Annotated in this window: 49 protein-coding genes and 7 pseudogenes; 35 read left to right on the forward strand and 21 right to left on the reverse strand. The window is 67.4% G+C overall.

Going from position 1 to position 57671, the window contains the following annotated elements:
* From ACIREE_RS38715 to ACIREE_RS38725, 3 genes and pseudogenes are all read left to right on the forward strand, one after another.
* A pseudogene (locus ACIREE_RS38715) lies at positions 1 to 220 on the forward strand (IS630 family transposase); the annotation flags it as partial.
* A gap of 409 nt (positions 221 to 629) precedes the next feature.
* Positions 630 to 881 carry a transposase gene (locus tag ACIREE_RS38720; RefSeq protein ID WP_404163586.1) on the forward strand — a complete coding sequence of 84 codons (252 nt, stop codon included), beginning with the start codon at positions 630 to 632 and terminating at the stop codon, positions 879 to 881.
* A 61-nt stretch (positions 882 to 942) separates the two neighbouring features.
* Entirely contained in the window at positions 943 to 2058 is a 1116-nt protein-coding gene (locus tag ACIREE_RS38725; RefSeq protein ID WP_404163456.1) for a hypothetical protein, read from the forward strand.
* Between the two features lie 233 nt (positions 2059 to 2291).
* Here ACIREE_RS38725 and ACIREE_RS38730 read toward each other — a convergent pair whose 3' ends face one another.
* Positions 2292 to 3095: an aminoglycoside phosphotransferase family protein gene (locus ACIREE_RS38730; protein WP_404163460.1), complete on the reverse strand. Its 804-nt coding sequence runs from the start codon at positions 3093 to 3095 to the stop codon at positions 2292 to 2294.
* A 460-nt stretch (positions 3096 to 3555) separates the two neighbouring features.
* Positions 3556 to 4149 carry a DinB family protein gene (locus tag ACIREE_RS38735; RefSeq protein WP_404163463.1) on the reverse strand — a complete coding sequence of 198 codons (594 nt, stop codon included), beginning with the start codon at positions 4147 to 4149 and terminating at the stop codon, positions 3556 to 3558.
* A gap of 379 nt (positions 4150 to 4528) precedes the next feature.
* Here ACIREE_RS38735 and ACIREE_RS38740 point away from each other — a divergent pair, with 379 nt between their 5' ends.
* The 4 genes and pseudogenes from ACIREE_RS38740 to ACIREE_RS38755 all read left to right on the forward strand — a co-directional run bounded on the left by ACIREE_RS38740 (position 4529) and on the right by ACIREE_RS38755 (position 7769).
* Complete coding sequence (locus ACIREE_RS38740) at positions 4529 to 5053, forward strand: hypothetical protein (protein ID WP_404163466.1); 525 nt, start codon at positions 4529 to 4531, stop codon at positions 5051 to 5053.
* Between the two features lie 87 nt (positions 5054 to 5140).
* Entirely contained in the window at positions 5141 to 5668 is a 528-nt protein-coding gene (locus ACIREE_RS38745; protein ID WP_404163468.1) for a hypothetical protein, read from the forward strand.
* Between the two features lie 69 nt (positions 5669 to 5737).
* Positions 5738 to 7273, forward strand: a pseudogene (locus tag ACIREE_RS38750) (ISKra4 family transposase).
* 82 nt (positions 7274 to 7355) lie between these two features.
* Complete coding sequence (locus ACIREE_RS38755) at positions 7356 to 7769, forward strand: hypothetical protein (protein WP_404163471.1); 414 nt, start codon at positions 7356 to 7358, stop codon at positions 7767 to 7769.
* Between the two features lie 243 nt (positions 7770 to 8012).
* On the opposite strand, the gene ACIREE_RS38760 is transcribed toward ACIREE_RS38755, so the two are convergent.
* Positions 8013 to 8375 carry a hypothetical protein gene (locus ACIREE_RS38760; RefSeq protein WP_404163473.1) on the reverse strand — a complete coding sequence of 121 codons (363 nt, stop codon included), beginning with the start codon at positions 8373 to 8375 and terminating at the stop codon, positions 8013 to 8015.
* A gap of 255 nt (positions 8376 to 8630) precedes the next feature.
* On the opposite strand from ACIREE_RS38760, the gene ACIREE_RS38765 reads away from it, so the two are divergent.
* From ACIREE_RS38765 to ACIREE_RS38775, 3 genes are all read left to right on the forward strand, one after another.
* Entirely contained in the window at positions 8631 to 9359 is a 729-nt protein-coding gene (locus tag ACIREE_RS38765; protein WP_404163476.1) for a hypothetical protein, read from the forward strand.
* An 871-nt stretch (positions 9360 to 10230) separates the two neighbouring features.
* The gene (locus ACIREE_RS38770; protein WP_404163479.1) at positions 10231 to 10806 is read left to right on the forward strand and encodes a hypothetical protein; all 576 of its coding nucleotides are present in this window, start codon (positions 10231 to 10233) and stop codon (positions 10804 to 10806) included.
* Between the two features lie 16 nt (positions 10807 to 10822).
* Positions 10823 to 12049, forward strand: coding sequence for a hypothetical protein (locus tag ACIREE_RS38775; protein WP_404163481.1), 1227 nt, complete (start codon positions 10823 to 10825; stop codon positions 12047 to 12049).
* 135 nt (positions 12050 to 12184) lie between these two features.
* On the opposite strand, the gene ACIREE_RS38780 is transcribed toward ACIREE_RS38775, so the two are convergent.
* The 3 genes from ACIREE_RS38780 to ACIREE_RS38790 all read right to left on the reverse strand — a co-directional run bounded on the left by ACIREE_RS38780 (position 12185) and on the right by ACIREE_RS38790 (position 15210).
* Positions 12185 to 13432 (reverse strand): hypothetical protein, encoded by a 1248-nt coding sequence (locus ACIREE_RS38780; RefSeq protein WP_404163484.1) that lies wholly within the window; start codon positions 13430 to 13432, stop codon positions 12185 to 12187.
* A gap of 201 nt (positions 13433 to 13633) precedes the next feature.
* Entirely contained in the window at positions 13634 to 13978 is a 345-nt protein-coding gene (locus ACIREE_RS38785; RefSeq protein ID WP_404163487.1) for a DUF6233 domain-containing protein, read from the reverse strand.
* A 176-nt stretch (positions 13979 to 14154) separates the two neighbouring features.
* Complete coding sequence (locus tag ACIREE_RS38790) at positions 14155 to 15210, reverse strand: hypothetical protein (protein ID WP_404163488.1); 1056 nt, start codon at positions 15208 to 15210, stop codon at positions 14155 to 14157.
* Here ACIREE_RS38790 and ACIREE_RS38795 point away from each other — a divergent pair.
* From ACIREE_RS38795 to ACIREE_RS38805, 3 genes are all read left to right on the forward strand, one after another.
* Complete coding sequence (locus tag ACIREE_RS38795) at positions 15193 to 15525, forward strand: hypothetical protein (protein WP_404163492.1); 333 nt, start codon at positions 15193 to 15195, stop codon at positions 15523 to 15525. The two genes, ACIREE_RS38790 and ACIREE_RS38795, sit on opposite strands and share 18 nt — an antisense overlap.
* A gap of 21 nt (positions 15526 to 15546) precedes the next feature.
* On the forward strand, positions 15547 to 15747 hold the full coding sequence (locus tag ACIREE_RS38800) for a hypothetical protein (RefSeq protein WP_404163495.1): 201 nt from the start codon (positions 15547 to 15549) through the stop codon (positions 15745 to 15747).
* 233 nt (positions 15748 to 15980) lie between these two features.
* Positions 15981 to 16679 (forward strand): hypothetical protein, encoded by a 699-nt coding sequence (locus ACIREE_RS38805; RefSeq protein WP_404163498.1) that lies wholly within the window; start codon positions 15981 to 15983, stop codon positions 16677 to 16679.
* 417 nt (positions 16680 to 17096) lie between these two features.
* On the opposite strand, the gene ACIREE_RS38810 is transcribed toward ACIREE_RS38805, so the two are convergent.
* Positions 17097 to 18362, reverse strand: coding sequence for an MFS transporter (locus ACIREE_RS38810; RefSeq protein ID WP_404163501.1), 1266 nt, complete (start codon positions 18360 to 18362; stop codon positions 17097 to 17099).
* Positions 18363 to 18746: 384 nt separating this feature from the next.
* On the opposite strand from ACIREE_RS38810, the gene ACIREE_RS38815 reads away from it, so the two are divergent.
* From ACIREE_RS38815 to ACIREE_RS38850, 8 genes are all read left to right on the forward strand, one after another.
* The gene (locus ACIREE_RS38815; protein ID WP_404163503.1) at positions 18747 to 18980 is read left to right on the forward strand and encodes a hypothetical protein; all 234 of its coding nucleotides are present in this window, start codon (positions 18747 to 18749) and stop codon (positions 18978 to 18980) included.
* A 24-nt stretch (positions 18981 to 19004) separates the two neighbouring features.
* Positions 19005 to 19133 (forward strand): hypothetical protein, encoded by a 129-nt coding sequence (locus ACIREE_RS38820; RefSeq protein ID WP_404163505.1) that lies wholly within the window; start codon positions 19005 to 19007, stop codon positions 19131 to 19133.
* A 141-nt stretch (positions 19134 to 19274) separates the two neighbouring features.
* Complete coding sequence (locus ACIREE_RS38825) at positions 19275 to 20213, forward strand: ADP-ribosylglycohydrolase family protein (protein WP_404163508.1); 939 nt, start codon at positions 19275 to 19277, stop codon at positions 20211 to 20213.
* 37 nt (positions 20214 to 20250) lie between these two features.
* Positions 20251 to 20673 carry a hypothetical protein gene (locus tag ACIREE_RS38830; protein WP_404163590.1) on the forward strand — a complete coding sequence of 141 codons (423 nt, stop codon included), beginning with the start codon at positions 20251 to 20253 and terminating at the stop codon, positions 20671 to 20673.
* 13 nt (positions 20674 to 20686) lie between these two features.
* The gene (locus ACIREE_RS38835) at positions 20687 to 21475 is read left to right on the forward strand and encodes a SigB/SigF/SigG family RNA polymerase sigma factor (RefSeq protein ID WP_404163510.1); all 789 of its coding nucleotides are present in this window, start codon (positions 20687 to 20689) and stop codon (positions 21473 to 21475) included.
* Positions 21476 to 22319: 844 nt separating this feature from the next.
* Positions 22320 to 22691 carry an ANTAR domain-containing protein gene (locus ACIREE_RS38840; protein ID WP_404163513.1) on the forward strand — a complete coding sequence of 124 codons (372 nt, stop codon included), beginning with the start codon at positions 22320 to 22322 and terminating at the stop codon, positions 22689 to 22691.
* A gap of 138 nt (positions 22692 to 22829) precedes the next feature.
* Positions 22830 to 22979 carry a hypothetical protein gene (locus ACIREE_RS38845; RefSeq protein WP_404163516.1) on the forward strand — a complete coding sequence of 50 codons (150 nt, stop codon included), beginning with the start codon at positions 22830 to 22832 and terminating at the stop codon, positions 22977 to 22979.
* 891 nt (positions 22980 to 23870) lie between these two features.
* Positions 23871 to 24146: a hypothetical protein gene (locus ACIREE_RS38850; protein ID WP_404163519.1), complete on the forward strand. Its 276-nt coding sequence runs from the start codon at positions 23871 to 23873 to the stop codon at positions 24144 to 24146.
* Positions 24147 to 24153: 7 nt separating this feature from the next.
* Here ACIREE_RS38850 and ACIREE_RS38855 read toward each other — a convergent pair.
* Positions 24154 to 24469: pseudogene (locus tag ACIREE_RS38855) on the reverse strand (transposase); the annotation flags it as partial.
* 659 nt (positions 24470 to 25128) lie between these two features.
* Here ACIREE_RS38855 and ACIREE_RS38860 point away from each other — a divergent pair.
* From ACIREE_RS38860 to ACIREE_RS38870, 3 genes are all read left to right on the forward strand, one after another.
* Positions 25129 to 28923, forward strand: coding sequence for a LamG-like jellyroll fold domain-containing protein (locus ACIREE_RS38860; protein ID WP_404163522.1), 3795 nt, complete (start codon positions 25129 to 25131; stop codon positions 28921 to 28923).
* Positions 28924 to 29022: 99 nt separating this feature from the next.
* Positions 29023 to 35580, forward strand: coding sequence for an RHS repeat-associated core domain-containing protein (locus tag ACIREE_RS38865; RefSeq protein ID WP_404163525.1), 6558 nt, complete (start codon positions 29023 to 29025; stop codon positions 35578 to 35580).
* A complete protein-coding gene (locus tag ACIREE_RS38870) occupies positions 35573 to 35977 on the forward strand; it encodes an Imm10 family immunity protein (RefSeq protein ID WP_404163528.1) in 405 nt (134 codons plus the stop codon). Before ACIREE_RS38865 ends, ACIREE_RS38870 begins: the two co-directional genes overlap by 8 nt.
* 19 nt (positions 35978 to 35996) lie before the next feature.
* On the opposite strand, the gene ACIREE_RS38875 is transcribed toward ACIREE_RS38870, so the two are convergent.
* The 4 genes and pseudogenes from ACIREE_RS38875 to ACIREE_RS38890 all read right to left on the reverse strand — a co-directional run bounded on the left by ACIREE_RS38875 (position 35997) and on the right by ACIREE_RS38890 (position 38972).
* Positions 35997 to 36527, reverse strand: coding sequence for a transposase (locus tag ACIREE_RS38875; RefSeq protein WP_404163592.1), 531 nt, complete (start codon positions 36525 to 36527; stop codon positions 35997 to 35999).
* The gene (locus ACIREE_RS38880) at positions 36524 to 36808 is read right to left on the reverse strand and encodes a winged helix-turn-helix domain-containing protein (protein ID WP_404163530.1); all 285 of its coding nucleotides are present in this window, start codon (positions 36806 to 36808) and stop codon (positions 36524 to 36526) included. The genes ACIREE_RS38875 and ACIREE_RS38880 overlap by 4 nt, the downstream gene beginning before the upstream one ends.
* 38 nt (positions 36809 to 36846) lie before the next feature.
* Positions 36847 to 38385: pseudogene (locus ACIREE_RS38885) on the reverse strand (ISKra4 family transposase).
* Between the two features lie 68 nt (positions 38386 to 38453).
* Positions 38454 to 38972 carry a hypothetical protein gene (locus tag ACIREE_RS38890; RefSeq protein ID WP_404163533.1) on the reverse strand — a complete coding sequence of 173 codons (519 nt, stop codon included), beginning with the start codon at positions 38970 to 38972 and terminating at the stop codon, positions 38454 to 38456.
* Positions 38973 to 39143: 171 nt separating this feature from the next.
* Between ACIREE_RS38890 and ACIREE_RS38895 the strand changes: the two genes are divergently transcribed.
* A complete protein-coding gene (locus tag ACIREE_RS38895) occupies positions 39144 to 39653 on the forward strand; it encodes a hypothetical protein (protein WP_404163535.1) in 510 nt (169 codons plus the stop codon).
* A 50-nt stretch (positions 39654 to 39703) separates the two neighbouring features.
* Here ACIREE_RS38895 and ACIREE_RS38900 read toward each other — a convergent pair whose 3' ends face one another.
* The 5 genes and pseudogenes from ACIREE_RS38900 to ACIREE_RS38920 all read right to left on the reverse strand — a co-directional run bounded on the left by ACIREE_RS38900 (position 39704) and on the right by ACIREE_RS38920 (position 46458).
* Complete coding sequence (locus ACIREE_RS38900) at positions 39704 to 42097, reverse strand: protein kinase (protein WP_404163537.1); 2394 nt, start codon at positions 42095 to 42097, stop codon at positions 39704 to 39706.
* Between the two features lie 837 nt (positions 42098 to 42934).
* A complete protein-coding gene (locus tag ACIREE_RS38905) occupies positions 42935 to 43918 on the reverse strand; it encodes a LysR family transcriptional regulator (RefSeq protein ID WP_404163595.1) in 984 nt (327 codons plus the stop codon).
* A gap of 336 nt (positions 43919 to 44254) precedes the next feature.
* A pseudogene (locus ACIREE_RS38910) lies at positions 44255 to 45111 on the reverse strand (IS5 family transposase).
* A gap of 19 nt (positions 45112 to 45130) precedes the next feature.
* Positions 45131 to 45481 (reverse strand): RacP protein, encoded by a 351-nt coding sequence (locus ACIREE_RS38915; protein WP_404163540.1) that lies wholly within the window; start codon positions 45479 to 45481, stop codon positions 45131 to 45133.
* A 59-nt stretch (positions 45482 to 45540) separates the two neighbouring features.
* Complete coding sequence (locus tag ACIREE_RS38920) at positions 45541 to 46458, reverse strand: DUF6192 family protein (RefSeq protein ID WP_404163542.1); 918 nt, start codon at positions 46456 to 46458, stop codon at positions 45541 to 45543.
* A gap of 239 nt (positions 46459 to 46697) precedes the next feature.
* Here ACIREE_RS38920 and ACIREE_RS38925 point away from each other — a divergent pair.
* From ACIREE_RS38925 to ACIREE_RS38950, 6 genes and pseudogenes are all read left to right on the forward strand, one after another.
* Positions 46698 to 48146 (forward strand): annotated as a pseudogene (locus tag ACIREE_RS38925) (NF041680 family putative transposase).
* Positions 48147 to 48284: 138 nt separating this feature from the next.
* On the forward strand, positions 48285 to 48902 hold the full coding sequence (locus tag ACIREE_RS38930; RefSeq protein WP_404163545.1) for a DUF6461 domain-containing protein: 618 nt from the start codon (positions 48285 to 48287) through the stop codon (positions 48900 to 48902).
* Positions 48903 to 49352: 450 nt separating this feature from the next.
* A complete protein-coding gene (locus ACIREE_RS38935; RefSeq protein ID WP_404163547.1) occupies positions 49353 to 49550 on the forward strand; it encodes a hypothetical protein in 198 nt (65 codons plus the stop codon).
* A 416-nt stretch (positions 49551 to 49966) separates the two neighbouring features.
* Complete coding sequence (locus ACIREE_RS38940; protein ID WP_404163549.1) at positions 49967 to 50335, forward strand: ANTAR domain-containing protein; 369 nt, start codon at positions 49967 to 49969, stop codon at positions 50333 to 50335.
* A gap of 188 nt (positions 50336 to 50523) precedes the next feature.
* Positions 50524 to 50790 (forward strand): hypothetical protein, encoded by a 267-nt coding sequence (locus ACIREE_RS38945; RefSeq protein ID WP_404163552.1) that lies wholly within the window; start codon positions 50524 to 50526, stop codon positions 50788 to 50790.
* Between the two features lie 176 nt (positions 50791 to 50966).
* On the forward strand, positions 50967 to 52007 hold the full coding sequence (locus ACIREE_RS38950; RefSeq protein ID WP_404163555.1) for an RHS repeat-associated core domain-containing protein: 1041 nt from the start codon (positions 50967 to 50969) through the stop codon (positions 52005 to 52007).
* Positions 52008 to 52346: 339 nt separating this feature from the next.
* Here ACIREE_RS38950 and ACIREE_RS38955 read toward each other — a convergent pair.
* A pseudogene (locus tag ACIREE_RS38955) lies at positions 52347 to 52469 on the reverse strand (IS5/IS1182 family transposase); the annotation flags it as partial.
* 109 nt (positions 52470 to 52578) lie between these two features.
* Between ACIREE_RS38955 and ACIREE_RS38960 the strand changes: the two are divergent.
* Positions 52579 to 53325: a replication-relaxation family protein gene (locus ACIREE_RS38960; protein WP_404163598.1), complete on the forward strand. Its 747-nt coding sequence runs from the start codon at positions 52579 to 52581 to the stop codon at positions 53323 to 53325.
* A 425-nt stretch (positions 53326 to 53750) separates the two neighbouring features.
* On the opposite strand, the gene ACIREE_RS38965 is transcribed toward ACIREE_RS38960, so the two are convergent.
* Positions 53751 to 54095 carry a DUF6233 domain-containing protein gene (locus ACIREE_RS38965; protein WP_404163557.1) on the reverse strand — a complete coding sequence of 115 codons (345 nt, stop codon included), beginning with the start codon at positions 54093 to 54095 and terminating at the stop codon, positions 53751 to 53753.
* Positions 54096 to 54151: 56 nt separating this feature from the next.
* Here ACIREE_RS38965 and ACIREE_RS38970 point away from each other — a divergent pair, with 56 nt between their 5' ends.
* Positions 54152 to 54382: a hypothetical protein gene (locus tag ACIREE_RS38970; RefSeq protein ID WP_404163560.1), complete on the forward strand. Its 231-nt coding sequence runs from the start codon at positions 54152 to 54154 to the stop codon at positions 54380 to 54382.
* Between the two features lie 198 nt (positions 54383 to 54580).
* Here the strand turns inward: ACIREE_RS38970 and ACIREE_RS38975 are convergent, their stop codons facing one another.
* Positions 54581 to 54817 (reverse strand): hypothetical protein, encoded by a 237-nt coding sequence (locus ACIREE_RS38975; protein ID WP_404163562.1) that lies wholly within the window; start codon positions 54815 to 54817, stop codon positions 54581 to 54583.
* Between the two features lie 829 nt (positions 54818 to 55646).
* Between ACIREE_RS38975 and ACIREE_RS38980 the strand changes: the two genes are divergently transcribed.
* The gene (locus ACIREE_RS38980; RefSeq protein ID WP_404163564.1) at positions 55647 to 56018 is read left to right on the forward strand and encodes an ANTAR domain-containing protein; all 372 of its coding nucleotides are present in this window, start codon (positions 55647 to 55649) and stop codon (positions 56016 to 56018) included.
* A 241-nt stretch (positions 56019 to 56259) separates the two neighbouring features.
* Complete coding sequence (locus tag ACIREE_RS38985) at positions 56260 to 56451, forward strand: hypothetical protein (protein WP_404163567.1); 192 nt, start codon at positions 56260 to 56262, stop codon at positions 56449 to 56451.
* A 785-nt stretch (positions 56452 to 57236) separates the two neighbouring features.
* Here ACIREE_RS38985 and ACIREE_RS38990 read toward each other — a convergent pair.
* Complete coding sequence (locus tag ACIREE_RS38990; protein WP_404163570.1) at positions 57237 to 57380, reverse strand: hypothetical protein; 144 nt, start codon at positions 57378 to 57380, stop codon at positions 57237 to 57239.
* Positions 57381 to 57671: the final 291 nt, after the last annotated feature.

Consider the following 57671-nt stretch of genomic DNA (forward strand, 5'->3'; position numbering starts at 1 on the left):
CTATGCGCCCGATTTGAATCCCGTCGAGGGCGTCTGGTCCCTGCTGCGGCGCGGGCCTCTGGCCAACGCCGCCTTCGCCGATGCCGACGAGCTCAGCCGAACCCTCCGCCGCGGCCTGCGACAGCTTCAATACCGACCCGACCTCATCGATGGCTGCCTCGCCGGGACCGGTCTTGCGATCACCGGTCACCACCCGACCCCACACCGAAAACCTCAGTAACCAGCGCCTCTCGGCTCCGATGTGAACGGACAGCGGCCGACGTTCAGGAACCGACGCCGCAATGCCCGCCGAAACGACTGGTCCCCAGTCCCCGGGCGCGGTCACGAGATCGACGCCAAGGTCGGCCGCCACCTGGTCCAAGGCAGCGGCCAGGCTGCCGGCGGCGGCCAGGTCGGGATAGAGATCGGAGTCCACGGTCAAATTGTGCCTTCACTGCGCCCTGACAAAGAACAGCAATCGACGAACGAAGTGTCGCCGAGCGCCGAAGCGTACGGGGCCAACTGTCACCCTTCCTGTCCGGCGTTCGCTGCTTGGGGAGTGCGACTGGCCACCAGTGGGGACCGTGAGTGGAGAATCCCTGGCCGGACACGGGGAGAAGATCTTGGCTACCGTTCAGACCTAGGCTGGCATCAACACGGACAGATCTCCTGAACGACGCCGCCCTGGGCTCGCCGATGTCCGCCTCGACGGGCAGCGAGAACTCCGCACCTTGGCAGGCGGCATGCGGCGCGACAGCGCTGCCATCCTGACGGCCCTTACCACCACGCATACTTCGGGCGCAGTCGAGGGCAACGTGACCCGTATCAAGCTGCTGAAAGGACAGATGTACGGCCGGGCCAACTTCGACCTGTTGCGGCGCCGCATCCTGCTCTCCCCGTGATCAACGAGCACGTACTCCCAAATCTGCGACAGAGCCCAGAATTGAGCCAGAACCACTACTGGTGAATAAAGCCAATCGGTTCAAACTCCAAGGCCAGGAGCAGGGTTGGAGCAGCGAGAACCTCTCCACAGCGGCTAAAACCCTTCGCGTCCTGTTCGGATGGCTCGGCAACGCGGCCCCGATCCCCGAGCAGGACATCAGGCTCCTCAACGAAGTCGGGCTGCGGACCCGCAGGGCGCTGCGATTCTTGGCCGACAACAGCCTGGTCATCCCCGATACCACGCGCCAGAGCGAGCCTCGTGAACACGCCTCGAACCGCATCATCGCCAGCCTGCCGTCCAGCATCGTTCCAGAGATCGAAGAGTGGGTCGTGCTGCTGCGAAGGGAAGACCGCGACGGCCGGCCCCACGCCCGCTACGCCACGATCAGGAACTACCTCACCTATGCCCACCCCGCCCTGGTCGAGTGGGGGCGACGCTACCGGACACTGCGCGAGGTGACCCCGGCCGACGTCGACGCCGCAATCGAAGCTCAAGCGGGCGAGGCGGCACGCCACATGGGGATCGCGCTACGCAGTATCTTCCGCACGCTCAAGCGCAACAAGTCCATCTTTCGCGACCCCACCCGCGGCATCGTCGTGCCTCACGGCCCCACACGGCCGCCGCGCACGCTCCCCAGCGAGATGGTCGCCGGGCTCATCGACCGCGCGACCGGAGCCGCTGATCGCCTGGCCGTGGCTCTCGTCGCGATCCACGCGGTCGGCCAACGCGAACTCACCCGCATCCTCGTGGACGACCTGTCAGTAAGCCGGAGCCGCCTACTCATCAGGCGTCGCTACGGGCTGCGCGTCATCCACCTCGACGAGGTCACCGTCAGCCTCCTCGACCAGTGGCTCCGCGAGCGATACCGTCGCTGGCCCGCAACGCGCAACCCGCACCTGCTCATCAGCCAGCAGATCGCCGCGGAGACCGGACCCGTCAACGCCTTCTACCTATGGCAGAAATTCAAGCCGCTGGGCATCAACCTCACCCAGCTGCGACGCGATCGCATCGTCGACGAAGCCCGTGTCACCGTCGATCCAGTCCACCTTATGCGCGTGTTCGGCATCACCGCCGACACTGCGCTGACCTACATCTATGCCGCCCATCCGGATAAGCGCCCCGACCGGCTTCGCTGACAGCAACGGCCCCGGGCCTACGACCTGCTGCGCATGTTCGGACGCGACGGCCGCCCATCGTCGTGGGAAGCCGCGTTCGCGGAGTACGGGCGGATCGCCAAGACGAAGCACCCGCTGCGGGTGGTCGACCCTGTGAACGACGCCTACTACCAGCAGATGACCCGGGAAAAGCTACGCCGGGCGATCACAGCGGCTGCCAGGCGCCGTGGCACCAGTCGAGGCCGACGAAGTACTCAATCATCGGCCAGAGCCATGAGGAATCGAGTCTCTGCGTCGTCCCGCCCCGCACACATTCTGGGTACCGCGATGAGGGCGGCCAGAGCTCGGCACCAACCCAGCACACGACGAGGAGACATGCCAGGAACCAGCCCCGCCAGCTCCTCGACCCTCTGCTCCAGCACGGCTGGATCTGCAACCCCTTCAAGCACCCAGTCCACAGCGTCGAAGTCCGGGTCGCCCCACGTCGGCCTCGGATCAATTGCCACCATGCGGGCGCCCGGACCAGACAGCACGTTGGCCGGATGGAGATCACCATGCACGAGTCCCACGGGCCCATTGCCCGCGAGTTCCAGGGCAGCCGATCGCGCCTGCCGAAGCACCTTAGAGGCAGTCGGATCGTTCACCTCGCCCGCTGCCAGCCTGCGGTCGGTCAAGTCAAACACGAAGTCGACGCGGTGTGAGAGAAGCCGCAGTACCGAGTGCCCACCCGGCGCGGCAGCAGAGGCCCGCAGGTCCCGCAGCAGCGCCGCGACCTCGGCCAAATTCCATGCACGCTGGCTCACCTGAACTCCCGGCTGCACGTCCTCCAGCAGCAGGGCCCCGACGGCCAGATCCTGCGCCAGCAGCGTGACAACCGAGGGCGTCTTCGCCCAGGCCCGCAGAGCTTCGGCTTCCTCCCGGGCAATCTCTGGCTCCGGCGTGAGTTTCAGCCACGCCGAGGCGCCGGTGTCCCGCGTGAAGCAGCGGAACACCCGCGAGGTGCCTCCTCCGCCTGCCGCGACAAGCGTCAGATCCCAGCGGGAAGCGAGTTCGTCCACGAGAGCCGGCAACCCATCACACCAGGCCAGCACGTCAGCTCCGAACCGAACGACGAGCCGGTCCCGAACCTCTGGCGCGACGCAGACCAACTCTCTCAACTTATCTCCCGCGGGTAGTAGATGCAGTCTTCGCGCATCCTAAGACCACGGTCCGTGCACGTCTCACAACATTTCAATCGTCACAGAGCGTGAAGAGTAGTCTCGTCGAACAGCCACACAGCCCCCAGGATTATCGACGGTTACCAGTTGACCGCCGCCACAAGCCCAGAGGAACCCACCGCAGACTCGACTACTCTGCAGAACCTGACGCGCGTGTTTCTCGCTCACACCGTCCAAGATTCCGCGAACCCGCGCGGGGGCCGCGGCGACCACGTCAATTGAGACGTGGGATGCGGGGTCTCGGTTGATCCGGCCCTGCGAGAGAAGAAGCCGATCGTCTCTGAATCGGTCTGGTCCGACGTTACGCGTCGCGGCTGGCTTCCTGAGCCACGCGTTCCAGCTGGCTGCGATAGCCCTCCCACCATGCCGAGTCGCCCGGCGGCATGCTGGTGTTGCCCTCGTTCATCCCCACGGCACCGTCGAGGAGTTCCCTGACGATGTCGGCGTGCCCGGCGTGCCGGTGAATGTCGGCGATCACGCGCACCACAGCGTGATGCAGCGTCACCTCATCCTTGCCGTCCGGCCACCACGGCACCCTGCCGATCGTGTCCAGGGCCAGCGCGTCGATCGTCGCGTCCGCGTGCGCCCACGCCTGGCGGTAATGCTCCACGATGTACTTGCGTGACTCATCGGCAGTGGCCCACATGTGGGCGTTGGGTTCGGAGCCGGCTCCGAACCAGGGTCCCGGTTCGCCGGAGGGCCGTCCGAACGTGTCACCCAGGTATCCCAGTTCAGCGCAGGTGGCGTGTTTGACCAGGCCCAGGAGGTTAGTACCGGTCGGCGTCAGCGGACGGCGGATGTCGTACTCCGAGAGTCCTTCGAGCTTCCACAGCAGTGCATCGCGGGCGGTCTGCAGATAAAAGTGAAGGTCAGTCTTGGGATCCGATGCGGTCATGGGGTCAGTCTGCCGCCCGCGCGATCTTTGTCCACCGCTTTTGTCCACCGCTCGCGGTGGACCAGATCACCCACCTGAGATGGGAAGCCGCCGCCGATGGTCATCCTTCACTGGCACGAATCTGCAAGTGGTCACCCTTGGCTGACACAGAAGGCCATCAGTCATCCGTCGATGGCAATCGATCACCACTCACTGGCAGGTCACCGGTGTCCTCTGACAGATGATCTTGACCGATTGCCAAGCGACTTGGGTGCGGATCCTCTGAAGTGAAGGCCAGTGGCCGTCGTTGAAGTGGGCAGCGGTGAGGAGGCCATGTGTGCTTTTGTCGCTCAGCAAGAGCTCGCTTGCGAATGGGCACTGAGCCTGCCAGGGTCCCGACGTGACCGTACTTCTGGGAGACAAGAACAGGTTCGCTGCCGAGGTCGGGGCGTGGGACAACGCGTTGCGCCGGGTGGATCTGTGGGCTGCAGGTAAGTGGCTGACCTGCGACGACAACTCGGTTTTCGTCGGGCAGTTCCGCCAGGACGTGCTGGACACGGCCGCCTGGATGCGTTCTGGGCAAGGCTCTCCACTGCCGTTCGACGGCCTGTCCCCGCAAGCCACGCACCGGCGCCTCATGCGCCGTGCCGGGGCTGACGACGAGACCGAAGCCGACTTCGCGCTTCGCAGCCAGTTCCGCTTCCTGAACTGGGGGCCCACAACTGACAACGTGACAGCTCACCTCTTCCGCGACGCGAACCGCTTGGCACTCACTCTTCAGTTCTGGCGCGAGGAACATCTGATCAAGCATCCGGAGCATGCGGGCGAGGTCTTCGTGGCGGAGATCCCGACCATGGAGTTCGTTGGGATCCTTGAGGGTCTTGTGGCTGTGCTCGATGACGGCCAGAGTCCAGCGGGCCCGTGATCGACTCACTCTGTCGCTGGGCTTCGAGCTGATTAGGGCTGTGCTCGGGGCTGCTCGTCCCTACCGTGGTGGTGGAGGTGGGTCGCCATGGCGTCTTTACCGGAAGAGCTGCAGGTGCGGGAAGCCGCTGCTCGGCAGCGAGTAGAGGACCTCCAGGCTGAGGCCGCCGAGTTGGCCCTTCGATTGGAGACGGCGCGGAAGGATCTGTCGCGGTTGGAGATCACGCGGGAGACCGTCACGCAGGTACTGGCGGAACTGTCGGCCGCGGAGGTCGAACCGGACGTTCCTGCGGGCGATATGCCGGAGGCGAACGAGACGTCGGTGCCTCATGGCGTCGGGGTGATGATGGTGCCGCCGTGGCGGGAGGGTCTGGTCGTGGCGGTGTTGCCGGATGTCTACCGGGACATCGTGGAGATCATCGCTGATGCGCCGGGCCCGGTGCAGGCCAAGCAGATCGTGCCGCGGATCGGTCTGCCGACGACGACCGGGAAGATTGAGGGCACCCGGGGAAAACTCAAGCGGCTGGTTGAGCGCGGCTGGCTGGACGAGGACACGCCTGGACAGTTCACCCTCGCCCGGCAAGGTCCGGGCCGGGACCGGGGCAACTCCTGGTGACCAAGGGGCTCTTCTCCGTGAATTCGTAGGTGCCAACCAGAACGAATCACGACCGAAGAAGAGCCCTCGATGGAACCGTACGACGCCTTACCCGACCCTGATCCGTACTCCGCCTCCCGCGATGCCTTCGAACGCCTCATCTCGACACTGGCCGACGGCCCGGCAGTGAACATGCCGCATGACGAACTGGAAGCCCAGCTCGAACAGTTGGGACGCGAACTGCTGCGGCAATTGATGCAGAACCACCTCGATCAGCGAGCCAGGAAGGAGGAGGACACCGTGCGAGCGGACGGACAGCGGCCGCTGGTACTCGGTCCGGAAGGACAGCCGCGGACCTGGCGGGAGATCGGCCACTGCCGCCTACTGACCTGCGTGTTCGGACCGGTTCGGGTGACCCGGATCGCCCACCGCGGCCGAGGCGTTGCCAACGTGCACCCGGCGGACGAGAATTTGTCGCTGCCCGCCGGCCGACACTCACGAGGACTGGCCCGCCTCGCGGTCCTGGAAGCCGTCCGCGGCTCATACGACCAGGCCACCGCCGCGATCGAACGGCGATGCGGCAAAGTGCTCGGCAAGCGCCGCCTCAAAGAGCTGGTGGTCGCCTCGGCCGTCGATATCGCCGCCTACTACACGGCAAAGATCCCCACCCCGTGCACCCGCGAAATGCCTCTGATCATCCAGATCGACGGCAAGGGTGTGGTCATGCGCCCCGAAGCCCTGCGCGAAGCCACCCGCCGAGCCGCGGCCAAGAGTGCGGCGGCCGGGCGACGCGGACGCCTGGCCCCGGGCGAGAAACCGAATCGCAAACGGATGGCGACGGTGGCCTGCGTCTTCGACACCACTCCCGCCCCGCGCCGGCCACATGACATCGTCCACCCACCCGGCGGCCGCAGCGAAACCCGGCCGCCACGGCCGGGCCCGAAAGCGGTACGGAAATGGTGCACCGCCTCCGTGATCCGCTCTCCGGAGCAGGTCATCGCCGACGCCTTCGCCCAGGCCGAGGCTCGCGACCCGCAGCATCTGCGGAACTGGATCGTGCTCGTCGACGGCGCCCGCCACCAACTCGACCTGATCCACGCCGAAGCCGTCCAACACAGCATCCACCCTCACGTCCTGCTCGACTTCGTGCACGTCGCCGAATACTGCTGGACGGCCGCGCACGCCTTCCACCCACCCGGCAGCCGCGAGGCCGAGACCTGGGCCGCGGACAAACTCACCTCGATCCTTGCCGGACATGCGGACCGCGCCGCCACCGGGATGACCGCCCAGGCCACAGCGGAACAACTCCCCGCCGCCCGCCGCGAAGCAGTCGCCACCTGCCACCGCTACCTCACCGGCCACCTCGACCAACTCCACTACGACACCGCCCTCGCGGCCGGCTGGCCGATCGCCACCGGAGCCGTCGAAGGCGCCTGCCGCCGCCTGATCGCCGACCGCCTCGACATCACCGGCGCCCGCTGGGGACTCGACGGCGCCGAAGCCGTCCTCTAACTCCGCGCACTGATCACGAACGGAGACTTCGAGGACTACTGGCGCTTCCATGCCCGCCGCGAGCACCAGCGTCTCTACCCCCCTGGCCAGCAAGAATACGACCTCACCGCCTGACGTCAGCCCAGGCATCGGCCGGGCCGCACTGTCCCTGAATATCCGTCGCGGCTGCGGAGCCGCACCACCTACGCTCCCTCACATGCGCAGCGTCTTCGTGTTCCCCACCGGTGAGCAAGCCCAGACCGTCGCCTGCCTTGATCAGCACCTGCCTCAGCAACGGAGCCCTTGGACGCTGAACGGCGACCTCTACATCGACATCGACGAAGAGGCGACCGGATACCTCTTTTCTGACTGGGATCCCGAGGACGTCGCGATACTCGAGGCGGTCGTCGGACACCGACCCGGCTGGGCAGTGCAGATCGATGTTTCCGGACGGATCGACGGCACCGCCGAGGTTCACCAACTGAGCGCCCTCTTGCTCGAGCATGGAGGCGTGGCGATCGACGACTACTCCGCTCACCCCTGGACACTGGACGAAATCCACTCCGGAGCCGTAATCGAGGGTCTGCGTTTCTTCGACCTCCGCACTTACTACGAACTGCACCGACACTGACAGCTCAGTCTTGCTCACCCGTCAGCAAGTGGCGCTGCCCTTCGCCAGGACATTCCCTCGACAGGAACTGCACCCATTCGCTTTCGCTGTACCTCATGGCCTCGATAGCCGGACCCAGGTCATCTGGCAGTGCTGACCCGCCCCGGCATTGTCAGGGCTGCTTCCACCTTCCCCGGCGTTCCCCGGATCGGGCTGCCCTCATCTTCAATCAGGCCGCTGCGACGGCCCGTTGGGGGAGGTCTTTCACCCCCCTCGGTCAAGCAGCGCCTCGTGGCGCACGTCGCCGTGATCGAAGACGTATTCGAACTCTGTGCCCGGCTCGAGGACGTCGGCGATGCGCACGTGGTCGGCGTCGAGTTCTACGGCGGGGTTGTCGATGTCGGCGTAGCGGTGTTCGGTGGCGCGTTTCCCGATCGCGGGGAAGGTGAACTCGTGCAGGTGGCTGCGGTCCCAGCGGGCGAACGCGTCGTCGATGGCCTCGGCCAGGGCGTGCAGCGTATGCCGGGTGGAGACGGCGAAGATGCGGCCCGGCCGTGGCCACAGCTCACCGGCCATTCCGCCGCCCAGCAGCTCCACCCGGACACTCCACCACTGACCGCCTGCCATTCAACGAGTGTGGCGCACCCCACCGCACTTGCGCCGGAAAACGAGTAGGTAGTACCCGAGAGCGAGGATCAACGGGCTCGTACGCGGACCGCCGGGGTGGTGCGGGTCCTGTACCCGCGCGCTGTGTACGACGGCCGCGCAGCTCTTGGGCGTTAGTGAGGCGTTAGCGGTCGGCGACCGGACGGTAGCGGCTGCGGGCAGAGTCGTAGTCGTCACCGGGAAACACCAACGCCGACCGCTTCAAGGGGACCCGCCATGCGCTCCACCACTGCTCGTATCGTCAGCCGCCGCAACCTGCGGATCGCCGCCGCGACCCTGACGGCGGTGGCCGGGCTGTCTCTGACGGCCTGCTCCGGCTCGGACACCGACGCGGCGAGCGCCGCGAAGCCCTCCAACGTCTCCTCGTCCTCGCCGTCTTCCCCGTCCCCGTCCTCGGACGGTGGCGCGAAGGGTGGCGCGAAGGCGGAGGGCGGCTCGGCCTCCGGCGGCGCGCAGGCCAGCAACGCCAAGGCCGGCTCGAATGAGGGCAGCACGGCGGAGGAGGCCGCGAACGGTGGCGGCGACAAGAGCGGTTACGGGCAGTCCTGCGGCACCAACGATGTGAGCTTCACGCTCACGTCCAAGTCACAGGCCGGCGGCTACTACCTGGTCACGGTCAAGGCCAAGTCCGGCATCACCTGCTATCTGGACGTCAACACCCCGAATGTGTCCTTCGGTTCCGGTGCGGACGGCGTGGCGTCCCCGGTGGGGCAGGGCGGCGAGGACCCGATCAAGCTCTCCGGCTCGACGGTCGCCTATACCGGGATCAGCCCCAAGTCCACCGACAGCGACGGCGGCACCGAGTTCGGGAGCGTCATCGTCGCTCTGAGCGAGGACGACGCCGACCCGGCCGAGCTGCAGCTGCCCGAGCCCGCGGTCGTCGACCAGCCCATCGTCACCAACTGGTCGACCAACAGCGCCGAGACCGTGCCGGTCATCGCCTGAGCGACAACGCGGCGAACGTCGTCCGGCAGGCCGTCGTCCGAGGCCGGCTCGGTGGTGGCGGCCTCTGCGAGCTGCAGGGCCAGGTCCTGCTGTTGCTGGGTGAACTGGCGGCAGACCTCTCGGTCGTTCAGCACGGGGTCCACTGCGGTGTTCAGGCCCAGCGGGGGGACCCCTCGACCACTTCGCCGGCCTGCTCGGACTCGCCGCGAACCGAGTAACGAGTGAGCCGGCCTGGTCGGTGATCGGGCGGCAGATCGCCTACCGTGCCCGGCCCGGGCCTGACCTCAAGTCTGGCCGTCACTCGCGGTCGGAGCGTCGCAGGGGCCTGCGTTCAGGCCCTGGCGGGCGCGGCGGCGGTTGTCTCTTGAGCCGCGTCATGCGTTCGCGATGCCGGAAGAAGTCCCGGTACACGTCTCGCCGGTGCTCCGATTCCTGCGGCAGGAGCGAGGGCAACGCCCCGGCAAGCAGGAGTCCGACCGAGAACCACCACGGGGCTCCCGCGAGCGTGGCCGTGCCGACGACGATCCCGCCTCCTGCTACAGCGGCGGCTCGCACGACGTGGCTGGCGCGGCGCCGGCTCATCGCCCCGCCTCCAGCCCTGCATCTGCGCCGACCGGCCGATACGGGGGTGGAGTGGCAGAAGAAGTCTCATGGAACACGACGGTCTCCAAAAGGTCGGCGTAATCCGTCTGTTGACGGGCTGCGCCGACTTTGAAGGAAGCGAGGGTTAGCCCCGCAAGTCCTGCCGGCCCGGGCTCGCGTGGTCTGCCTCACACGTCCCAACATGCAGCCGCTGGCGGTGCGCTGTTGCCGACACGGTCTCCCCGGTGGCTGTCGCGCTCTACGATGAGGATCTGACCGGGAGGCCGTGATGGATAAGCCCGTTGAGCCTGAGGAGATCAAGCCGCGGCCCGACTATCCGCCGAAGACACCGCCGCCGCCGAAGAAGCCGCCGAGCCCGCCGCCGCCCGACCCGCCCCGCAGCGACCTCCTTCCCGGCCTGCCTGTTCCGCAGCGGGCAGGGCGTGCCGGGCATCCCGTGATGAAAAACCGCCGCGGTACGTCGTGGATGCTGGAATCCGCGGCCTGGACGCCGGCCAAAGCAGCCCGGCAGGTGACGGCGCAGCTGGCCGATTGGGGGTTCACCGCCCCCGGCACGCTCGAGGCGGTGGTGCAGCTGTTGACCGGCTCGGTCGTTGCGGACGGCGGCCGCCGTGTCAGCATCCACCTGTCCGAACAGGACCGTATGGCACTCGTCCTGTGCCTCAGCCACCAGCAGGCCCAGGCCCCGGAGACGCCAGAGGTCCTGACCGCGCTGCGTGATCTGGGCACTGCCAGCTGCGGCACCGAGATGACGGCCGAAGGACGGCAGGTGTGGGCCCTGGTACCCCTCCAGGCCGCCACCGCCGCGCAGAGTGGCACCCGCGCCTCGGCGGTTTCCGACTAAACGGCGGTGACCCGCCGTGTCACTGGTCGACGGGCTGCGAAGCCCGCACACTCCGCTACGCCGGTTCCTGGACCGCGAACTCTCAGCAGGCGCCCGGCCGTTGCGCAGCAGCTTCCGCGCCCAGCACCGCGCTGATCACGTCCTGCTCCCGCCGCCCGGTGTCGGCACAGAGGCCGGAACCGTCGGCACGGTGATCGACCAGCGGCTGCGGCTGGCCTTCACCGCGGCCGCGCCCGTCGACGACGCCTCCCTGGCCGGGATCGAACTCACCGGCCGCATCGGCGGCCGCGGGCAGGGCCTGCGGATGCGGTCGGTCGGCAACGAACTGGCGGCACGCCTGGCCGAGACGGTGCACTGCCTGGACCTCGACAACCGGGGCCTGCCGATCGACCGGGGCCAGGACGAAGAGGAGCTCTTGGCCCGCATGCTGATCGCCGCGGCCTGGTACCAGGTTCTCGCCCGTACACCGATCGGGTTCGCCTACACCCCGCTCGCCAAGACCGCCATCGAGGACCCCAGCGCCTTCTCGCTCACCCGGCTGCTGCAGCTCCCGCACCCCGACCTGGTAGTCGACGTCACCGCCCAGCTCAACAAGGCCGCCCACGGCCCCCTTCAGGCGCTGCGCGCCCGCACCGGACCCGAAGACTGCATCGGCGGGCCGACGTTCGCCAGCTCCCGCATCACGGCCGACGCCGACATCGTCATCGACGGCCTGCTGCTCGACTTCAAAAGCGCCCGCCGACCGCTGACGGAGATGTCGCAGCGCACCGCGTGGCAGCTGACCGGCTACCTGCTCCTCGATGCCGCCGACCGGTACCGGATCGACACCGTCGGCCTCTACCTGACCCGCTCCGGGGCCCTCGTCTCCTGGCCCGTCGACGACTTCCTCGCCCTGCTGGGAGCCTGCCGCCGCGACCTCCCCGACCTGCGCCACGTGTTCAGTGAACTGCTCACCGGATGCCGAGGCCGCGCCGACGCCCGGCACGCCGGCACCCGCAGGGAGACCGAGCGTATCCGGCAGCTGCTGGAACACCTGGCGCCGGTGGCCGGGACGGGCTGCTGCCCCGTCTGCACCCAGCCCCTACCAGAAACCACCCGTCGGCCCCGCAAGTTCTGCACCGCCTGGTGCCGCGACCGGGACAAGGTCCTCCGGCGCCGCGGACTGATGCCCGGCAGCCCCCGTCCCCTTCTCCCCGCGCCGCGCACGGAGGCCACAGTCACATCCCGAAACCGACCTACGTAGCCCCGCGGTTCCGGAGTTGTGCGGAGATGATGCTCCCGCGGACTCCGCACCGGGCCCCTGCGCGGGGCGACCGGCCGGCGGCAGATGCCTCCGCAGCCGTTGCAGAGCGCCCCGAACCACTGCGTTGCCCTCGGCTCAGGCATCCGGGTCGTTGTCTGCCATCTTCTCGTCCAGTACCCGGAGCAGGGCGTGCATGTTGAGCATGGCCGGCAGGACGTACTCCTTGCGCAGGGAGGCATACGACGCTTCGTGGCATACGGCATGACGGTTGTGCCGGCCCTGCACGAGTTGGCTCTTCTTGAACACGTGCGACATGGGCCGGGTCACCAGATGCGCGGCCAGATCGAAGATTCCCACCCGGCGCTCAGGCATCGGAATGTTGCTGATCACGAACTGTACGGTGGAGCCGGGGCCGGTGCTTCCGTGGATCGGCTGGTTGTTGTGGTCACGGACGCCATTGAATTCCTGGCGGTACCAGGCGATGCCGTGCTCTTCCATCGCCGAGTACAGAACGTTCGTGGCCAGCGCGAGAGCCCCTTCCCACAGGCTGGCACGCGCGCACTCGATCGCGCGCATCCCAAGTCGCACCAGGTCCTGCAGTGGCGCCTCGACGACCTCCTGCAGTCCGTCGTTCAGTTCATCGAGCAGGTCGTCCTGGTGCTGCAGCAGGTAGGCGTAGCGGCCCTCCCGGTCGTCTTTCGAGAGAAGCCCGCGCAGATGCTCGGTGCCGGGGGCCCACATGAGGCCGATCCCGTCTTCGGTGGTGATGTCGATGAGCCGGGACCACTCGCTGCCGGTGAAGCCCTGCAGATTGGCCGGCAGCAGGAGGTCCGCCAGCTCTTCCGCCCGGCGTGGAAGACCGGGCGCCAAAGGCACGGTGAAACCGTCGGGCCAGCCCGGCCACCGGAGCGAATCAGTGAGGCCGCTAAGAGGCGAGACGAAGGAGCCACGGAACTGGTCGAACGCGCCCGCCTTCCACACACCCCCGTAGATCTCGGCTCCCGCACCGGACGTCACAGCAGCCAAATAGTCGAACTTGCTCCCGCCCTGCGCAGCGTTCAGGCCCAGCACACCCGATCGATGCTTGCCGGAGAAGGATCCGCCAAAGACAGACCCCGACTTCATGGAGTCGAGCACGCCAACGGAAACCAACGACCGCGACCCAAGAACAGGAGGGACGATGCTGCGCCCGTAGAACTGCAAGACGCTGTCGAAGACACCGGACTTCGCCACGACCGAACTGCCGATGCTGCGTCCGTACTGCTTCGTTAGGCTGTCGAAAACACCGGACTTGACCGTAAAAGGACTACTGAAGTCCTTCAATAGCGGTGGCAGTCCCAGCAACTCGTAGGTGGACGGTTGAGTCCGCTTCTTGTCACCCATACCGACATCATTCCGGAACCTGCTGACAGCCCAGCCCGCGCTGGGCACGCTGGCGGCCGTACTGGCGCAAGAACGCGTCCAGCGCAGCGAGCTGGACGCTGTCGTGCGTGCCTGGCGTGCCCGGCACCGGGAACCATAGACGCCACGCCACCCGATATCAGGCGGCCGGTCCACCCGAGCCGGTGCGGCGCGGCGAGCGGGTCAGTCCAGCACGCCGAGATCGGTGTCCGGCCGGCAGTGCGGGCACGCTTCGACCCGCTCGCCCAGGGCCTGGCGGGCCTGCTCCTGCGTGACTCCCCGCACGCGCGGGGGTTTCGGTGCCATGACGCAGTGCCCCGCGTGCACGTACACCGGCAGCCGCCCCTGCCCGATGCTCTGCTCGATGAGCCAGTCCGGGACCGGCGGCCGGTGCGCCGCGGCGAAGGCCCGTTCCGACTCGCGCCGCTCCTCATCCTCGATCCACCGGCGCGTGCGCGCGAGATCGCCCTCCTGGACGCGCTCCAGAAAGCGCAGCAGGTCGAGACGGGTAAGCAGTGGATCGGACACGCGTTCGATTCTATGCTCATAGTGCACACACTCAGCAGACGAGCCCCATCAGGAGTGACCTCCGACAGAGGATCTTGCTGGTTTGCCAAGTGATCTTGACCGGCGGGTCTGGTCTCACGATCCCCGCGTCGTCAGAGCTCCAGTCGCTGCTTGCGGGGAGTGGGTGCGTCGGACGGTCAGGCGTACAGGTAACGGTCCACCAGGCGCAGCAGCGCCTGGGCGTTGAGTAGCGCTGCGAAGGCAAACTCACTGCGGTAGGAATCAGAGGAAGCCTTGTGCGAGCCCAGATGCCTGTTAAGCGTGTGCTGGCGGTCGACACCACTAAAAACGTTCTTCATCGCGTTGACCAATAGGTAGGGCCCGAGCATGCGCAGCTGGACTGCTCCCGAGAAGGTGCCGTGGGCTCCGGCGATCATCTTGTGGCTCCCGACCGGATGGGGCGGGAACGATGCCGGAGGGAAGTAGCTGCGCATCCAGGCGTGGCCGTGGGCGCGCATGACTGTGTCCAGGACGTTGGCCAGCAGCGCCTGCGCCGCTGCATCGTAGCCATCGCGGATACAAGCGGCGGCCTGAAGCGTGAGTTCCTGTAGGTCGAGCAGGTCGGGGTGGTCGACCTCCTTAAGGCTGGCTTCGACGTCCTTCACCACCTCCGGGCGGTACTCCTCCAGGCAGCGCTGCCGGTCCTTGGAGTGGCGTAGCGCCAAGAGCTCCGCGACGATCTCAGCGCGCGGAGCCCAGGCCAGGCAGGTGCCGTCCTTAGCGCTGATGCGCAGTAGCCACATCCACAGCCCGGCGTCGACACCGCGCAGATTGTCGGGGAGCCACTCCCGGAACGTCCCGAGCAGCGAGTCGAAACTGCTGAACAGGTCCTCGGTGAAGACGCTGTTGATCGTGCCGGCGATCTGGTGCAGCGAGGACTGGAACGAGTCCGCCATCGACCGTTGTTGAGCGGCCATTGCGGCCAACGTGTCCAGCGCGGTTTTTACGCCCGGCGGTGGGCCTGCTGCGACGTGCATCGTGTTCAGCCACGACCGTTGTTGAGCGGCCATCGCGGCCAACGTGTCCAGCGCGGTTTTTACGCCCGGCGGTGGGCCTGCTGCGACGTGCATCGTGTTCAGCCACGACCGTTGTTGAGTGACCATCGCGGCCAACCCCGCTGTCGCGATAGAGGCGTTGTTCCACGCCGTCGCGTCCAGCACTGGACTCCGCAGCGCGTGATTGATGTCGGCCATTTGCGCTCGCATGGGCCCCAGCGGGTCGGTCTTAAGGAGTGGGCGAATGAACGGCCGTACACCGCTGGTGGCCTCGGCTTCGGCGTCGTCCGGCTCTACGTCTTCATCACTGTCCTGCTGCTCCGGGTCTTCCATGACATCAGCATCCTCTGGCCCACCGACACAGGGCCCGTGATTCTTCGGGCCGCCTCCCAGCGGCGCACGCCGCTGATCGACCGCCGTGCCGACACCCGGCTGAGGGACCAGACGTGGCAGCATGGCGCCCGTTCGACCGCATCGGTCAATATCGCCTGGCAAACGGTCAAGATCATCTGACTGAGGGCACCGGGAGGCGGCATGGACGACCCGCTCATCCGCCTCCACATCGATGCGGCCGGACTGGACGGAGCGCCGTCGCGCTGGCCGCCGTCCTCGGTCAGCCGCGAGCGCCTGGCGCCGCCGCACTCCGTGTCCTGCTCGAAGTGCGGCACGATGTCGGTTACGACGTCTCAGCTCGACGTCGGACAGGCTTCTCATTTCGACGCCGCTGTTGGGTAGTCCCCGGGGCGGAACACGGAGTGCTTCCTATAGGTGGCATCGAATGAGAACGCCCAGCGCGCTGAGGTGAGACGTCCCACCATGTCGTCCGGCACGCTCTGCGGCTCCGGCTTCTTCCAGGACTACAGCCTGAGCGGCACCCCGATGTACAAGGCCGTCGACCCGGGCAGGAGCGGATCCTGAGAGATCCCAACTAGGCAGTGCGTCATGGGATGTTGGGGCAGACTGTTGATGTGCCCGACAAGTATTCACCTCGCACGCCTGAAGAGTGGCTCATCGTCGATACGCTGCTGCGTGACGCTATGTCCCAGGCCGACGCTCTACCGAGCCCTTCGACAGTGAGGGCTGCGCTGGGCGATGTCGCGAAAGGTGAGCTGCTGTCGTCATCGCCCATTGATGAGGTGCTATATGACGGCGGCCAAGGTGCAGCGCTGCTCTACGAGTTCGACGCCACTTTGATGCGCGCCCTGAACGAGGCCCGAGCTAGCGCAGGTACCCCGAAGGACGACCTGCCGGTGCGCAAGCCCGCCGCGGACAACCTCACCCGCTCCGGGCTGCCGCGTCGAGTGCCAAGGGCAAACCTTGAGGCGGGCACCGCCCACCGGGCGCCCGAGGACGCGCGCGGTCGGCTGACCAATCTCCGTCGAGGCATCCAGCTGGGCCGCAGTGTCGAGAGTGCCAATGAGGCGCTGAAGCGCAGTGCCGAACCCGAGATCGTCAACGAGATCCTTGCGGGCGGCGCCGTCGCGGCCTCCTTCACTGCCGCGGCCAGCGTCGCCAAGGCGAAAATCGAAGCCACCACGCAGCGCCGCAAGAACGACCTCGACGCGGAGACGGAGCGGCTCAGGATCGCGTCGGAAGAACGCGTCGCCGGCATTCAGGCCATGAGGGCGCAGGCCGAGGTGGAGGGCATCGAACTCGACGACGCGTGAGCAACGCCTCCGTCGCCGCGATCGCCGCAGTCACCACCCAGGCCGCGACCATGTTCGCCATCCCCGCCGACCGCACCGCCGACGTGGCAACGACCCCGTCCAGGTGAGCGAGCACCCCCGCCTGTCACAGCATGTGCCGGTCCAGCGGCTAGTTGGCGAAGAGTGCCAGATAGGCCACTCAGTCTCACCCGCGCGCGAACGCGCGGGACGGGGGAGAGGGTGAGCGGGTGGAGCACCCGGTCGAAGGGCCCTGGCGCAGCAGGTTCCGGCCCTGTCCGAAGGGCCGGGGCGGTGGTGCGAGCCGAAGTTATGGACAGGGTTGCAACTTGTCCGTTGTCCGCGTGCGCTTGCCCGAGAAGTTCGTTTCAGTGGTTCTCGGCGAACAGGAGACTCGGTTCGAAGTCTTCGGGCGGCTGATTAGCGCGCCTCTGTTCCCTCCGCACCCTGGCCCTCGATCCGCGCTGTTTCTGCTGACGCGGTGACTGTTGCTTGGGTGCGGGCGCGGCTTCCAAGAAGGCAGCTGAGCGCCGCGATGGCCGCGGCGACTGCGGCGATGAGGAGCAGGAGGCGGTGGTCCACGAGTGTGAGCAGGCCCGCTCCTGCAGCGAGTGCGATCGCGTTGGGGGCGTAAAGGAGGGTGTTGGCGGTGGCTGCAACCCTGCCCAGGAGATGGTCGGGGGACTCACGCTGGACGGCGGTCAGGGCTGCGATCAGCACGCAGGGCAAGCCCGCCCCGATCATTGCGCTGGCAAGCAGGACAACCGGCATGGAAGGGGTCACGCGCAGGGCGACACCCAGCGCGAACAGGAAAATTCCGGCTGCGGCGAAGACTCGTTCGGGCATCCGCCGCAGCAGCGTGCCGGCGATCAGTCCGATGACTACGGAGCCGACGCCCTGCACGGCGTAGAGCACCCCCACGAAGGCCGGCGGACGATGTAGACCTGAGTCGACCACGGCGTACACCGACGCCGCATTCAACCCGGCCATACCCATGGTCGCGGCCCCGGCCAGAACCAGGCGCCACAGCACTGGGTGACGTCGCAGATAGCGCATCCCCTCGGCGGCCTGGACGCTGAACTTCTGGTGGCCCGTCGAGCGGGGCGCGGGCTCAGACACGCGGATGAGGGCGAAGGCTATAGCGGCGAGAACGAAGGTGACCGCGTCCAGCAGGGCCACTGCTCTGCCGCCCAAGCGCACGAACAAGAGCGCCCCCAGAAGCGGGGCAACCAGTTTCATGCTCTCATTCACCGTCATCCGCAGGCCGTTGAAGTCACCGCGTAACGACTTCGGTACCGCTGCCGCCACCAGAGCGGACTCCGCCGCATCCATCAGCACCGAGCTGACGCCGTACACCGTCAGCACGGCGAACAAAATCCAGATCTGCTCGCTGGAGTGGACGCTGAGGAGCGGCAGCAGCGCCACGGCCATGCCGAGGTTGCTCCAGATCAGCAACGGCCGCCGGTGCACACGGTCGGCCAGTGTGCCGATCAGCGGGCCGAACAGGATGGGCGCCCATACGCAGAAGGTCGTCAGGGCGGCCAGGCTGTCCGACCCGGTCAGTGACTTGGTCCACACACCGGCCGCCAGGCTCATGGCGGAGTTTCCGAAGACCGAGACGATCACCCCACTGAGGTAGATCACTACGTTGCGGTCGCGTAAGACCCGCACTCCGCTCCAGCCCATCCGTCCGTCCCTTCACCGCCATGGAGATCCAGGCGTCTCCCGCCCGGCGTGCGCAAGGCATTCTGCCCGCAGCACAAGGGGTGGGGGCAGGCCCCGCTTGTTACGAGGGCATCAGTCGCAACAGCCTGCGTGTCTGTTCTCGGGGCTGAATCGCCGTGCGCGGACCTCATGCGCTGCTGCCCCTGTGGGAAGGCAGCGGGCGGACCGTGGAGGGTTGTTGGCGCAGCGCCTCATTCTCGGTCGCGAGTTGGCGGATGGCGTCGGCATACATCTCGACCGTGCGACGCAGCTCTGCGTTCTCCCGGCGTAGCCGCCGTACAGCACGTTCCTCGCGGGTTCGGCTGCCGTCGTGGCGGCCTCAAGGGGCCGGGCGGGGATCCGGGGGTGGAAGTAGCTGATGATGAGGTTTCGGTAGTGGCGGTGGAAGGTGGCGTGTGGGATGCCGAGGTGGCGTTCGACCGCGGTGACGGTGGGCCGTCTGTCGCGGGCGGCCTGAACTCGCGCATGAAGGGTGTGGCCTCGCGCGGCCACAGCGGCTCCCGGCGGGTGAAGTGGACCCGCCATCCCGTGCTCGACATGGAGCTGGACACTATCGGCGGACAGCTCAACAGCGCATAACCGAAACTGGACGGCGATAGGGGCGTGATCTGGCGGCGCGAGACCGTCCGCATCCAGACCCGCTCAGGCCGGGACGCCACCGCGCAGTGGCTCGACGTCGCCACGGCCGCCATGGAGCTCCCGCCCGGCACCGTGATCGACGGCGTTATGTGACCTGTACGGGTGCCTCAGACCCAAGGTGTCTCAGGCGGTGCACCTCCGTAGACGAGACGCGTTCGCCTGCGATGGCTCGGGGAGCCGAGGAAGGCAATAGGGGCCGTGTGGCCGTCGGCACGGCGCGGATAGCCTGCGCGAATGAAGCGGATTCAGCGGGTCGCCGGCGCGGTCGTCGGCTCAGCGGTGGGCGACGCCCTGGGCGGCCCCTTCGAGTTTGGCCCCCCAGGAGCGTTCTCCGCGCGGTTTCCCGCGCCCGGTGCCGGTGGCGAGATGTGCGGAGGCGGTGGCTGGGACCCCGGCGAGGCCACTGACGACACGCAGATGGCCGTCCTGGTCGCGGAGTCCCTGCTGGAGCGCGGCGGACTGGATCTGCCGGACATCTTCGCCCGCTTCCAGCGGTGGGCGGCATCAGAACCGAAGGACATCGGCTTGCAGACCGAAGACGTCCTGACCAACGGCATGCCCTGGGACCTCGCCGCCGCAATTCATTTCCAGGTCAACCAACGAGCAGCGGGAAACGGCTCCTTGATGCGGGCATCTACCTCCGCGGTTCACTTCGCATCCGCCGGCCGGGAAGCCACCATGGACGCGGCCCACCGCATCGCCGCTCTCACCCATGGTGACCGCGCGGCCTGGGAAGGCACCGCGATCTTCCACGAACTCATCCGCCTCACGTTCGAGGAAACCGACCCCCTCGCCGCACTCCCAGACATCCTGGCTCTTGTCCACCCCGACCACCGCGGCCGCTACGCCACCGTCCTCGCGCCCGACTGGCACCCCGATCAGGCGACCGAGTTCAACGGCGCCGTCTGGCCCTGCCTGGGTTCCGCCGTCTGGGCCCTGCGCACCACCACCAGCTTCGAAGACGCGATACGCGCGGCGATCGACCTCGGCGGTGACACGGACACCGTCGCCGCGGTGACCGGAGGCATCGCGGGGGCGTACTACGGGCTGGATGCAATCCCCGCCCGCTGGACCCAGCCGCTCCATGTCCCCCTCCCAGGCTTCGACGGACGGGTGCTGCGCCTGACAGACCTGCTCCACCTCGCAGAACGCCTCGCGGAAGAGCCACGATGAGACGGGCACGGCAGCCCACATAAACGGCGAACTGGTCATCTGGCGCGACGGGAGAACCGACTTCGGCACCGTGCGCTCCCGTGCTTCGGCGCGCGGCCGGCGCCTGGCCGACCTCGTCCACCGCTACCCCGCCAGCTACGCCGCGTTCGACTGCCTCGCGGTCGATGGCAGGGACCTGCGCGGACGCTCGTACCTGGACAGACGCGCCGCGCTCCTGGACGTCCTGGAGCCGCTCGGCCCGCCCTTGCAGGCCGTGCCTGCGACGGACGACATCGAGGTGGCGCGCGTCACGGTGACGGTTGTTGTGCACACCCGGCCGCGCGTCTGTTTGCCGCCGGGAGTGCAGGGCAGCCGAAAGTTAGTGCTTGGGACGACAGGCGCATCGCGGGAGCGGTCTCTCCGGATGCATGCCTGGTCTTGTTGCTGCTCGCCGCGGTCCCCCCACCGTCAGCAGCGTTGAAAGGCCCCCACTCATGACTTGCCTGACCCGCCGCCCGCATGATGACGCTCCCGACACCGCCGTGGCGTTCGCCCGGCTTGCCGCCACCCCCCACGGCTGCCCTGAACGGCAGGTGCTGGTGGAGGAGTTGGTGGAGGCGTGGCTGCCGATGGCGCACCGGATCGCAACGAAGTTCCGTGACCGCGGCGAACCGCTGGAAGACCTCAAGCAGGTCGCCGCGATGGGCCTGGTCAAGGCCGTGGAACGCTACCAGCCGGAGCAGGGCGCCTTCGAGGCCTACGCGGTTCCCACCATCACCGGGGAGGTGCGCCGCCACTTCCGTGACCACGGCTGGGATGTGCGGGTCCCGCGCCGGGTGCAGGACCTGCGCAACAAGGTTCGCACCGCACGCCGGGATCTCATGGACCAGCCCGGCCGCACCGCCGAGGCGACCGAGGAAGAGGTCGCCGCCCAGGCGGGCCTGACCTTGGAGGAGGTCCGGGACGGCCTGGAGGCCCTGGAGGCCTACAACGCACTGTCCCTGGAGAAGGAGACCACTGCCGCCGGCAACGGCTTCAGCCTCGCCGACACCCTCGGCACGATAGAGAGCGACTACCAGCGGATCGAGGAACGCGAAGCCGCCAAGGACGGCCTGCGCGCCCTCCCGGAACGCGAGCGCACCATCCTTTACCTGCGCTACTTCGAAGACCGCACCCAGCAGGACATCGCCCACCAGCTCGGCATCTCCCAGATGCACGTCTCCCGCCTCATCACCCGCAGCTGCGCCCAGGTCCGCGACCACGCCCTGGGTGCTGCGGCATAGCGTTACGGTCCGCGCCCGCGGGGCCTGGACGAGGGATGCAGGCGGAGCGGTTGTCTGTACGGCCAGGGCCTGCTGGCATGGGTTGGAGGGGTGGGGTGGAGGCACTCATCGGGGTAGGCCGGCGGTGGTTCCCGGCCCCGTGTCGGCTCAGGCGCCCTGGGTTCAGCAGTGTGCCCAGGGCGTCGCGCAGTCGCCCCCGTGGCTGTGCCCGGCGAGCCGAACGACCTGACGCAGGCACCCCCAGCCTCCCCCTTCTCTCGGACGCCTGTCGAAGTCCCGTATGGGGGTGGCCGGTGTCGCGGAGCAGGCGAGCGACGCTCACCGCTCGAGGCCCGTGCATTCGCGGGCGGGGGCGATGTCACGGCGGGCAGCAGCTGTCCTCGGTCTTGGCGGGGGAGGGCTACGGCCAGCTGGAGCCGCATAGCCGACTACGCGGCTCCAGCCCTGGCCCTGCGGGCGTGAAGGGGGCGGGGATACTCCCGCACCGCCTCGCCTTCACACGGGAGAGCCCTGCGCGCGGGCCCGAGCCGGGGGTCCGGGCTCGCGTGCACCCCAGGTTGCCGCTGTCGTGTCCGCGGCCGTAATCCGGGACCCACAGCGTCTCACCGCCCAGGGCGATGTGTCTGCCCGATGGCCTCTGACCCATGGCGGTCACGCTGGCCTGTGCCACCGGCCACAGCCGCGCCGAGACGGCGCGCGCCGTCTCGGCTGCCACCCCATACGCCCCGGGCCGCCCCACGCTGCGCCGCGCGCCGGTCGACGTGGAGGTGCGGGCGTCCTGGGTAGATGAACGGTGATAGGAAGCAGATACCCCTGTCCTCCCCAGACCCGGAGGCAAGAGTCGATGACCCGTGTATCGCAGCAGACTGCCGCCGAGAAACCGGCCAAGACCAACACCGACACCGAGGTCGAGGCGAGGGTGGCGGCCCTGGAGAGGGAAGTCGCGCAGCTGCGCCAGGCGGTCGACGCGCACGGGGACGTCGGTCAGGCGATCGGCGTCATCGTGACCGTCGCCCACGTGCCGCCCGCCCGGGCGTGGGAGGTGCTGCGGGAGGTCTCCCAGCGCACCAACACGCGGGTGCGTCAGGTCGCCGGCCTGCTCACCGCGTGGGCCTACACCGGCGTGCTGCCTGATGAGGTGCGCACGGAGTTCTACCGTCGGCTGCAGCTGTGCCGGGCGGAGTCGTCGGCAGAGGCGGGCGAGGCGTCTGACTGAGCCCCAGGCGGGTCCGGACGGGGGGCCGTTCGTGGGGCTCACCTGTGCCGGGGGAGCGCAGCCTTGCGGGTGACCGGTCGGTACTTCGCGTCCCGGGAAGGCGTTGGTCGGGGGCCGGCGGTGGCGGCCTTCTGCCGCGTGGCCGGTAAAGCCGGTGGAGCCGGGCGGGGCCTGTTCGTGGTCAACGTGCTTGCCGATCCGTACGGTTACGATCTGCTCGGCCCCGAACGGGCGCCCTGGGGCAAGCGGGTGTGGGCTCGGCTGGCCGCGAAGGGCGAGCCAGGGTGACAGCCGTCCGCTCCCGTGCCCACTGGTAGACCCCGCAGGCCTGCGTCCCCCGTCGCGGGCCTGCGGCCTACCGGGCGTGTACCGGATTGCGGGCGGCTCTGACACAGGGCCGGCCGCCCCGATACCGAGGAGGCCACTTGGCCACACCGGACGCCTCGTCTTCGACCCTGACGAACAAGCAGCCCTGCGCGCCGACGCCCGGGGCCACGCGCTCACTGACCCCGGCGTCGCCTACGCCCTCGAGCTTCTCGCCGCCTGGACGTGGTCCTCAGCGTGATCGCCGCCCTCCCCACCGTCGGCATCCCGACGAAGCACGGCAGCGCCCGCCAGTACGCGATGGGCCCGGTGCGGCCTGAGCAGCTGCGCCAACTCCTCTGATCCGCTGAAGTTGTCACTCCTGAAACTCCTGAGGAAGGTTGCACCGACGCCGTGGCAGAGGCTGGGCGGGGAGGAGAGCGCGTGCTCGCCCTCGGCCCGGGCCACCGAAGACCGGGCGGCCGGCAGCGTCTCACCCGGCACTGCTGAGGCTTGTGCGGCGCTGCAGCAGAGATGGTTTCGAAAGTTGTTAGAGCCTGTTTCTCTACCCCAATGCCGCAGGTCAGCGACTACACCGGGCGCACCGCCGACTTTCGCTCCGTTCGGCGAAGCCACGAATCCACGCTTCGCCGAACGCAAGGTCCGAGGCGAGCGGCACGCAGGAGGCAAGAGCTGTGGGAGTCAAGTTGTACATGCGCAACTTGCCCTGGACTCCTGCCACTACCAGTACAGCGCTTCTCTGCCTCGCCGGACAACGCGGAAGTAGAGAAACAGGCTCTAAGCTTGTTCTTTATGGTCTGAGCCGCCTGAAAGCGTGCGACAAGGCCAATCCAGCCCCTGAGTAGGGTTGTGGCCATGGCCAAGGGAATGGGGCGACAGCCCAAGGTGGATCTGGGCAGCGGCGTCGAGGACGCGACGATGCTCATCCTGGAGTGGCTCGGCGAGCAGGGTGTAGGTGCCATGATCCGGGTCGACGCGGAGCGGATGCGTGACGGTCAGCCGGCGTGGACATTCGCAGCCTCTGGTGAGCCCCTGGATGGTGGGATGAGGGCTGATGGGGCCTCGGCCGCCGAGTGTATGGGCAGGGCATTGCTTGGGTTGCGAGAAGCCGGGCTGGTCGTTCCCTTTTGAAGCGTGTTCAGCGTCTGCGCTGGTCGCGTTCGGTGATGCTTTCGGGGCGTCTGGTGGTCTTGCCGACGTCATAGCGGGTGGCGGGGTGCCGGTTCTTCGAGCCGAGCGGCCTGCCGGGGCCGGGCTGGTTGGGTTTTGGCGCACGGGCCGGGCAGGGGTGGTGGTCGCGCGGACGTTGCGAAACCCTCGCCGCACTCGTGCGGGGGGCGAGGCCTGGCCGGTCGTTCCCAGAGGCGGCGGAGGTCTTCGGCGAGGGGCCGGACGAGGCAGAGCGCGGCAATGACGGGCCTGGTCCACAGGTCGGGAGTGCCGACGGGAGTGCGGTCGACGTACTGCAGGCGGCCGGCGGAGGCACCGCGGCGGGTGAGCCGCTGCTGCAGCCGTTCGAAGGCCAGAGGCCTGCGGTGTCCCACACGGTCAGCTCGCCGCCCAGCGCGCTCTCCTCGGGCAGCTGCACGGACCTCGCCGTGATCTCCGGAATCGCCGGTGTCGTCTCGGTGCCGCGCCGTGAGCGCAGCCTGTGAAGGGCACTGTGTCGGCGGGTTGTTGCCGTGGGTAGCAGTGGGGCGGGTGGGGCGAGGCTGGTGGCTGAATCTGGACTGCCTGCTCTGCTGTCGTTCGTGGCAACAACTCGTGTGGTGTGCACGTGGTTTGGGGTGGGGGTAGTGGTGAGGTCTGGGGGTTGTGTGGGGTCTTCGGGTTTGGCGTGTTCTGGCGGACGGGTGGTGACGGGCAGTCACTGCAGCGGGTGTCGGGTGGGGCGTCTGGGGGTCTTTCCGTGGGCGTGTTCTGTCGGAATTGCCTGGTCAGGGAGGCGTGTTGGTCTACTCCTGTGATGCAGGTCACTCTTGACGTGGCATATTCAACCGGCGTTAACTCACCCAGCCTGTAAAGAACTTGTGACTCTGGGGTGGGGACTGTGGGGTTGGGGCGGGGTAGGCGTGTGCGCTCTTGGGGCGTTCACCGATCACGTATTGCGGCGATGGCGGCCGTCGGGGGGCTGCTGGCCGGGGTTCCGGCGCTGACGCTGTCGGTTGCGCAGCCGGTGGCAGCCGCGTCTGTGGCGGCTGGTTCTGCTGCGGTGTCGGAGGCGTCGGCGTCCGCGCGGGCGGCTGCGTCGGGGGAGCCGGTGGAGGTGACGTCGGCGCGTACCCCGTACACGACCACGCAGGCCAATCCGGACGGTACGTTCACGCTGACCCAGTCGACGCAGCCGCAGCGTGCCAAGGGCGCGGACGGCAGCTGGCGGGACATCGATGTCACCTTGGAGAAGCGGGCGGACGGCACGGTCGGCCCGAAGGCCGCGGTGGCCGATCTCGCGTTCTCCGGCGGGGGCAGTGGCGCGGCGCTGATCCGTCTGGGCCACGGTGCGGACCAGTCCCTGACGCTGGGCTGGGCCACCGATCTGCCCGTCCCCTCGCTGGAGGGGCCCACCGCCACCTATGCGGACACTCCCGTCACGGGGGTGGATCTGCAGCTGACGGCAACCGCGGACGGCTATCACGAGGTGCTGGTCGTCAAGTCCGCGCAGGCGGCGGCCAGCCCGGAGCTGGAGAAGGTCAAGCTGACCGCGCACGGCCAGGGTTTGAGCGTGGTGCCCGGTGAGGGCGGTGGCGTGCGGGCGGTCGACGCGGACGGCAACGCGGTCTTCCGCGGCCCGGCGGGCCTGATGTGGGACTCCGCCGGAGACACCCCGGTCACGGGCGTGCAGCCTCAGTTGATGTCCGCGGCCGACGATGCGCCGCAGCCGCAGGAGGAGCAGGGCGACCCGGTCCAGCCCGGGGAGGGCGATGCGAGCACCGAACTTCCGGTGACGGTGGCCGGCGGCGCCGTGTCCGTCGACCCGGACCTGGATCTGCTGCGGGGTGAGGACACCGTCTATCCGGTCTACATCGATCCCTCGGTCGGGCTGGATCTGTCGGAGTGGACCAAGCTGTCCTCGGACGGCGACAAGTTCTGGAAGTTCACCGAGGCCAAGGGGGTGGGCCGGTGCGGCGTCGCGGACGGCTTCGGATGCAGTGGCACCCCCTACACCGACCGGATGTACTTCGAGTTCGGGCCCGGTGCGCTGGCCGGCAAGTACGTGCTGGACGCGACGTTCCGTGCGTATGAGACGTGGTCGTTCAACTGCACCCCGTACTGGGTGGACCTGGAGCGCACCGACAACATCTCCGAGGGCACCCGCTGGCCGGGCCCGAAGAAGCTGGACCAGATGGGCGACCGGTATGTGTCGGCCGGCCGCGGAGACCTGTGCTCGCCGGACCAGCCGAACTCGTGGATCGAGTTCAACGACAACCCGGACGAGACGGACGAGAACCTCACCAGCACGGTGCGCTCGTTCGCGGCGGGCAAGTTCCCGCGCCTGACCTTGATGCTGCAGGCCAAGGACGAGACCGAGCCGCGGGCCTGGAAGCGGTTCGACAACAATGCCGAGCTCAAGGTCAACTACATGCACAAGCCGGGTGTTCCGACCGGGACCGGGGTCATTCCCGGTACGGGCACGAAGACCGAGTGCAAGTCCTCGTCCGAGCCGACGACGGTGACCACGCTCAATCCGACGGTGCGGGCGAGCGTGCAGACGCTGGTCGAGCTGCACCAGGGGGATGAAGAGGGCTCGCTGCAGGCCGAGTTCGCCATGGAGCGCTCCAGCGACGACACCACCAAGGGCACCTGGAACCAGGTGTGGTCGGACTACAAGCCGGACTCGGGCTGGGATCCCGACGGCACGGTGGAGACCGCGAAAACAACCAACCGGGCGGATGGGGGCCTGTACCGCTTCCATGCCCGGACCCAGTCGCACGGCGTGTACGGCGGCAAGACCTATGACCTGTTCTCGCCGTACTCGTCGTGGTGCTATCTGCGGGTCGACTCCACCGCGCCGAAGGCGCCCACCCTCACCTCCAACGGCCCCTACGCGGCGTGTGCCGCGAACGCGTGCGCCGCGCAGGGCGGCCCCGGAGTGTCAGGCAGTTTCACCGCCAGGCCCAACGCCGCGGACGCCGACGTGAAGGCCTACCGCTACCGGCTGTTGACCAGTGATGCCGCGGACACGCTCACCGTGAAACCGGCCACCACCAACGGGCCGGTGACCATCAACGTGAAACCGAGTCTGTCCGGGACCCAGACCCTGTCGGTGGAAGCCAGCGACCTCAAGCTGGACAAGGATGGGCGGGTGCGCTGGGGCGATGCGGGCCAGTTCGATTTCAAGGTGGGCCTGGCGGACGGCCCGATCGGCCGGTGGCGTTTCGACGACGCCAAGGGCGGCAGCGGGGCCACGGTCGCCAAGGACACCGGCGAGGTGGGCACCCGCCACGACGCGGTACTGCGCAGCGAGGCCGGGACGGGCTGGTCGACCCTGGGACGGCGCGGCGCGGGCGACTACTCGTTGCGTCTCAATGACGACACCCGCGACCCCGAGCCCCGGCAGGGCTACGCGTCCACCGATAGCGCCGCTGTCAACACGCACGACTCCTTCACCGTGTCCGCGTGGGCGTATCTGACCGAGAACACCAGCAACCGCACGGTGCTGGCCGCGCCGGGCGCGTACGGGTCGGCGTTCACCCTGTACTACTCCTCCACGTACAAGAAGTGGGTGTTCAACCGCACCGCCAAGGATCCAGACCCGGCCAAGAGCGACACCCCCGTCTACATCCGCTCCATCGCCGATGCGGCCAGCCCGCCGTTGAAGGTGTGGACGCACCTGGCCGGCGTGTTCAACACGCAGGACACCGCCGATACCAAGGACGACACCATCCAGTTGTTCGTCAATGGCCGGCCGCAGGGCCAGCCGGTGGTCCTCGCCGACGCCTCGAGCGCGTATACGCCGTGGACGGCCAGCGAGGGACTCTCGATCGGCCGGACCAAGGCACTGGTGGGCGGCAAGGGGAACTACGGCGACTACTTCGTCGGCCGCCTGGATGAGGTGGCCATCTGGCAGCAGCCGCTGTCTGACGGGCAGATCCGGCTGGAGGGCAAGCTGGAGAAGGACGGCACTCCGGCCAACGAATTGGTGGCGCACTGGGATGCGACGATCTCGACGGGCACCAAGGTGCTGGAGAGCCCCGAGGACCCCGATGACCCGAACAGCACGGCGTTCCCCTACTATCGGGGACCGCTGACGCTGTCCGGCACGGGCGCGACCCTGTCGGGAGAGGACGCCACCTCCCTCGTCTTGAACGGCAGCTCCGGCTATGCGTCGGTGGCCGGTCCCATGGTGGATGAGACCGGCTCGTTCACCGTCTCCACCCGGGTACGGCTGAACAAGGCGCTGCTGGACGCGCGCCCGGTCGGCGACAAGTCGATCATCGCCGCCCAGGCCGACCCGGCCGGCAAGGAATCGTCCTGGGCCCTGTGGGTGGAGAAACTCGGCGCCAGCGACTACCGGTGGAAGTTCGGCCGCACCGCGGTGAACGCGGACGGCACCGTCCTGCTCGACACGGCCACCGTCATGTCGGACGAACCGGTCGATGCACGAGCGTGGGACACCTGGGTGGACGTCACCGGAGTGTTCGACGCCGCGGCGGACTTCACCGACGACACAGGCAACCAGCAGTTCGGCACCGCCGAACTGTACGTCGGCCCCATTCTTCAAGAGGGTCAGGACGATGCCGGGCTGAGCACACCGCAGCAGGGCACCGGCACGCTCTCGGTCGGCCGCGGCAGCCGGGGCGGCACGCTGGGCGGCTATCTGCCCGGCGACCTTGCCCAGGTCCGGCTCTGGGTGGGAGCGATGACGCCCGACCAGGTCGCCTCCCAGATCACCGATGCCGTGATGTGACCCGCACCCCGCCGGCCTGACCCGGCCCCTACCGACCTCCCCCGTTGTGTTGCCAGCACGGGGCGGCTGCGACGGCAGCCGCCCCCGAGGAGACCTCCCATGCATCCCTTCGGCCCCGGCCTGCCCAGAACCGGCAGCCTGCTGTCCGGCAGACGCCGCACCTGGCCCCAGCGCACCGCCGCCGTCCTCGGCCTGGCGCTGCTGCCCGGCCTGCTCACCCCGGTCGCCTTCGCCGCGAACAAGGACCCGCTGGGCCGGCCTGACCTGGCCGCACCCGAGGCGACCAAGGTCAGCAAATTCACCGCAAAGACCAACAGCAAGAACGACGCCATCGTCGAAAGGTCCGAGCGCGCGGACGTCGCCGCGGCCAAACGCGCCCGCCAGGACCAGGCCCGCACCGTGACCTGGCCCAGCGGCGGCAGCGCCACCCTCACCCTGCCCACCGGCACCACCGCAGCAAGCAAGGCGACGGCGACCCCCGGCGCCCTCCCGGTCACCCTCGCCGCACCCGAGAAGAACAAGGTCGCCACGAAACTGCCGACGGCAGCGAAGACGGTCAAGGTCACCGTCCTGGACCAGAAGGCCTCGCGCCGCCTGGGCGTCAAGGGCATGGTCCTGAGCGTCACCGGCCCCAGCAGCGGCGGCAGTGCCCGACTCGGCCTCGGCTACGCCAAGTTCGCCTCCGCCTACGGCGGCGACTGGGCCGGCCGCCTCCAGCTCCAGCAACTGCCCGCCTGCGCCCTCGATGATCCGGCCCAGGCGAAGTGCCGCACCCGCACCCCGCTCGCCGCCACCAACAACCGCGGCGCCCAGACCCTCACCTCCCAGCTGACCTTCGCCCCGGCCGCCAAAACGTCCGCCACCGCCCAGCCGATGCTCCTCGCCCTGGCGGCCGGCACCCAGTCCGGCGGCGGCGACTACAAGGCGACCCCGCTCGCCGCCTCTTCTACCTGGGAGGCCGGCGGCTCCTCGGGCAGCTTCACCTGGTCCTACCCGCTGCGCACCCCGCCCGCCGCGGCCGGCCCGCAGCCCGATCTGTCGATCTCCTATGACTCCGGGTCGGTGGACGGCCGCACCGCTTCCACCAACAACCAGGGCAGCCAGATCGGCGAGGGCTTCGACCTGACCTCGTCCTACATCGAGCGCAAGTACGGCTCGTGCGACGACGACGGCCAGGACGGCAAGTACGACCTGTGCTGGAAGTACGACAACGCCTCCCTCGTCCTGAACGGCAAGGCCAGTGAACTGGTCAAGGACGACACCACCGGCGTCTGGCACCTGAAGAACGACGACGCTTCTACCGTCAAGCACCTCACCGGGGCCAGCAACAACGACGACGACGGCGAATACTGGACGCTGACCACCGGCGACGGCACCACCTACACCTTCGGCCTCAACAAGCTCGACGGAGCGCCCGCCGACCAGCGCACCGACTCCGTGTGGACCGTTCCGGTCTTCGGCGACGACGACGGCGAACCCGGCTACAAGGACGGCACCAGCTTTGCCGGCCGCGCGAAAACGCAGGCCTGGCGCTGGAACCTCGACCTCGTCGAGGACACTCACGAAAACGCCGCCAGCTACTGGTACACGGCCGAAGCCAACAACTACGACAAGCTCGGCGACGACACCACCGGTACCGGTTACACCCGCGGCGGCTACCTCAAGGAGATCCGCTACGGCCAGCGCGCCGACGAGCTCTTCTCTGCCACTCCGGCGGCCTCCAACAAGGTCACCTTCTCCTATGACCAGCGCTGCCTGGCCTCCGGCACCGGCTGCGACGCACTGACCGAGGACACCCGCGACAACTGGCCCGACGTCCCCTTCGACGCCATCTGCAAGAACGACGCCAAGTGCACCGGCAACGTCGGCCCCACCTTCTTCACCCGCATGCGCCTGACCGGCATCACCACGTACGCCTGGGACGCGGCCGCAACCACCCCCGGCTACGCGCCCGTTGACGCCTGGAGTCTGAAGCAGCTGTACCTCGACCCGGGCGACACCGGCGATGCGACCGACCAGTCGCTGTGGCTGGATGAGATCAAGCACACCGGCAAGCACGGCACCGACCTGGCCCTGGACCCGGTCAAATTCACCCATATGTTCCTGCCGAACCGGGTCGACGGCCCCAGCGACGACATCCTCTCCCTCGAAAAGCCCCGCCTGCAGTCGATCGTCTCCGAGGCCGGCGCCAAGACGGTCGTCACCTACAAGGACGCCGATTGCCTCTATGGGCAGACCATGCCCAAGGTCGACACCAACAGCAAGAACTGCTACCCGGTGTACTGGTCACCCAATGGGGAGAAGACCCCGATCCTGGACTGGTTCCAGAAGTACCCCGTCAGCTCGGTCTCCATCACCGACACCCGCGGCGGATCCGAGGCCGTCGTGCACAGCTACCAGTACGACGGCGGCGGCGCCTGGCACTACAACGACGACCCCATGACCCCGGCCAAGGAACGCACCTGGTCTCTCTGGCGCGGCTACAGCAAGGTCACCCACCTCACCGGCGACCATGACAGCGCTCAGCTCAAGACCGTCACCATCTCGATGCGCGGCATGAACGGCGACCGCGTCCTCGGCTCCGACGGCAAGACACCTGATCCGGACAAGCGCAAGACCGCCACGGTCACCGGCATCAAGGCCGCCGCGATCACCGACTCCGACCAGTACGCCGGCTTCACCCGCGAGTCCGTGACCTACAACGGCAGCGACGAGGTCGGCGGTCAGATCAGCGACCCCTGGTCGAAGAAGACCGCCACCCAGCACAAGTCGTACGCGGACACCGAGGCGTACTTCATACGTACCGGCGCCACCCACTCCCGCACCCGGATCACCTCCAGCGTGAGTCCGACCGACCGCGTGCGCACCACAGCCACCACCTACGACGACTACGGCATGGCGCAGACCGTCCAGGACGGCGGCAACGACGCCGTCACCGGCGACGAGACCTGCACCCGCACCTGGTACGCCCGCAACGACACCCTCGGCATCAACTCCCTGGTCTCCCGCAGCCGCACCACCGCGAAAACCTGCGCCACCACCGACGACGCCCTCGACCTGCCCGCCGACTCCACCCGCCCCGGCGACGTCATCTCCGACACCGCCACCGCCTACGACACCACCACCTGGTCGGCCACCCAGACCCCGACCAAGGGCGAGCCCAAGTGGACCGGCCGCGCCACCGGCTACACCGCCGCCGACGCCCCCATCTGGCAGAAGATCGCCACCACCACTTACGACACACTCGGCCGACCGCTCACGGTCAAGAACACCAACGACCTGACCACGGCGACCAGCACCTACAAGCCCGCCACCACCGGCCCGCTCACCTCCACCACCGTGGCCAACACCAAGGGCCACACCGTCACCACCGACACCGACTTCGCCACCGGCGCGGCCCTCAAGGCCACCGACCCCAACGGCAAAGTCACCGAAAGCGAATACGACAGCCTCGGCCGCGTCACCAAAGTCTGGCTGCCCAACCACCTCAGCTCCGCTTTCAAGACGACCCCCAGCTACACCTACGACTACAAGGTCACCTCCACCGACCTGTCCTGGACCTCCACCAGCACCCTGCAGGGCGACGGCTCCGGCTACAACACCGCCTACACCTTCTACGACTCCCTGCTGCGCCCCCGACAGACCCAGACGCCGACCCCGGTCGGTGGCCGCCTGGTTGGCATCACCCTCTACGACGACCGCGGTCTCGCCGTCAGCACCCAGGGCGACATCTGGGATGACAAATCTGCCCCGGGCCCTGATGTCGTGCAGACGGAGGGCAGTGCGGCCCCGATCCAGACCGACACCACCTACGACGGTGCCGGCCGCGCCACCAAGGCGGTCACCCAGCTCAAAGGGGTGACGCGCTGGACAACTACCACTGCCTACACCGGTGACACCGTGACCGCGACCGCCCCGGCTGGCAGCCAGGCCACCTCGGTCATCACCAACGCGCTGGGCCAGACCACCGAGCGCCGCGAGTACGCCGGCCCGAACCCGTCCGGCGACTACACCGCCACCACCTACGCCTACACCCCCGCTGGCCAGCAGAAGAGCGTCACCGCCAGCGCCGACAAGTCCGCCTGGTCCTACACCTACGACCTGTTCGGCCGCCAGATCAGCGCAGCCGACCCGGACAAGGGCAAAACGACCAGCGAGTACGACAGCCTGGACCGCAAGACGCTCTCCACGGACGCCGAGAACAACAAGCTGCTGTTCGGCTACGACGACCTGAACCGCCAGACCGGCCTGTGGCAGACCGACAAGAGCGACGGCAACAAGCTCGCTGCCTGGACCTTCGACACCGCCGCCAAGGGCCAGGCCGACGACGCCATCCGCTACGTCGGCGGCACCAGCGGCAAGGCGTACACCGACTCCGTCACCGCCTACAACAGCCTCTACCAGCCCACCTTCAGCAAACTCACCCTGCCGGACACCGACCCGCTGGTGATGGCTGGCGCCCCCAAGTCGTACAGCTACACGACCGGCTACACCCTCGACGGCGCTGTCAAGCAGCAGTCCGAACCCGCCGTCGGCGGCCTCCCGTCCGAGACGGTCTCCTACACCTTCAACGACACCGGCCAGCAAGTCACCGCCTCCGGCACCACCGGCTACCTCCAAGGCGCCACCTACTCGCCGCAAGGCGACCTGACCCAACTCGCTCTCGGCATGCAAGGCGGCGACTCGGCGAAAAAGGCCTACCTACACTACGACTACGAGCCCGGCACCCGCCGCCTCACACGCTCCTTCGTCACCGACGACGTCCACGCGTACATGCCGCAAGAGCTGAAGTTCAGCCAGGACGATGCGGGCAACGTCACCTCGATCTTCGACGCCACCACCCAGGGCGACACGGCCAAGGCCGACAACCAGTGCTTCACCTACGACGGCAACCGCCGCCTCACCGAAGCCTGGACCCCCAAAACCGCCGACTGTGCCACCACCAGCCGCAGCACAACCAACCTCGACGGCCCCGCCCCGTACTGGACCTCCTACGAATACACGGCCGCCGGGCAACGCAGGACCCAAACGCAGCACGCAACCTCTGGCACCACCACCACGAACTACACATACGGCGGCACGCCCACCAACCAGCCCCACCCGCTCACCCAGACCGTCACCGGATCCACGACTGGCAAGTACGTCTACGACGACACCGGCAACACCACCAGCCGCCCCAGCGCAGGCGGCCAGCAGGCCCTGACCTGGAACAGCGAAGGCAAACTCGCCACCACCAGCACCACCAAGAACGCCACCAGCTACCTGTACGACGCCAGCGGCGACCTCCTCATCCGCCGTGCCACCGGCGACGGCGAAACCGTCCTCTACCTCGGCTCCACGGAAGTCCACCTCACCACCAAGGGCACGACCAAGACCCTCGCCGCAACCCGCTCCTACAGTGCAGCCGGCCAGGCCATTGCCGTACGCACCGCAACAGCCGGCGTCAGCGGAACCAAACTGAACTTCCTCGCCGCAGACAACCACGGCACCTCAAGCGTCGCCCTCGACGCCACCACCTACGCGGTAACCAAGCGCTACAGCACCCCCTTCGGCGCCCCGCGCGGTATCAAGCCCACAACTTGGCCCGACGACAAGGGCTTCCTTGGCAAGCCGACTGACAACACCACCGGTCTTACCCACGTTGGCGCTCGCGAGTACGACCCCTCCATTGGCCAATTCCTCAGCGTCGATCCCATTCTTACTCTCGATCAAAACCAGTCGCTCAACGGCTATAGCTACGCAAACCAACACCCCACCACCAGCAGCGACCCCACAGGCCTGCAAAATGCTGAGTGTGCAACAAGAGTCGCCACCGACTGCCGTGGAGGTGTTCCCACCAGTGACTCCACAATCGACGTCAGTAAGGAGAATACGGCCTGTCACCCTGGAGAATGGTGCTGGGATCTCGGCGGAGCTGCCCCCGTCCCAGCCCCATACGAAGGCGCTGTAGAACCTATCCGCATAACCATTCAAAGCGGTCCGCAAGACAATGATCTTGGCTGTGGGATATTTGGTGCCATCTGTCGCAAGACCGGCGAGCTCTTTTATGGGGCTATCTCTAATATCCCGCATACAGCCGAGTATTTCGGTTGGGTCGTAGATGGTGACTGCTGGGGGAGCGGAGGGCCTGGCAGTCCAGGATGTGACTATGGTGCTCAATTCGACGCTTGGATTGCCGATCACGGGTATGACATCAATAGTGGTGAATATCGTGGGCCTAGCCAGCTGGCTGCAATGTTTGCCGCAGGGCGAGAAGGCAGTCCGACAGGAAAAGGCACCATCGTGGGACCGCGGACCAAGTCGACACACAACGCCTCGGTGCAAGTCCTCAACGCCAGAGGAGAGCTAGTAAACGCGTACTCCCTCCGAAGCGGCAGCCAAACCCCAGAAGAAGCGGCTTTGGGTTTCCCGAATAATGCTCAGGCGAGCCACACTGAGGCCCGAGTCGGACGCATGTCGGGAGGAAGTGCTACTGTGCGTATTAGTAATGACCGTTACGCAAACCTTGCACGTGTCTCCAAAGGCGATACGGTGACGATCAACGGGACGAAGCCGCCATGCAGCCAGTGCCGAGGGTCTATGACGCGAGTTGCCGAAGAGACCGGTGCTACGTTCGTGTATGTGTACTCCAAGGGGCGATGGAGCAGCGATGGTTGATTGGGTAGTCAAAAAGGCTACGGCTGAAGAGAATTCGCGAGATTCATGCTTCATTGTCGGCATGGCTGACAATGAAGAAGGGGATGGTCGCTATCTCATTTTTCAATGCGGCTTGACTGACCCAAGTCAGCAGGATAGAAGACTGGGATTCGACTCCTATTGCACTTTGAACGAGATGGGCGGCGTCGAGTACGGGGGTATCAGAGAAGTTTTGCTAAACGGTCGATTGCTATCTCTGAGATTCAGTGAAGAGGTTGCTGAGAGTCTGGAAATGGACTCCGAATCGATCACGCTGGTAATTGCTCCAGAGGTTAATCTCGATCTGGTTAGGGCTGGCTTGCGGAGAGTCCTTCACTTTGGAAACCCGAACGAATATCCCAGCATCATGGATCTCTAGAGATCTTTAATAGCTGGGGTTACGGCGGTTGGAGGTCGAGCTCGGTCTTGGCGAGGAACCCTTCGATGAGACCGGGGCGGTACTGCATCCGTTTCAGCCGCGTCTTCACCAGGATCGTGAGTTGGTCGAGGCTGTGTTTGGTGAGGTTGGCCAGCGACCTTTTCAGGTGCGACCACACCCCCTCGACCGGGTTGAACTCGGGAGCGTACGGCGGCAACTGGTAGACGGTGAGCCATAAGCGGGCGGCGATCAGCGTCCGCATGGCGCGGCTGACGTGCGTGTTCAAGTTGTCCCACACCAGCACGATCGGCCCGCCAAGCTGTTGGTGCGCGGCATCGAGCAGGCGGGCGTAGTCGATTTCGGTGAAGCCCTTGCGCCGGCCCTTGGCAGGACCGCGGTCCAGGTGGATGCGGTAGATGAGCCGCGGCCGCCGACCGGCTTTGGTGCAGATCAGCGCGGCCATCGAGACCCGTTTGGTGCCTTGGGCGGTGACCTGCACGACCGGTGTGTGGCCCCGGCGGCCCCACGTACGGCCCTTGGGCGGCCTCAGGCCCTGACCTGCCTCGCCTTCGAAGCAGAGCCAGGCGCCCAGGTCCGCCGCCCTCTTTTTACGACGGGCCACTGCTCGTTCTTCCAGGCGGCGATCTTCAACTCGTCCCGCTCGGCGGCTTTGCGGGCCGGGATCTGCACGCTCCAGCCAAGGCGATGCAACAGCAGGTCGAGCCCGGCCAGGGTGTAATCGACGCCGAACCGGCGGCGCACGAACTCGGCGATCCTCGCCAGCGTCCAGCACTGGTCACTGAAGCCCCACGCGACCGGTCCGGCCTCCAACGCCGTTGGGTGCGGATCCTCTGAAGTGACGGTCGGGATTAAGCGGTGAGGCTGTAGTTCTGCTGGTCGGGGCTGGGGTAGAGGCGTTGATGTTCTCGGGTTGTGTGGAAGTTCCAGTAGTCCTCGAAGTCGCCATTCGTGATCAGCGCGCGGAGTTGGAGTACGGCTTCGGCGCCGTCGAGCCCCCAACGGGCGCCAGTGATATCGAGGCGGTCGCCGATCAGGTGCCGACACGCGCCTTCGACAGCGCCTGTGGCGATCGGCCAGCCGGCCTTGAGGGCAGTGTCGTAGTGAAGCTGGTCGAGGTGACCGATGAGGTAGCGGGCGCAGGTGGTGACGGCGTCGCGGCGGGTGCGGGAAAGCTGTTCGGCCGCGGCCTGAGGAGTCATCTCTTGGGCTGCGCGGCCGGCTTGTCCGGCGAGGATCGCGGTGAGTTTGTCCGCGGCCCAGGTCTCGGCCCCGCGGCTGCCGACCGGGTGGAAGGCATGCGCGGCCGTCCATGTGTACTCGGCGACGTGCACGAAGTCGAGCAGGACGTTCAAGCGAATGCCGCGCCGGGCGGCTTCCTCGTGGATCAGGTCGAGTTGGTGGCGGGCGCCGTCGACGAGCACGATCCAGTCCCGCAAATGCTGCGGGTCGCGGGATGTGGCCTGGGCGAAGGCGCTGGCGATGACCTGTTCCGGGGGATGGATTACTGAGGCGGTGCACCATTTCCGCTGCGCTTTCGGGCCCGGCCGTGGCGGCCGGGCTTTGCTGCGGCCGCCGGGCGGGTGGACGATGTCGTGCGGTCGACGCGGGGCTGGAACAACATCGAAGACACAGGCCACCGTCGCCATGCGCTTGCGGTTGGGTTTCTAGCCCGGGGCCAGGCGTCCGCGTCGCCCGGCCGCCGCGCTCTTGGCCGCGGCCCGGCGGGTGGCCTCGCGCAGGGCCTCGGGGCGCATCACCACGCCCTTCCCGTCGACCTCAATGATCAGCGGCACCTCGCGGGTGCACGGAGTAGGGATTTCCGCCGTGTAGTAGGCGGCGATGTCGACCGCGGAGGCGACCACCAGTTCTTTGAGGCGGCGCTTGCCCAGCACCTTCCCGCACCGTCGCTCGATCGCGGCGGCAGCTTGGTCGAACGAGCCTCTCACGGCTTCGAGGACCGCGAGCCGGGCCAGTCCTCGTGAGTGCCGGCCCGCGGGCAGCGACAACGCTTCGTCCGCGGGGTGCACGCTGGCAACACCGCGACCGCGACAGGCGATCCGAGTCACCCGAACCGGCCCGAACACACAGGTCAGCAGGCGACGGTGCCCTCGCTCCCGCCAGGTCCGAGGCTGTCCTTCCGGGCCAAGTACCAGCGGCTGCCCTCCGTCCGCTCGCAGTGTGTCCTCCTCCTTCCTGGCTCGCTGATCGAGGTGTTTCTGCATCAGCTGCCGCAGCAGTTCGCGTCCCAGTTGTTCGAGCTGGGCTTCGAGTTCGTCGTGAGACATGTTCGCTGTCGGGCCGTCGGCCAGCGTCGAGATGAGGCGTTCGAAGGCATCACGGGAGGCCGAGTACGGATCAGGCTCGGGTACGGCGTCGTACGGTTCCATCGAGGGCTCTTCTTCGGGAGTGATTCGTTTGGTTGGCACCTTCGAATCTACGGAGAAGAGCCCCTTGGTCACCGGGAGTTGATTCGGTCGCGTCCCGGACCTTGTCGGGCGAGGGTGAACTGTCCCGGCGCGTCCTCGTCCAGCCAGCCGCGCTCGACCAGACGCTTCAGCTTTCCCCGGGTCCCTTCGATCTTCCCGGTCGTCGTCGGCAACCCGATCCGCGGCACGATCTGTTTGGCCTGCACCGGTCCCGGCGCATCAGCGATGATCTCCACAATGTCCCGGTAGACATCCGGCAACACCGCCACGACCAGCCCATCGCGCCACGGCGGCACCATCATCACCCCAGCGCCATGAGGCGCCGACGTCTCGTTCGCCTCCGGAGCGTCCGGCTCAGCCGCAGTCTTCGCGGCCGACAGTTCCGCCAGCACCTTCGCGACGGTCTCCCGCGTGATCTCCAGCCGTGACAGATCCTCCCGGGCCCCCTCCAACCGGATGGCCAACTCCGCTGCCTCAGCCTGGAGTTTCTCCACCTTCTGCCGAGCCGCGGTCTCTCTCGCTTGGAGTTCCTCCGGCAAAGACACCATGGCGCCCCACCTCCACTCTGCAACGGTAGGAGCAAGCCGCTGTCTCGCACAGTGTTAATCAGCGTCTTCCCAGGTCATCCACCCTCGAGAGGAAGCGCACATGAATCTGTTGGCGCTGATGCGACGAGGATGCGAGGCTGCCGTCCCGAGGCACCGATGAAGAAGGCCCAGATGACGCACGACGAGGCGCTCCAGCAGCTCAGCCACCTTGCGCGCGAGAGGGCATTCGGCAGGCACGTCGGATCCGACCGCCTCATTCAAATCGGGCTGGATGCTCTGATCGCCGGCGTTGAGAGCCCTTCACTCGCCATGCTGGCGGGGCTCCTTCGCAGCGAGGAGCCCGAAGCACCCGAGCTCTTCGACCAGGTACTGGAGGAGCTGGGGCTGGCCTTTTACCCACCGACCGACCCCCGGGCCGCCAAGTGGGCGATGGCCTACTGGGTCGTCGGCCAGATCGTGGATGGGTCTCTCGACCCGGCCACCGGGACACACCTCATCTGGGCAGACATCGCGTATGACCTTGGATATCCAGAGGACCTGCAACCTCTCGTCTCCTGCGCGATCAATCTGGATGGCTGGGAAGAGAGCTGGGGGGTCTCGCGTGAAGAGCTCGACGGGGAAGCAGTCGAAGCTGCCAACCAGTTCCTGAGTAGACGACCCCGGCTCGACGACCAGCACTGACCCGCAGGTCACATTGAGCCGAGCATCACTTCAAAGGATCCGCACCCTTCTCAACTTCCTGGTGCTCGGGTCGCCTTTCCGATGGCTGTTGCGAGCTGCCGGTGCAGCGTCTGCTGGTTGAGGAGGGGCCGGAAGTGGACTGCGCTGTCGGGGTGGCTTTCGAGGGCTGCGGCCATGAGGACTGCGGACTCGCCATGCAGTGTGCGCAGCCAGACTGAGATCACGTCCTGTGCCCGGTACTGGTCCCAGATGCCGTCCCACACGCACATGGCGCGAGCCGCCTCATCCATCAGATCCCAGGAGGCAGTAGAGGCGGCGAAGGCGGCGACGCGCTGGAGCCACAGGATGGCGCGCTGAGCGTCGGCGTACTGGATCCGGCGCTGCCGGGCGGAAGCATGAGCGCTGAGCGCTTCGATGAGCAGTTCCGCCTCAGCCGGCAGGCGGAGCAGGCTCTCGGCTGCGGTCTCGGGCTTCAGCTGAGTCAGTGTCTTGGTGTACAGGTCCTGCTCTTCAGAATGGTCGGCGATGAACGAGAGGAGGGCGTTCATGGGCTCCGGGGCGCCGCTGCTGGCCTCCAGAAGCAGGCGCGCGCCGTGCTCTGCTGGAGTCAGCACTGGACCCTCGAGTTTCTCCTCGATCACCTGGCGCAGTTCAGCAATCGTCTGCGGGCGGTCGCGTGGGTCGCGTGCTGTCGCTGCCCGGACGATCTCCCTCCAGGGCCCGGCCCCGGGCAACAAGCGCTGGGCCAGCACGGGTTGCTTACCGGTCAGCGCCCAGGCAATGACGCGACCGACACCGTAGATGTCCGCAGCCGGGGTGGCCTCGTGCGCATCGATGGCCAGTTCTGGCGCAGCAAAGCCGTCGGTTCCCACGTCCGCGCGTGTGCGATCCGAGGTGGTCTGCCCTCGCGGTCGGCGTACAACGCCCCAGTCGCCCAATCGCCACCGCCTCTCGAGCAGAAGGATGTTGGAGGGCTTGATGTCACGGTGAATCCAGCCCTGCTCATGCGCGTCATGTGCAGCCTCCAGAACACCGAGGAGAGCATCCACCAACTTCAGGAGGGCTGCCTGGTCCTTCAGCTCATCACGATGTTCCTCGGCGGTACCCTGCGCCAGCGGCATGACCAGCCAGCCCTCGACGGGGTTGGCGTCGAGGATCGGTACGTAGTGAGGGTGCGCGTTGAGGTCCTGGGCAACCTCGATCTCACGCCGCATACGGGCCACGGGCGTCTGCCGCCAGGAGAGGCGGCGCTTGAGGGCAACGGGGACACCGGTGGCTTTGTGAGTAGCAAGGAAGACTTCTGCCTGGCCGCCCACCTTCATCGGGAACCGTTCCAGGGCGTAGTCCTTACGCTGCCCACGGGCGGCGCTCTGGACGGCCGCGTAGTCCCCAACGGGAGCTGGTAAGTCGCTGGCCTGAGTGTCCCCGCCGTGAGCGAGAGCCTGTGGCCCTTGGCTTTTCAAGCCCGGCTGATGAGGTTCCCGCTCTTCGTCGGGTCTGCTCCAGACCGCATCGGCGATTTGGTCGACCGGCATAGTCACGCGGCCAGGTGTGATCTGAGCAGGAGCGTTCCCAGGCGTGGCATCGGACGTAGTACCGGCCAGGAAATGCGCACCGTAGATGGGGTAGCCGCTGATGTCAGCCACGGGTGCGAAGGTGTAGCCGTCACGGCGCACCATGCTCTCCACAAGCTCGGCCAAACGGGCCGCCTCGGCATCATCGGAGCGAACCTCGGGATGCAGCATCTCCGACAGGAACCGCAGGAGGACAACGTCCGGACCGTCGCGCAGTCCGAACCTGTCATCGCTGTAGATCCAGTCGTCTTCCCAGTCGTAGTTGTTGTACCGGTGCTGCGTGATGTCGCCTTCCGCGTCCTCGAACCTGTCGTCTGAGCTGGGGAGCTCGTCGAGGTCATAGAGCCGGCGGAGAAAGGCGATCTCGTCTAGATCGCCGAACCACTGCACTTCCCTGCTCTGCAGAAACTTGAAAAGCCGCCTGCGCGTGACCTGGGTGATGTTGTGCGCGCCAGCAGGCACAGACGGTTGCTGCCGACGAAGGTTGCCGCCGACGGGAGCCGGCCGTACACGTAGCTCGTCATCCAGGCCGTATCCGTCGCGGTCCAGCGCCTCGCGAAGCTCCTCAAGCTCAGTGGGATCCAGCCCGCTGGAACTGAACTTCCTGCTGTCGCGATCCAGGCGGCGCAGCAAGCTCTCAAAGACGCGCAGCGCCCTGCGCGTATGTTCCTGGTCGCTCCAGTCGACCGAGGCCTCGTAAGCGTCGTAGGTCTGCTGGCGGGCTCCGCCCGGACGAGGCGTGACGATCTCACTCCGCGCGAAGTTCTCGTTCTCCCAGTACTCCGCAATCGCTCCGACGTACAAACTGCTCATCAGCCGGCGAAGAGCGTTGCGCGTAGCACGGGAAACAGTGGGTCGATCAGCAGCCATGTGGGCACATTAAACGACCAGTCCCATGACGCACCGCCTCATAAGAGAAGGGGAGTTGGAGATGCTCGCCAAGCAAGACACCCGCTTCTGTTGCTCGCGAGGAAGGAGGGAGGGCTATCGGTGGCAGGAGCCAGATCCCAGCCCGAGGTTGTTCCCGGTGAGGTTGCTCTTGGTGTCCCGGTAGAGCTGGTCGGGGGCACTGCGAAGCCGGAGCTTCATGTACGTGGGTCCGCAGCAGCGATGATGCGATGGCGTTTCCAGGCGCGGCGTGGCCGGCCGTGGCCGTCAGCCAGGTGGGTGTCAGGGCGGTCGAGTTCGGGGATGCGTCCTTGGGCGGGGGCGCTGGTGAAGCTGGCGGTGGTGGAGTAGCCGAGGAGGGGGCGGCTTGGGCGGCGGTGAGGAGGTCGTCGTCGTGGCCGGCGGCCGGTGCGCGTGCCTGCATCTTGGGTGTGGTGCGGGTGTTGCGTCGGGTGTTGCCTTTGCCAGGGCGTCGGGCGGCCCAGTCGAGGATGGTGCGGCGTTTCCACCACAGGGTGTTGGGCCGACCGGCCCTTTTGGGGCGGTCGGCCAGGAGGCCGGTGTGGGCGGAGTCGGGGAAGTAGCCGGGGCAACAGCTCACAAAACCCTTCCCCGTGAAGCGGTTGGCGCTGGCAAGATGCGACGGCATGACGAACTTCTTGATTAAGGATCTTCGGGAAATCGCTAAGAACCCATCTTCGAACCTCTGCACACCTGCGGTTCTCCGAAGGGCTGTCGTGTGCTCGGCTCCTGTAACGGGGCCTTTCCGCAGCGAGATCTGGCCCGACCGTCCACGTGCGAGGTGGAGTAATGGAGGACTCAGAGGTACTGGGCCCCATGAAGGGCGCGGTCCGCCTCGGGTAGCCACGTGCCTGGTGGGCGTTCGAGCCAGCCCTGGGCCGCACCCAGAGTTCGGGCTGCATCGAGCAGGGTTTGCACCCCTGGATGGCTCAGGCCACGGCGCCAGACCATGGAGACGGGAGCTAGCGGCACTGGGCTGACCAGTGGACGCTGTGCCATCTCCGGGACATCGGGGAAATCGACGTTGGCCAGGACCGACCAGTGATGCTTGCGCATAACCCGCCTGAACTCGCTCTCGCCCTCGATCTTCGGGAAGGGCGGCGCCAGGTGGATACCCCGGCCGGCGAACAGGCTGCGGGCGTAGTCCGTCCACTCACTGGTGTCCTCGTTGCCGGCCGCTGCGTACACAGTCTCACCGACCAGCGCCGCGAGGGGCACCTGCGGCAGTGCGGCCAGCGGGTGATCAGGGGCAAGGTGCACGGCGAGACGGTCGTAGCGGATCAGATGATGGTGCAGTCCAGCGCGGACAGCAGGTGACAGACCCGCCACCCGGCCGAAGGAAACATCGAGCCGTCCGTCACTGATCTCACTCGCCGCACGCGCGAGACCGCTGTGGAACCGCGGAACGAATTCCAGGTGCGGAGCAGCTTCACGAGCGGTTGCCAGCACGTGAGGTCCGGTGGAGCCGTGGAGCGCAACATCCACGATCAGGGGACGATCACCGAGCGGACCGGTCGTCCGTTGCAGCTCTTCTCCCAGCAGTTCGTGGGCGGCCAGGACCTGGCGCACGACCGGCAGGAGGCGATGCCCCTCGGGCGTCAGCCCCACGCGCCGGGTGTCCCGGTCGAACAGGGTCCTGCCCCAGGCTCGTTCCAGGCTCCGGATGTCGCGGCTCAAGGCCTGCTGGGAGACGAAGAGCCGGGCGGCAGCCCGGGTGAAGTGCAGTTCCTCGGCCACAGTCAGGAACGCACGCAGCAGTCGGGGCTTGATGTCTTCTTGCACTGGCCCATTGTCGCCATTTGACGTGGTCTTACAACAAAGTTGCGTCAGTTCCACGGGAACAAGTGTTGGACGCATCCACTGGCAGTCGATCAGCCTGAAGCCATGCCGAATCCCTACGTCAGCAGCACTCGCCAGCACCCGGCCCACGGCCCGCTCCACGCTGTCGTGGGCGAGTCCTACGCGATAGCCGTGTTCCCGGAGTTCCCCCCGCTTATGGCAACGACCCATAACCGGCGATGGAGGAAGAGGCTGCGCACGCTCCTGCTCCGGAGAACTCATCCATGAAGGGGCAGGTGGGCATGGCAGAACCTGGCAGCGCTGTTGGGAGGCTCGTCGTCAGATTGCTTCAAGCGCGCTCTGCGGGCGGGGAACGGCTGCGTTCGGCTGTGCTGCGGCCCGGGTGAGCCTGCGGGACATGAGCGTGGTCGCTGCAAGGGTGAGCATCGCCTCGGAGTGCTCGGGCAGCGTCTCGTAGTCCCGCACGTTCCGACGCGCGTGCGACAGCCACGCCAGCGACCTCTCTACGACCCAGCGCCTCGGCAGGATCACGAACCCCTTTGCTCCCTTCGGCCTGCTCACGGTCTTGATCGTCAGGTGGAGGAAGGACCTGGCCCAGTCGACGAGGGTGCCCGCGTAGGCCAGGTCGGCCCAGACAATGGCGATCTCGGGGTGCATGAGCCGTAGCCGGAAGAGGGCCTCGCGGGCAGCGACACTGTCGTGCGTGTCGGCCGGGGTGACCATCACGAACAGTGGCAGCCCCTTAAGGTCCACGATGATGTGCCTCTTCCGACCCGGCGTCTTTTCCCGGCGTCGTATCCCGACGTGGAGCGCGGGACGGTGGCGGCGACCTTCACGGACTGCGAGTCGATCACCACCGCCACCGAGTGAGGGGACGTGCCCGTCGAGCGGCGGATCCGGCGCCGCAGCTGATCGCGGATGAGGTTGAAGACCCCGCGCGCGGACCAGCGGGTGAAGAACCCGAACACCGTCTGGAAGGGCGGGTAGTCGTCGGGCAGAGCGGCCCATTTGCAGCCGGTGTCGACGAGATAGCGCAGTGCATCGACAATCTCGCGCCGCGGATGGGCCTCCGGCCGCCCGCCTCGCGGGGTCTGGCAGGCCGGCACCGGCAACAACCGCTCGACCAAGGCCCATTCGAGGTCGGTGGTGTCCGAGGGATACCGGCGTTGGCGCATGCCCGAATCTCCTGGCCCGTCAGGCGATCAGGTCGAGGGTGGCCTCGACCGCGTTGATCTGGGTGACGATGAACCGCACCCGCTTGTCGTCGGGAGTCAGGCGGGCGTGCGGGGCGAGCGTGGAGGTAACGAACCGGCGCACCTCAGTCAGCTTCACCCGCACCCAGCTGACCTCGTAGACCTCCAGGTCCTCCGGGTCGGCGGTGAAGATGTACCAGCCCTCCCGACGGTCGTAGACGAGAGGAGGCCACCCCCGCTCGGTGATCAGGTCGCGCAGCATCGCAAGCCCGTCACGGGCCTGACTGCGGGTGAGTTCGCAGGCAGCAAGCAGCTGCGAGAACTCCAGTCCGGCCGGACGGGCGTCCAGCAAGATGCGGCAGATGCACTCAGCGTGCCGTCGGGCCGCATCGCCCCTGCGGCGAGGCATGGCTACTCACCACCACGCAGCAGGCGAGCCAGTTCCTCGTCCATATCGGTCTCCCCGGTGGAGACCGCGTGTTCCACCCAGTCGCAGGCGGCCCGCACGCGGGTGATGTTCTGCCGAACCGTTTCCCGTGCGCCCTCGGTCAGCTGCTGGCTGTGGAACTGCGGCACGAGCCGGTTGATCGAGGCGACGAACTTGTGGAAGGCGCCCACCAGGTCGAGGAACTCCATGCTCCGGTCGACCGCCCGCAGCGCCGGGGCCATCGGATTCTCCTGTGGGGTGAGCGGATCCGCCGCGGCCTGCTCGTACTGCTGGGCCCTGGCAGTCTGGGCCTTGTTGAACAAGTGCCGGGCCGTGTCGTCGTTCGCGGCGTGGAAGGCGACGTCCGGCCGGCGCAGGAAGTCGGTCGCTACCCGCGCGGCGACCTGCTCGTCGCCCGCCAGGTCGTGGATCGCCTCCACCTTCTCCTGGACCGTGCGCGGGGTATCGACCTGCCAGCCGGCCAGGCGCTTCGCCGCATCGCCGGTCCACTGCGGCCCACCCGTACGCGCGTGCGGTGGCGGAGACTGGATCAGCTCGAACCGGTCGTCCAGCTTCTCCAGGATGCGGTGAATGTTGAACGGGACTCCCTCCGACCGATGTTGACGCGGCCACCGGCCCGCGGTGTGCCGCACGATCCGTATCTGGTCGTAGGAGAGACCAATGTCCTCGGCGAACCGCTCCAGTGTCTCGCGCACCCCTGGCCCCTCCTCGCCCATCGCCGGACGGGAGCCGCCATGGGGCCGTGGTGGCTCGATTTCCAGGGCATCGTCCCCGATTTTGAACTGGATCCGCGTCTCGTCCAGCACGAGCTTGCGGTCCTGTGCGACGAGCTGTTCGTAGCGCTCGCGCGTGACGCTGCCGATCTTCGTGTCTGCGGGCATCAAGCCCACCCCCTGCGGCACGGGACGTCGGCACTCCCTCGCCGGCGACAAGCCCCGGCCCCGTAAACGAGCTTCTTCCCGTGCTCAGATCGACAGCAACCACTGGCCATAGCTCCCGTGTACAGGGCTTCCACTTCAGGCCCCGAGCACAGCAGCACCCTCCTCCGTGACGCGTGTAGGCGATCAACGGAGGTTCAAAGATGGGTTCTCACGAGGAGAACCAGTCGAAGGCCGTTGTCATGAGTGTGGTGTGCCCGGATGTCCGGAGAGAAGCGTTCGCGGAAGCGTCACGCTTCCGAGCAGAGTTCTACGCGTGTCTAACCGCCCGGCGTGACGAACTGTTCGAACTGACCGACGCGCTGTTGTGCGTCGACGGGCCGGTCACCTCGCCGGTGGACCTGACGGTGGTGCCCGAGCACCGGCGTGGGCACGGCGCGCTGTACGGAGCTCTCAACCGGGGCCAGATCGACGTCGGAAGGCTGCGGACCTTGCTCGCCGGGCTGCCGTTGCCCCGGTTCGAGGGCGGGCGCCTGGTGCTGGCGGTCGACGTGTCACCGTGGCTTCGCTCGGACGCACCGTGCTCGGCGGACCGGCTGTTCTGCCACGTCTACGGCCGGGCGAAGTCCGCCTCCCAGTTCATCCCAGGGTGGCCGTACTCCTTCGTCGCCGTCCTCGAACCGGGAGCCACCTCGTGGACGTCGGTCCTGGACGTGGTCCGGCTCGGACCCGAGGATGATGCGACCGCAGTCACCGCCTCCCAGCTCCGCGCCGTGGCCGAGCGGCTCATCTCAGCCGGCCAGTGGGTGCCCGGTGATCCGGACATCACGATCGTCATGGACGCGGGTTACGACGTCACCCGCCTGGCCTGGGTCCTGCGGGATCTTCCTGTCGAGTTGGTCGGGCGGGTCCGCAGCGACCGGGTGATGCGGCTACCGAAGCCCTCTGCCAAGGGATACGCCCTGGCCTATCCCCAGGGCGGACGGCCGCCGAAGCACGGCAAGGAGTTCCGCTTCGCCCAACCCGAGACATGGCCCGAAGCGGCGATCACCACCGTCACCGATACCGCCAACTACGGCAAGGCCAGGCCCAGGCGTGGGACCGTGTCCACCCGAGGTTGACCCACCGCTCGGCCTGGCTGGAGCACGACGGTGAACTCCCCGTCGTTGAGGGCACTTTGGTCCGGCTGAAGGTCGAGCACCTCGCCAAGGAACGGGAAGCACCGCCGGTCTGGCTGTGGTCCTCCAAGACCGGCGCCGCCCCGACAGACGTGGATCTGTGGTGGCAGGTGTTCCTCAGGAGATTCGACCTTGAGCACACCTTCAGGTTCACAAAGCAGACTCTCGGCTCCGAAGGTCCGTACTCCCGAGGCCGCGGACCGGTGGACATGGCTCGTCGTCGCGGCCCACGCCCAACTCCGCCTCGCCCGGCCGATGGCCGCCGACCTCCGCCGGCCCTGGGAGAAACCGATCGAACTCGACCGGCTCACCCCCGCCCGAGTCCGCCGGGGGTTCAGGAACATCCGCGCCCACCTACTCTGTCCGGCCCGTGTTCCCCAACCCCGCGGCACCGGCCCCGGACGCCCACCCGGCACCAAGAACCGGCACCCCGCACCCCGCTACGACGTCGGCAAAACCGTCAAACGCCCCGAGACCCTCAAGGCCATCGGCAGACCCGGCCGATCTTGGTAGATGTAGAGCAAGCCAAGTCCGTTCCGTCGCCCAAGCACGCTGCGCCTATGGGAGAACAAGCGGGGCCGATAGTCGGCTGTGACGGGCTGCGGCGGCTGGCCGCTGGCCTGTCAGTGGCGCCTGGCACCATGGCCACCCATGAACGCTGAATCGTCCGGCCGCTCCTGGCTCCGCGACTTCCACCGCGGCTTCCTGCTTGAGGGCTACACCCTGACGCTGATTCGCGGGCTCACTCCGCGTGAGTACCTCGACCGCATCGGCGCCCAGCCGCAGGAAGACTGCGACGGCTTCGATGACTTCATCGCCCGCGACCGCGAATTCCAGGACGATCAGGACGACTGGGGCGACCGCATGTTCGTCGGCGCCGCTCTGGTCCACGACGAAGACGCCGACTGGGTCCTGGCCCTCGAGATCAACGGCGGCATCGAGATCCACACCGATGCGATGAAGCACGCCACTCGCGGCACCCGCGGCGTCTCGCACTTCCGCAGCCCGAACGCCATGTCCCTGTTCTCCTGGTGGGAGGACGGTGAGCTGCGCACTCGCTTCGAAGGTCCCCTCCATCGAGAAGGCAGCACACCGGACCACCTCCTCGACCTCATGCGCCAGACGGGGTTCGACCTCGAAACCGGCGCCTACGACCTGGAGAATTACGTCGCACTCGCGGAAGAGCTCACCGGCGTCCACCTGACCGCGAACATGCTCGAAGACAGCACCTACTCCACGGGCACCGTCGAGATCCCCACCGAGCACTGAACCGGTGTCGTCACCGACACGCACGACACCCGCACCTACACCAAGCTCCCCAACCCAGCGCACGATCAGCGTTAGATCGGCTGCAAGGCCATGCGGGTAGATAAAGAACAAGCTCAGAGCCTGTTTCTCTACCTCGATGTCGCAGGGCAGCGGCCGAAGCGAGGACACCGGTGAATTCCGCTCTGTTCGGCGAAGCATCGAATCGACGCATGGGCGAACGCAAGATCTGAGGTGAGCGTGCCTGGAGGCGGGAGCCGCAGGAGTCAAGAAGTGCAGGCACAACTTGCTCTGGTCTCCTGCGACTTTCAGTGCAGCGCGCGGCCAGCTCGTGGTCGCCGTTGCGCCCTGCTCCTGCGGTCGATTCGGGTGATCCCGCACCAGGTAGCGAATGGTCAGCACGTCGGGCGGGGATCTTCACCGCTCATGTCCCTACCAATCCGGGAGTCCCCTATGCGGGTACGCACCGCAATCGTCGCGGCAGCCCTGTCCGCCGCCGCCCTGATCTCTGCCGCCCCCGCGGCGCTCGCCGCACCCCACACGACCGCGCCCACCACCGCAGCCCTTGCCGCCCCGTCGGACGATAACCCCTGGGAGGGCCTCGACATCATGGTTTGGCCCAGCAACGACGACTTCTCAATGGAGGGCTGACGACGCGTCCGCGTGCTCCTGGGCGACCCGTCCCGGAACCTGCTTGGGTCCCGGGACGGGTTCTGCGTGCCGCACACGCAAAATGGGCCGGCACCCCTCAGTCCGCCGACGCGGGTGGCACAGGGTACCGGCCAGCAGAAAGCCCTTCGATTCCGCTCCGTTCGGCGAAGCGTGGCCCTGGAGGCGGGAGCGGCAGGAGTCAAGAAGTGCAGGCACAACTTGCTCTGGTCTCCTGCGGCTACCAGTACAGCGCGCCGCCAGCTCATCAGACAACGCCACGGTAGAGAAACAGGCTCTCAGCGGTCGGGGCGCCGCTGGCCGGGCATTCCACGTGGAGAGTGCGCGGGCGTTCTGGGGTAGGCGAACGGTGACAGGAAGCAGATACCGCCGTCCTCCCCGGACCTAGGAGGCGAGAGTTGACGTTCGACGTATCGCAGCAGACTGCCGCCCAGAAGCCGGCCGGGACCGACAGCGGCGCCGACGCGCGGGTGGGGGCCCTGGAGAAGGAAGTCGCGCAGCTGCGCCAGGCGGTCGACGCACACGGGGACGTCGGCCAGGCGATCGGCGTCATCGTCACCGTCGCCCAGGTACCGCCCGCCCGGGCCTGGGAGGTGCTGCGGGAGATCTCCCAGCACACCAACACCCGGCTGCGCCAGGTTGCCGACCTGCTCACCGAGTGGGCCTACACCGATGTCCTGGCCGACGAGGTGCGTACCGAGCTCGACCGCCAGCTGCACTTGTGCCGGACGGAGCTGCGGGCAGATGTGGGCGAGACGCCTGCCTGAGCAGCGGGGCCGACATCCGGGTGACGGTCCCGGAAAACCGGCCGTGCCGAATATTCGCGTAATCAGCGAACCTGTGACCGTCAACGAAGTGACGTGCCTCAGGCGTGGTTTCTGCGTGGTGTGGGCTTCCGGCCGGCGCCCCACGGGCGCGGGCACTGTGGTGCAGCATCGCGCCCACGCCGACCGGAGTGGCAGCGAGCGTAGACGCGGTGGCGGGGCGGTGGATGCTTTCACGCTGCTTCGTAGTGGTGGGCCCGGCCGCCGCGCCACGTCACCCACGCCGGGTCATCGAGCAGGCTGTCGGCGCCTGGTACGACGACGCCGGCAACACCACATCGCGCACCATCGGCGCCACGACCCAGGACCTCACCTGGGACGACGAAGGCCACCTCGCCACCCTCACCGAGAACGCAAGACCACCAGCTACCACTACGACGCCGACGGCAACCGGCTGATAGCCAAGGACGCCGACGGCAGCCAGACCCTGACCCTGCCTGGTGACAACGAGCTCAAGGTCGCGGCCAACGGCACCAAGACCGGCACCCGTTACTACACCCACGGAGACGACACGGTCGCCGTCCGCACTACCCAGGGCGTCTCCTACCTCATCTCCGACCACCAGGGCACGGCCATGACCGCCGTCGCCATGACCACCCTCGCCATCACCCGACGCCGGCAACTGCCCTTCGGTAGCCAGCGCTCCGAAACCTCGGAGTCCATGCCCGGCACCCGTGGCTTCGTCGGCGGCACGGACGACCCCACCGGTCTTACCCACCTCGGAGCCCGCGAGTACGATCCGTCCACCGGCCGCTTCCTGTCCGTCGACCCCGTGCTCGACCTCAACGACCCCCTCCAGATGAACGCCTACGCCTACGCCAACAGCCGGCCCGTCTCCGCTGCCGACCCCGACGGGCAGATGTTCTACGACGACTTCACCGGCCAAGGCTTCGGCAACGTCACTGCGCAGAAACACGCCTACCAAAAGTGGGGCTACACCACTAAGAGTGGAAAGACCACCAAGAAATACCGGCAGAAAATGGCGTACGATCACAAGAATTATGTGACGTACACGAACAGCAGCTACTATAAAAAGCAGATGAGAGACGCAGCGCAAGCCAATGCTCGTGCAAAGGCCCAGGCAGATGCGAGGAAAAAGGCTGCCGACAGAGATCGTCGTCGCAAGGATGGCATCTTCTCATCCGTCAAGCGGAACATTTGGAGTCACCTTTCTCCTGGTGGGAGGATGTTTGCTTACGTCCTAAAAAGGGCGCCTGGGTACCTGTGGGATCACGGATATGTAAGCGGCTCTGCCTGTCTGCAGGTGTGCCTAAATCTAGGTTTTCAGCGAGGTGTGCTTTCGTTCGGTCTGAGTGGAGGACTCACCTTCGGTGGCAGTAGGGGGATTCTCGGTGGACGAGCTGGGAACTATGCTGGCCTCTCAGCGGGCGTCAACACTGCCGTACCCAGTGACCAGGCATATCAGCTGGCCAACATCACGTCCGCTGAGGGGTACCGAGGAGGCTCCGTGGCTTGGGGGAAGAGAGCGTCGGGCGGCAATTACTATCAGATTGGCTGGGCCGGAGGAAAGGGTACTGCCATTCAGGGGCCAGTATTGCTAGGTGGTAGTTACACCTTCGGGCAGGGGTGGCAGTTTCCGCCTTTCACGAACTGAAACCGTAACGAAAGTTGAGAGGAGGATCGCCCCGGGAAGGTCCCGGGGCGATCGTGGCCCAAAATGCAGCTAGCTATCTCGGTCATTTTTGCCGTACCTTTCATCCTGCTCGGCCTGTCGCTATTTGTTAACTTTCGAGGAGTGGCAGATTTCTTCGTGAAAGACGGTGGGCGTAGCACTCTACGTGTCGTCAAAGCGCTGGGACTTTTTTTTGCGGTTGCCCCGTTGTATCCAGTCGTTGGTGAAGTAGTCCAGATGATCCGGTAATGCATTGCGGGGCCGCTCGAGAGGCGGTTGGACTGGTCGATGAAGCTCGCGAACAGTGATGTTTTTCCAACCTCAGGCTGATGCGTGGTGAAGGATGAGTACGGCTTGCACGATGTCGGTGATTCGAGTGGTGCTGCAGCAGAGCTTGCGGAGTAGTCGCCAACACTTCAGGGTGGCCATGGCCTGCTGCGCGAGGACGTACTGCGCGTGCTGGGCGTGTTGAAAACCGCACCGCAACGCCGCCCTCGACCTCGCCCTGCACGGCCTGACGCTCTCGGAGGGATCGACGCGTGAGGGCCGCAAGCTGTGGGGGCTGACCCCGGCCGGCCTGCAGGCCGCCGCCCAGGTCCTGGAGCGCCCGCTGCATGAGATGGGATCGACGGCCCGCGGCGCCGCCTCCCACGGCGCGGCCCATGCGATGGCCGTCAACGCCACCGTGCACGCCCTCATCCGTCCGCGCCCCGATGAGGACCAGGCGGCCCTGCTGCCCGCCGTCGACCAGGCCGTCATCGAGGCCCGCCCCCCAGGCCTGGGCGCCCTGGAGAACATGACCACGGAGGCGCCGCTGCCGATCACCGGCACCGAGTCCGCACCCGGCCGCGGCAGCGCGCAGGCCGACCTCGTTCTGTGCGCCCTGGAACACAACCTGCCCGCCGTGTTCGTGGAGGTCGACCGGGGCACCATGACCCCGGCGCGCGTCGCGGAAAAGATCGACCGTTACGCCGCCTACTTCCACCGCGCCGACAAGCATCACGACCTGTGGTGGCGCCGGCGCTGGCACGTCAACTACGGCGAGCCGGTCGTCATGTTCGTCTTCACCGCGCGCAGCCAGACCACCGTCATGAACCGCGCCCGCGACACCCTCAACCTGATCTCGCAGCGCCGCACGCCCTTCCCGGTGCTCGGCACGCCGCTCTTCCGCCTGGAAGAACGCGGCCCCTGGGGCGAGACGTGGTGGAACGCCGAACGCGGCGACAGCCCCCGCTCCCTCGACATCGCCGTGCAACCCGGCAGCGACGCACTGGACCCCGCTGACGTCGGCACGTGGTGACCGTGGCCCGGCTGTCGCGTTGAACCACCGCCTGGGCGGGCGCCGGGTGCCCGTACGCCGCCATGTTGGGCCCGGCGTACGGGCACCCACCCCCATCGCACCGCAGTCACCCGCAGGCCAGGATCCGGCCCATAGGCACTGCCAAAGGCACTACCACCCCTCTGCGGCCACACAGGGGTGAAACCGCAGCTCAAACCCCTTTCCGAGGGCGTACCACTCGATTCGACAACCCCTCACACACGCACGTCGACCGTCAAGTCCAGGAAGAAGAAGAGAAAGAGCAGGACCAGGACAAGACAGGCCGGCCGCCGCGCGCGTGCTCGGGGTTCACACGGCCGCGGGCGCTGTTCCTGGCGCGTCGGCGGGGGCCTCCGCGCTCGCGGCCCGACAGGAGCGGGCCGGGGTGGTGAGCGCCTCGGCAGCGTTCAGTCCAGCACGCCGAGTTCGGTGTCCGGCCGGCAGTGCGGGCAGGCTTCGACGCGTTCGCCCAGGGCCTGGCGGGCCTGCTCCTGCGTGACTGCCCGCACGCGCGGTGGTTTCGGCGCCATGACGCAGTGCCCCGCGTGCACATTCACCGGGCGCCGCCCCTGCCCGATGCCCTGCTCGATGAGCCAGTCCGGGGCCGGCGGCCGGTGTGCCGCGGCGCGGGCCCGTTCCGTCTCGCGCCGTTCCTCGTCCGCGAGCCACCTGCGCGTGCGGGCGAGGTCGCCCTCCTGGACGCGTTCCAGAAAGCGCAGCAGGTCGAGACGGGTGAGCACTTTATCGGGCACAAGTTCGATTCTATGCTGGTAGTGCACACCCAGCACACGAACCTCAGGAGGCGGCAATGGACGACCCGCTCGCCCGCCTCACCATCGACCCGGCCGAACTGGACGCGGCACCGTCCGGCCGGCCGCCGTCCTCGGTCAGCCGCGCGCGCCTGGCGCCGCCGCACCCGGTGCCCTGCGCGAAGTGCGGCACGAGGGCGGTCGCGACCCGCATCGTCACCTTCGACGACCAGCCGCGCTGGCTGGACCTGTGTCGCACGCACCTGCTCGCGGCTGCGGGACGATCCTGATGGACATGACCACACCCGGCCGCTATCACGTGACCCTCAGCTTCGACGGCAGCCCGGCCCTGGAAGGATGGTGGGACAACCCTGACACCGCCGACTGGAAAGCGGACCGGCTCATCGCCGAACACGCGGAGAACCCGAGTGCCCGTGTGACGGTCACGGAGTGGGACGACGGCCGCGAGTGGCCGTTGCGAGAGTGGCCTACTCCTGCGCCGCCGCCGGGGGATGCCGGACCGTCTGCCTGAGCTCCTTTTCGACGGCGTATCGGTTCAGCTCGTTCTCCCGCGCGTATTCGGTGACCGCGGCGGTCACCGTCGCGGCCGCTTCGAACCACGCTTCGCGCTGCTTCGTGCGCTCGTCGTCGTCGAGGTGTTCCAGCTTCCTGCCCTCGTTGTCGGCGGCCTGCTGCAATGCGATCAAGCTGTCAGGGAGATCCACGAGCGGATCTTAAGCAGTGGGACTCTGCCAGGCAGGCAGGGGCACAGGCGGACCGCTCACGCCTGCTGTCCGCCGACCGGCCGGAACTTCCTCTCGGGGAACATGTGGGCTCCTTTGAACTTCTTCCGCCGGCGTGTGCATTCGCTCTACGCTTATGAGGGAAGCGCAGGGCTTGTGCCCGCGCCCCAGGCTCCCAGCCCCCGAGCCATTACCAAGGCTGGCTGGAGCCGCATCGCCGACTACGCGGCTCCAGCCCTGGCCCTCTGGGCGTGATGGTGAGCGGGGCAACTCCGCGGTCCCGCTCACCGACGCCAGGAGGGGCAGTGCACGCGACGCCCGAACCAAGGTGCTCGGGTCCGCGTGCCCCGGTTGCCGCCGTGTCTGCGGCGGCAACCGGAACCCTCACAGCGTCCCACTGCCAGGGCGACGTGTCTGCGCATCGAGCCACCCCAGACCAGCCCCCCCCGGGGGACAACCGCCGTGCGCGCCGGGCAGGTTGAGCTACCCGGGCCACGTGCGGGGTCCGGCGAGACATGAGGGCTGGTGGACCGCCCCTCGGGAGCATCTGCGCCGGCACCCTCCAACCAACCGCCAGGAACCGGCGGTCGCGGCGCCCGCGCCCCCAGACGGGAGTGAGCGGTGACCTGCCTGTGCCACCGGCCACAGCCGCGCCGAGACGGCGCGCGCCGTCGACGACCACCCCATACGCCCCGGGCCGCCCCACGCTGCGCCGCGCGCCGGTCGACGTGGAGGTGCGGGCGTCCTGGGTAGGCGGACGGTGATAGGAAGCAGATACCGCTGTCCTCCCCAGACCCGGAGGCGAGAGTCGATGACCCGTGTATCGCAGCAGACTGCCGCCGAGAAACCGGCCGAGACCAGCACCGACACCGAGGTCGAGGCGAGGGTGGCGGCCCTGGAGAGGGAAGTCGCGCAGCTGCGCCAGGCGGTCGATGCGCACGGGGACGTCGGTCAGGCGATCGGCGTGATCGTGACCGTCGCCCATGTGCCGCCCGCCCGGGCGTGGGAGGTGCTGCGGGAGGTCTCCCAGCGCACCAACACGCGGGTGCGTCAGGTCGCCGGTCTGCTCACCGAGTGGGCCTACACCGGCGTGCTGCCCGATGAGGTGCGCACGGAGTTCTACCGTCGGCTGCAGCTGTGCCGGGCGGAGTCGTGGGCAGAAGCGGGCGAGGCGTCTGCCTGAGCCCCAGGCGGGGCCGTTCGTGGGGCTCACCTGTGCCGGGGGAGCGCAGCCTTGCGGGTGACCGGCCGGTACTTCGCGTCCCGGGAAGGGCGTTGGTCGGGGGCCGGCGGTGGCGGCCTTCTGCCGTGTGGCCGGTGGAGCCGGGCGGGGCCTGTTCGTGATCAACGCCGCCCGCACCGCACTGCGTCACTCCGGCCCCGGCCGTAAGTAACCCGACGGCCCAGGCGGCGTTGAACCAGGCGTGAGCACGACGATGCGGCTCACGCCTGTGATCGGCGTGCAGCGAAGCGGCAGTGAATCGATTCCTCATCCCGGGCTGGAGCCGATCTTCACCGCGCTCGCCGAGCAGTGGGAGAGCGACGGCCGTCTGGTGCCTGGCCGGGCGGATGAGGAATGGACAGCCCTCGCCCGTCGTTACCCCTGGCCCCGCTGACCGGGTGGTGCGGGTACGGCGCCGCCACCCCCGCGCCACAGTCCTGGGGAGTTCGCAGGCGCCATCGGCACCGCGCTCCTGGGCTGCCGGGCCGGCTCACCGTGGTTGGGCCCGCCGGTCCGGCATCCCCACCAGCTATCCCCGCCAGCCAGGCCGGGAAACGACCTCCGGCAGCGCAAAGCCCCTTGTCCCCTGAGAGGCGATCGGCGCGTCGGCGGGGCCTTCGCGCACGCGGCCCGACAGGGCAGAGCGCAGCGGTCTCCAGGAGAGGAGACTTACTGTGCTGTACAGATGTCCGGCGGCCGTCATGGCGCCGTGCACATCCGTGCCGCCGAGGGGCCCAGACCCCGCTCCTCGGCGGCATTGGAGGCAGGGCGGACCCCGCTCACCCCCGGTGCTGGCAATGCGCCTCAGCGCGTAATCCCGATCAGACAGGCAAGGCGGTGCCTCATGAAGACAGTCGAGAGGGACCAGGCAGCCATGCAGCAGCGGGCAGAGGACATGTGCGCATACGCGCGCGCGGCCGTCGCGCGGTCCTTGGTCGTACTGGCTACTGCCAAAATCTCCTACTCCGCAGCACAGCGTATGAGACGCGACACCGAGCGCATACTGAGGGAAATCCGATGCCGGTCAAACGGCTTTCCCGAAAGCCAGGGACATGTTTCCGACCGCCCCACTCCCACCATTTCCGGGGATGGGCCATGAGCCCGTAATCCAGCCAAGAGCAAGGGCCGGCCCCGCGGCCAAGGCGCGGGGCCGCCCTGCGGGATGACCGCTGCCGGGCGTCAGCCGTTCTCGGGGTCCGGGGACTGGGGCGTCGTGTCGTTCGACTTCATGACGTCACGTACCGACTGGACCAGGCGGCAGAGCATCCGTTCGGCCGCCACCGTGCGGTACAGGTACCTATCGGCCTCGTCCGAGTAGCGCACGATCGCCTCGGCCTCGCCGGCCTCCAGGAGGCACTCGGTGATGCTCGGCGTTGGTTTTTCAGTGGTTCGGCATCGGGATTTCAGTGAGGGTCCGGCCTGTGTCATTCAAGGTTTTGGCTGGCGTGCTGGATGGGGGTGCCGGGTCGGTACTGAAACCTGGCGCCGAGCCCCGATGGCTTTATCGAGCAGTAGCGACGTCACTTGTCGACGGGTTTGGGAGGCGCCCAGAACCACGGTCGGGTGATGTTGATGAGTTCGGGAGGCACTGGGGTTCTTGCCAGGGCAGCATCG

The organism is Streptomyces sp. NPDC102467 (genome assembly GCF_044765445.1).
In the GTDB taxonomy this organism is placed as follows: Bacteria; Actinomycetota; Actinomycetes; order Streptomycetales; family Streptomycetaceae; genus Streptomyces.

What these genes read in the sequence shown, in the direction of transcription:
- ACIREE_RS38900 (WP_404163537.1), bottom strand. Translation starts at nt 42,097, where the DNA reads ATGGCTGCTGATCGACCCACTGTTTCCCGTGCTACGCGCAACGCTCTT.
- ACIREE_RS38810 (WP_404163501.1), bottom strand. Translation starts at nt 18,362, where the DNA reads ATGGGCTGGAGCGGAGTGCGGGTCTTACGCGACCGCAACGTAGTGATC.
- ACIREE_RS38865 (WP_404163525.1), top strand. Translation starts at nt 29,023, where the DNA reads ATGCATCCCTTCGGCCCCGGCCTGCCCAGAACCGGCAGCCTGCTGTCC.
- ACIREE_RS38835 (WP_404163510.1), top strand. Translation starts at nt 20,687, where the DNA reads ATGACTTGCCTGACCCGCCGCCCGCATGATGACGCTCCCGACACCGCC.
- ACIREE_RS38800 (WP_404163495.1), top strand. Translation starts at nt 15,547, where the DNA reads ATGGACGACCCGCTCATCCGCCTCCACATCGATGCGGCCGGACTGGAC.
- ACIREE_RS38870 (WP_404163528.1), top strand. Translation starts at nt 35,573, where the DNA reads ATGGTTGATTGGGTAGTCAAAAAGGCTACGGCTGAAGAGAATTCGCGA.
- ACIREE_RS38765 (WP_404163476.1), top strand. Translation starts at nt 8,631, where the DNA reads ATGCGCTCCACCACTGCTCGTATCGTCAGCCGCCGCAACCTGCGGATC.
- ACIREE_RS38755 (WP_404163471.1), top strand. Translation starts at nt 7,356, where the DNA reads ATGCGCAGCGTCTTCGTGTTCCCCACCGGTGAGCAAGCCCAGACCGTC.
- ACIREE_RS38860 (WP_404163522.1), top strand. Translation starts at nt 25,129, where the DNA reads ATGGCGGCCGTCGGGGGGCTGCTGGCCGGGGTTCCGGCGCTGACGCTG.
- ACIREE_RS38920 (WP_404163542.1), bottom strand. Translation starts at nt 46,458, where the DNA reads ATGCCCGCAGACACGAAGATCGGCAGCGTCACGCGCGAGCGCTACGAA.
- ACIREE_RS38950 (WP_404163555.1), top strand. Translation starts at nt 50,967, where the DNA reads ATGACCGCCGTCGCCATGACCACCCTCGCCATCACCCGACGCCGGCAA.
- ACIREE_RS38980 (WP_404163564.1), top strand. Translation starts at nt 55,647, where the DNA reads ATGACCCGTGTATCGCAGCAGACTGCCGCCGAGAAACCGGCCGAGACC.
- ACIREE_RS38825 (WP_404163508.1), top strand. Translation starts at nt 19,275, where the DNA reads ATGAAGCGGATTCAGCGGGTCGCCGGCGCGGTCGTCGGCTCAGCGGTG.
- ACIREE_RS38790 (WP_404163488.1), bottom strand. Translation starts at nt 15,210, where the DNA reads ATGGCCGACATCAATCACGCGCTGCGGAGTCCAGTGCTGGACGCGACG.
- ACIREE_RS38970 (WP_404163560.1), top strand. Translation starts at nt 54,152, where the DNA reads ATGGACGACCCGCTCGCCCGCCTCACCATCGACCCGGCCGAACTGGAC.
- ACIREE_RS38850 (WP_404163519.1), top strand. Translation starts at nt 23,871, where the DNA reads ATGGCCAAGGGAATGGGGCGACAGCCCAAGGTGGATCTGGGCAGCGGC.
- ACIREE_RS38760 (WP_404163473.1), bottom strand. Translation starts at nt 8,375, where the DNA reads ATGGCAGGCGGTCAGTGGTGGAGTGTCCGGGTGGAGCTGCTGGGCGGC.
- ACIREE_RS38770 (WP_404163479.1), top strand. Translation starts at nt 10,231, where the DNA reads ATGGATAAGCCCGTTGAGCCTGAGGAGATCAAGCCGCGGCCCGACTAT.
- ACIREE_RS38780 (WP_404163484.1), bottom strand. Translation starts at nt 13,432, where the DNA reads ATGGGTGACAAGAAGCGGACTCAACCGTCCACCTACGAGTTGCTGGGA.
- ACIREE_RS38745 (WP_404163468.1), top strand. Translation starts at nt 5,141, where the DNA reads ATGGCGTCTTTACCGGAAGAGCTGCAGGTGCGGGAAGCCGCTGCTCGG.
- ACIREE_RS38930 (WP_404163545.1), top strand. Translation starts at nt 48,285, where the DNA reads ATGAACGCTGAATCGTCCGGCCGCTCCTGGCTCCGCGACTTCCACCGC.
- ACIREE_RS38895 (WP_404163535.1), top strand. Translation starts at nt 39,144, where the DNA reads ATGACGCACGACGAGGCGCTCCAGCAGCTCAGCCACCTTGCGCGCGAG.
- ACIREE_RS38935 (WP_404163547.1), top strand. Translation starts at nt 49,353, where the DNA reads ATGCGGGTACGCACCGCAATCGTCGCGGCAGCCCTGTCCGCCGCCGCC.
- ACIREE_RS38840 (WP_404163513.1), top strand. Translation starts at nt 22,320, where the DNA reads ATGACCCGTGTATCGCAGCAGACTGCCGCCGAGAAACCGGCCAAGACC.
- ACIREE_RS38735 (WP_404163463.1), bottom strand. Translation starts at nt 4,149, where the DNA reads ATGACCGCATCGGATCCCAAGACTGACCTTCACTTTTATCTGCAGACC.
- ACIREE_RS38890 (WP_404163533.1), bottom strand. Translation starts at nt 38,972, where the DNA reads ATGGTGTCTTTGCCGGAGGAACTCCAAGCGAGAGAGACCGCGGCTCGG.